Origin of the sequence: Candidatus Amarolinea aalborgensis, assembly GCF_900491745.1 — a bacterium.
GTDB lineage: Bacteria > Chloroflexota > Anaerolineae > SSC4 > Amarolineaceae > Amarolinea > Amarolinea aalborgensis.
This window is the reverse complement of record NZ_UETR01000008.1, coordinates 169,096-226,766: the sequence shown is the minus strand read 5'-3', so window position 1 is coordinate 226,766 and position 57,671 is coordinate 169,096. Positions and strand designations below refer to the sequence as shown.

Sequence of the window (57,671 nt, the reverse complement as noted above, 5' to 3'; positions counted from 1 at the left end):
GCAGTTCGACGGCGCGGCCGCGGGCGGGCAGCAGGTGCGCGCAACGTCGGTGGCCGTCGAAGCCGGCAACTACACCCTGACCGAGTGGTTCAAGGCGGGTTGCAGCAACTGCGGCATCTCCAGCGTGCGCACGCTGATCAGCGGCGCCTTCAACACCGACCGCCAGGTCTACCTCAGCGGCGGCAACGTCTGCGTGGATGTCTTCAACGGCAGCCGCGAGAGCATCTGCTCGGCCGGCGTCAATTACGGCGACAACCAGTGGCACATGGCGGCGCACGTGGTGGGCGCGGGCGGCCAGAAGCTCTACGTGGATGGCAAGCTGGCGGCCAGCGGCCTCAAGGCATCGTCGAGCTACGTCGGCGACAGCAGCATCCTCTTTGGCGAGGCCAGCCAGGCGATCAGCACGCGCTTCAGCGGCCTGCTGGACGAAGTGAAGGTCTTTCCCTCGGCGCTGAGCGCAGCCCAGGTGGCAGGTCTCTACAGCTCATGGAGCCCGGTCAACGCGTCCCAGACCGGCGCCGGCGTCCTTACCTCTGCCTGGACGGCGCAGGTTCCCGCGGGCCTGGAGGGTAACTACCAGATTGACCTGACAGGCAGCGATGTGCTGGCCAACCGCAACAGTGACCGCATCTCCTGGAATCACTGGCGCGGCGAGATTGACACCGCGCCGCCGCGCCTCAACCTGGACGTGCAGTACAGCGGTTATGGCAGCACGGGTCAGACCACCTACACCGCCTACGCGGAGGACCTCAACCTGAGCGAGGCCAACCTGCAGTTCCCGTGCGCCAACCCGACGGTCACGCGCACCTACAACACGCTGACGCGGGCGGGCGAACCGCAGCGGCTGAACCGCATGGACCTGACGTGCAGCGCCAGCGGCATTGACCCGAACGTGCCCTTCATGCGGGTCTGCGACGCCTACGGCAACTGCGCGGCGCGCAAGGCGTCTGGCTATCGCCTGTACGCAGCCACCGACCGCGGCATCATCCGCGCCAATCCCATTGACGGCTCGGAGATCGTGGTGTTGGTGCCAGCCTCCACCAGCAACCCCACGGGCGGCCTGGCCCTGGACGCCCCGCGCAGCAAGATGTACTGGGTGGCCGGCGCGACCATCGTGCGCGCCAACCTGGACGGCAGCGCGGTCGAGACGGTGCTCAGCGGCCTGATCTCGCCGCGGCGCATCGCCGTCAACAGCAACGCCGGCAAGCTGTACTGGCAGGAGCCGAACGCGATCAAGCGCGCCAACCTGGATGGGTCGGGTGTGGAGACCGTGGTCGCCCCGGATCGCCCGCTGACCAGCATGGCGCTGGATCCCGCGCGCGGTCGGCTGTACTGGTCTACGGCGGCCGCGCTGGCGCCGGGCGGCTTCGGCTATTACGAAACCATCTGGTGGCGCGCTGATCTCTCCGGCCAGGGCGCAGGCGCGGTGACCTTCTGGAACGACGGCGCGCAGGGCGGAGTCAACTTCCAGTGTTTTCCGACCGCCATCCGCGACGTATTCGTCGAGCCTAGCACCGGCAAGCTGTTCTGGAGTGTGTACAACCCCTCCTGCTGGCAGGGCCTGGCCAGCTATGCCCTGGTGTTCTCGTGGAACCCGGCCACAAACGCCAGCCAGTGGCACTATCGCGACTGGAATAGTGTGGTCAACATTGACACGGTGGCCGCCGATCCGCAGGGCTCCGTCTACATCGTCCGGCCCGCAGGGCTGCGCCGCCTGACGAGCTTCTACATCAGCGGCGAGGTTTCCATTCTTTCGGGCAGCGTGACCGGCGTGGTCTTCAGCCCGGCGAGCAATCCGTCCATCACGACGCCCGATTTGGCGGTCAGCAAGACCGCCGCGGCGCCGATCTTCCTGCCCGAAGGGCCGATTGCCTACTCCCTGGCGGTCCAAAACACCGGCGCTGGCCTGGCCAGCGGGGTGGTCGTGACCGACGCCCTGCCCAGCGGTGTGACCTTACAATCTGTCGCCAGCAGCCGCGGCGATCCCTGCAGCGTGCAGCCCGGCAACCGCATCAACTGCAACTTGAACGAAGTGGCGGTAGGTGAGACCGTCGTGGTGCAGATGAACGTACAGGCCAACCCTGGCGTGCTCGGCCTGATCGAGAACCGGGCTGGCGTGCAGGGCGCGCAGGCTGACCAGAACCCGCTCAACAACAACACCTTCAACCTGGTCAACGGCGTGACGCCGACGCCGACTCACACCCCGACCCGCACGCCGACCGCGACGCCAACGCCGACCTTCACCCGCACGCCGACGCCCACACGCACCTTCACGCCGACGCCCACCTTCACGCCCACGCGGCTGCCGGTGACGCCGACGCCCGCCGGCCACGGCAAGTACGTCTACTGGAGCGACGCGTTTACTTCGATCCAGATCGTTGATGTGAGCGGTGCAAACCCGCGCACCATCTACAGCGCCTACGATCCGAACAGCGGCGAGGGGGTCCGCCCGCGCGCGATCCAGATTGACCCGGTCGCCAACAAGGTCTACTGGGTGGAGTATACGCGCCGGCGCATCATGCGCGCCAACCTGGACGGCAGCGGCGCCGAGCCCTTCGCCTACACCATGGCCAACACGCAGGGCCTGGCGCTGGATCCGGTGCGCCGTAAGTTGTATTTTGGTACTCAGCCGTACTACGGCGGAACTTGGGACATCCAGGTCTGGGACATCGGCGGCCCGGGCCGGGATACCTTCCTGTCGGGCGTCAGCTTCATCGGCCCGTCCGGGCTGGCCATTGACAGCGAGTACGGCACGCTGTACTGGAGCGAGGACAGGACGATCCACCGCATCAAGCTCGACGGCAGCGGCCGCGAGCAGATCTACAGCGCCGCGTTCCCCGCCTCCATTGACGGCATCTTTGTAGACGGCCCCACCAACAAGATCTACTGGTCGGAAGGCGCGCTGATCAAACGGGCCGACTTGAACGGCCAGAACGTGGAGACCGTCGCCAGTGCGGCCGAGCGCGCCTCCGGTCTCGCCGTGGATGTCGCCGCCGGCCGGGTCTACTGGACGGCCTACTTTGCGGGTGTGCGTCAGGCTGAGCTGCCGCCGGCCCCCTCCAACGTTCAACTGCTGGCAGCGGACGATCCCTGGGTCGGCGCGGATGTGGCCTTTGCCTACGTGACGGCGACGCCGACGCCCACCCATACGCCGACCCGCACACCGACGCGCACGCCAACCAACACCGCGACGGCGACGGCCACGGCCTCCAACACGCCTACAGCCACCCACACGGCCACGGCCACCAACACGCCGACGCCGACTCATACGCCGACCCCCACCCATACGCCCACGGCCACGGCGACGCGTGTGTCGCCGACCCCGACGCCGTCCGGCCGCGCCAAGACCATCTACTGGTCCGACGGCTTCCTGTTCATCAAGTCGCTCTACGCGGACGGCAGTGACCTGCGCTATCGCTACTCCGATCAGTACGCCGACCCGGCCGGCATTGACGTCAATCCGCTCACCGACCAGATCTACTGGGTCGAGGCCTACTACAACCGCAGCTACGGGCGGCTGATGCGCATGAACCTGGACGGCTCCGGCGTGACGGTGCTGCGCAACGACCTGTACAACCCCGGCGGCCTCCTGGTGGATGGCGTGAACGGAAAGCTCTACTGGTTCGACTCCTACTGGAACGGCCAGTGGTGGGGAGGCTCCGTGCGCCGGGCCAACCTGGACGGTTCCGACCCTGTGACGCTGCTGCCCAACCTGAGCAGCAGTCTGGGCGCGCTGGCGCTGGACCCGGAGCGCGGCAAGCTGTACTACAGCGAGGGCGGCGCGATCCGCCGCGTCAACCTGGACGGCAGCGGCCGTCAGGACGTGGTCGCCGGCCTGGGCGACACCATCCTTGGCCTGGGTATTGACCCTTACGGCGAGAAGGTCTACTGGAGCCAGCGCACGGCCAGGGTGATCCGCCGCGCGGGCCTCGACGGCCAGAACATGGAGACGCTGGCGACCCGCACCCGCGACATCTCCGGCCTGCGGCTGGACGTAGCCGGCGGCAAGATGGTCTGGACCGAGTTCGGCTCCAACGTCTTTCGCGCCAACCTGGACGGCAGCGGGGTCGAGACCTTCGCGACCGACTACACCATTCTCAACAGCCATCCGGCGGTGGTTTACGGCCCGCTGCCCACGGTCACGCCCACGGCCACCCACACGCCGACGTTGACGCCGACGCCCACCCACACGCCGACGGCGACCCCGACCTTCACGGCCACGCCGACCCGCACGCCAACCTTCACGCCGACGCTCACGCCGACGCGCAGCGGGCCGACGGCCACGCCATCGGGCGACTTTTACAGCAAGGGCCTGTTCTGGGCGCGTCAGGGCGCCGGCCAGGTGCTGACCGCGCGGCTGCTGGGCGCGTGGCCGTGGCTGGATCCCTCGCCTGGCGCGCTGCTGGCCGACGCGGCCAACAACAGCCAGGCCGGCGGCGTGGCCGTTGATCCGGTCAACCACATCCTCTTCTGGGCCGAGCGCAACAACGGCCGCATCATGCGCGCCAACCTGGACGGCTCCAACCAAGCGGTGGTCGTCGGCAGCCTGGATCTGCCGGGGCCGCTGGTTTTCGATCCGGTCGGCAACCGGCTCTTCTGGGTCGCCAGCCCCACCATCCAATCCTACGACCTGGACACGCTGGCCCTGGCGACCTTGCCTGTCTTCACCGGCGCCTTCGGCGGCCTGGCCTTCGACCCGGAACGCGGCCAGCTCTACTACGGCGCTGGCAGCACGATCTACCGGACGGACGTTGATGCCGGGGGTGCGCCGCAAGCCGTCATCTCGGTCGTGGCCGGCTCGGTCAACAGCATCACCATTGACGGCCCTAACGAGCACATCTACTGGACCGAAAGCGGCTCGCACCACATCAAGCGCGCCGACCTGAGCGGCGTCAACCAGAACGTGGTCACCATCTCGACCGGCGCGACGCCCGGCTTCATCTGCGCCGACAGCCAGCAGCCCTATGCGTTGACGGTGGACACGGCCGGCGGCAAGGTCTATTGGCTGCAAGACTGCGGCATCTGGCAGGCCGACCTGGCGCCTGGCTCGCCGGCCGAGAACATCGCCGGTACGGGCGGCGGCGGGGCCATCGGCAGCGGCGTCGGATTGACCATCGGTTACGCGCCTATTCCGCCGACGCCGACGCCGACCCACACGCCGACGATTACGCCAACGCCGACCTTCACGCCGACGCCTACGAACACGGCCACGCCGACCCTCACGCCAACGCCGACCAACACGGCCACGCCCATCGTCGGCCCGTTGACCGTCAACACGAGCGATGACCATGACGACGGCGACTGCACCGCGGGCGACTGCACCCTGCGCGAGGCCGTCGCCGCGGCCAACGCCGGCCCCGGCGTCAATACCATCCTGTTCGACCCGTCAGTCACCGGAACTATCGTATTGGCGCTGGGTCAGCTCGAGATCAGCGATGATCTGGTCATCACCGGCCCTGGCTCGGCGGCGCTGACGGTCAGCGGCGACAACGTCAGCCGGGTGTTCGACATCACCAGCGGTCAGGTCGAGATCGCCGGCCTGACCATTGCGGACGGCAACGACGACGGCTACAGCGGCGGCGGCGGCATCCTCATCCACGGCGGCGTCGTTGTCACCGGGGATGACCTGGTGGTCTTCAACAACCATGCGCCGGCTGGCAATGGCGGCGGCATCCTTAATAGAGGCAATCTGACACTCACCAACAGTGTTGTCTACAGCAATACCGTTGGCGTCCAATTCGCCGATTACGCGCAGTATGGCGGCGGCATCTACAACGACGGCGCGCTGAACCTGACCGGCGTCGCGGTCTTCAGCAATACCGTCATCATCAACAACAATGGCTACGGCGGCGGCATCGGCAGCTACTACGGCGGCGGCCTGACCATCAGGGACAGCGCGATCTACAGTAACACCGTTCCCCGCAGCGGCGGCGGCATCTACGTCTTCGGCGCTGGCGAATGCCCTGGCTGCGTGATTGATATCCAAAACAGTTCGATCGCGAGCAACAGCAGCAGCAGCGACGGCGGCGGCATCGCGGTCGGCAGCTACGCCACACTGCAGCTCAGCGCCGTGACCGTTGCTGGTAACACGGCGGGCGGCAACGGCGGCGGACTGTGGGTTGAGAACGTGGGCGCGGTTGCCATCCGCAACAGCACGTTCTCCGGCAACGGCAGCGACGGCAACGGCGGCGGCATTGCCGCGGGCAACGTCACGACGCTGCTGTTCAATAATGTCACCGTCGCCAACAACTCAGCCGACAGCGACGCCGACGACATCGGCGACGGCGGTGGGCTGTGGAGCGATTCCGCGGGCGCCAGTATCCAGAACAGCATCCTGGCTAATAACCAGGACCTGAGCACAGGTTTTGGTTTGGACGCCCCTGACTGCTCGGCGCTGGCTGGCGACATCACGTCTGGCGGCGCCAACCTAGTTGGCAAGGCTGACAACTGCAATTGGGTCAACGCAACCGGCGACCAGGTGGGCAGCATCGCCTCGCCTATTGACCCGCTGCTGGGCGCGTTGGCCGACAACGGCGGGGGAACGCTGACTCATGCGCTGGCGGGCAGCAGCCCGGCCATTGACGCGGGGAACCCGGCCGCCCCCGGCAGCGGCGGCGCGTCCTGCGAGGCCGCAGACCAGCGCGGGTTCCCGCGGCCCCAGGATGGCGACGGCAACGGCATAGCCACCTGCGACATCGGCGCGTACGAGCGCGTCGAGGTGGCAACCCCCACCCCCACGCCCACCGCCACAGATACGCCGACGCCAACGGCCACCGCAACGCCGACGGCCACCGCAACGCCGACGGAAACGCCTACCCCGACGTTCACGCCGACCAACACCTTTACGCCGACGCCCACCGTGACGCCGACGGCCACGGAGATCCCGACGCCAACGCCCACCGACACGCCGACCCCGACGCCCAGCGCGACGCCGACCGCAACCCCCACGGCGACGCCGACCTTTACAGCGACGCCGACGGCCACACCCGCGCCGCCGGCTGTCATCGGCGACCTGGCCTGGCATGACCTCGACGCGGACGGCATCCGCGAGGCGGGCGAGCCGGGTCTGGCGGACGTGCTGGTGCTGCTGTTCACCGCGGACGGCGAGCTGGCCGGCACTGAAACGACCAACGCCAGCGGTAGCTACAGCTTTACCACGCCGCCCGGCGACTACCTGCTGAGCTTCAGCGCGCCGCCCGGCTACCTCTTCAGCCCGCAGAACCAGGGCGGCGATCCCGAGTTGGACAGCGACGTCAGCATCGCCTCCGGCGCCACCGACATCTTCACCGCGGGCATGGGCCAGACCGACCTGAGCCGGGATGCTGGTCTCTACCTGGCGCCCACGCCGACACCCACAGCCACCGACACGCCGATCCCCGCGGCCACGCCCACGGCGACGCCGACCGCGGACGGCACCGCCACCTCAACGCCGACGGCCACCGCCACCGACACGCCGACGGCCACGGCGACGGAAACCGTTATGCCGACGGAAACCGCCACGCCGACGGCCACCGCGACCGCCACACCCACGCCCATCGTGCCCGCCGCCATCGGCAACCGCGTGTGGGAAGACCTCGACGCCGACGGCATCCAGGACACCGGCGAACCGGGCGTTGCCAACGTCATGGTAGCCCTGCTCGACAGCGCGGGGCAGGACGTGGCCCTCACCTTGACCGACGCTTCGGGCTTCTACAGCTTCAGCGCGCCGGCCGGCGTCTACCGTATCGGTTTCGTCACGCCCGATGGCTACGTCTTTAGCCCGCCCAACCAGGGCGCCGATCCGGAGCTGGACAGCGACGCCGACCCGGCCACCGGCCTGTCCGGCCTCTTCACGGTCACAGCCGGGCAGGTGGACACGAGTTGGGACGCCGGCGTCTACCCGCAGCCGGCGCCCACCGCCACGCCGACCTCCACGCCCACGGCAGCTCCAACGGCCACGCCGACCGCGACGCCCGAACCGCCGGCGCAGATCGGCGGCATGATCTGGGACGACTTCAACGGCGACGGCCTGCGGCAGGCTGACGAGCAAGGCATCGGCGAGCTGACAGTGAGGCTGTACAACGATGTGGGCGTCGAGATCACCTCAGCCCTGACGGTCAGCCCCACGGGCCTCTACACCTTCACCGTGGCGCCTGGAACCTACGCGCTTGGCTTCGAGTTGATCGGAGGCTTCGTTTTCAGTCCGCCGAACCAGGGCGGCAACCCGGACCTGGACAGCGACGCCAACCCGGCCACCGGTCGTACGATCAACTTCACCGTGGCCGGCGCGCAGAGCGACCAGAGCCGGGATGCCGGTATGCTGCCGGACTTCGCACCGCCGCCCAGCGTACCGCCTGGCGGCCCTGTCAACTACATTCTGCCGCTGATTGACTCGCGCATCCTGACGCCGACCAATGGCGCGCTGCTCCCAAGCCTCGGCGTTGCCGCCATCTACGGCGCGGCCAGCGCCAGCGGCTACCTCAAGCAGGTCACGGTCACGGTTGACGACAGCCCGGCGCAGGTCTTCAACTGGGCCGACGGTGTCACCAACGACACGACCTGGAACTGGGACTGGACGCCGCCCGCGGCCGGCGTCTACGTCCTCGACGCCATCGCCGAGGACTGGGCGGGCCATGTCCAAACCAACACTCTGCCCGTGACCCTCACCGTCGGCGTGACGCCCCCATCCATCGCCATCACCCCCACGGTTTTCACGGAAGCGGACGAGATTGCGCCCAACCGGGTTCGTCTGCAAGGCCCAGCCGGCGCAGTTTCCGCGGCCGCGGTGGAGGTCGAGCCGGGCAGCGGGGCAGGCTTCACGCCGGCCCTCTTCGACGGCAGCCGCTGGACTTACGACTGGCAGCCGCTGAACGGCGCGGATGGCGAGACCTACACCGTCACCGCGCGCATCACCGACGCCGCGGGCCAGGTCGCGACCGATATCCAATCCGTGCTCGTGGACCTGATCTCGCCGTCCGCCTTCACGCCCACGCTGAGCTACCGCGATGGCGGCGGCCTGGTTTCGCCGGTCAGCCCCGGCCAGACGGTCAGCGCAACCAACCCAACCCTGATCGTCGAGTGGAGCGCCAGCACGGACGGCGCTGGCCTGAGCGAGTACCTGGTCAGTTGGACCAATACGATCACGCCCGATCTGGGCACGGCGGTCAGCGTTCCGCCGGCCGCGCCGCGCATCAACGAAGTCATCCCCGGCGAAGCCGCAGTTCTCTACGCCCACGTCATCGCACGCGATATCTGGGGCAACGAGCGCCTGGTCACCGTCGGCCCGGTCTACGTAGATTCGCCCGTCACGCCTGACCTGGTTGACGATCCGGGCTATCGCGCCTGGATGGACAGCGGCGCCACGCTGGTCTCCACCGACGCCGAGCTGCATCTGCACGACGATGCCGTATCGGTCCAGCGGCTGCACACATCATGGAACGCCAGCACACTGCGCCTGGCCTGGTCGGGCGCCAACTGGGACCTGGACGGCGATCTGTTCGTCTATCTCGACACGACGACCGGCGGCGCCGCAGCGCTCTACGACCCGTTCGCCACCGGCGGCTCGCTGACTTTCCCAGCTTCCTTCGCCCCCGACTGGCTGGTGTGGGTGCAGGACACAGCCACGGCCAGGCTGCTGCAGTGGAACGGCAGCGCCTGGGTCATGGATCGGCCGCTGACCGCGCCCAACTTCCAGCACGATGCGCCGCACACCGATCTCCTGCTGCCCTTCGGCTGGCTGGGCCTGACGCCGGCCTCGTCTCTCAAACTGCTGGCCGCGGCCTCGCAGGACGATGCCCTGAACCTATGGGCGGCGGCGCCGAACAAGAACCCGCTCAACAGCCCGCGCGTGGTCAGCCCGGTGGCCCAGGGCCGTGATCTGCGCACCTACCGGTTGACCCAGTTTGCCTTCTTCCCGGCGCTCGGGAGTGGGATTTTGCCCAACGGCGAGCGCTCCATCGAAACCGACTTGCGCTTTAGCATCACCAGCGCGCCCGGCGGCTTCACCACCGGCTTCCTGGCTGATAACCTCTACGATGTGCTGACACCCGGCGCGTCGCTGGACGCCAACCTGGATGGGCAGCCCGACCTTCCGCTGCCCATGGCCGAGGATCCGCAGCCAGTCGGCAACGGCCAGGCCATTTCCTACACCGTGCGCTACGAGAACAACGGCGCCGAGGTGGCCGAAGATGTGCAGATCGCCATTTCCACGCGTGGAGCCTTGCGCCTGTCCGACGGAACATCGAGCAGAATCATCAACCTGGGCGACGTGGTCGTGGGCATCTCGGCCACGGTGCAGATTGATGCGTTGGTCAATACCAGCTTCAATGGACAAGCGGCCGAACTGAACGCGACGGTCTCGGATGACCTGCACGGCCGCGCCTTCGACTGGCTGTGGGTGCTGCACCCCGTGGACAGCCAGCCGCCGGCGGACGTGCTGATCACCAACCCCATCACCTACGTTTTGCCGGGCGTCACCTTCATCGCCGGCAGCGTGGCCGACGCCTCGGGTGCAACGGACATCGAGATCGAGATCACGCCGCTGCCGTTCGGCGCGACCACCATCCTTCACTGCGTGGATCCCACGCCGGAAGATGGTTCCTGGTCCTGCCTGTGGCAGCCAGGGAATTTGACCAACCTGACAGGCTTTGATCTGCGGGCGCGAGCGCAGGATCGCTTCGGCAACACCAGCGGCTGGAGCCCAGTCCGCCGCCTGATCGTGGATACCACGCCGCCCACCCTCACGGCCGATGCGGTCGTTGACGACTACCTGGCCGACGGCTTCATCAGCGCGGCTGAGTTGGTTTGGCGCGGACAGGCTGAGGATGACCATGAAGTGAACCGGGTGGCGGTCTGCCTGGACGGGGTCTACACCACCGGCTGCGCGACGGCCAGCGCCTCCCTGCCTGCACCCACGGTCGCCTGGCGATACGACTTCAGCGCCGTGTTCGCGGGCGATGGCATCTCGCAGACCGTGTCGTTCCACGGGTTCGATGCCGCCGGCAATCGCTCGCTGCCGCCGCTGCTGCGAACCTTCACCGTGGACACCGCGCCGCCGGTGATCAACGTTGAGCAGCCGGTCCATGCCGACGGCTCCCTTGCGATTACGGAGATGCAGGTCTACAGCGGGACGGTCAGCGACGGCGGCGGCGTGGCGCGGATGATGGCCCTGGTGGCGCCGCCTGACGGCATCCTACGCGTCGAACCGATCGCGCTGAGCGGCGCGGCCTGGAGATACATGCCGCGACTGGACCAACTAGGCCAGTACCTGATTCAGATCACGGCTACTGATCGCGCGGGCAACATCAGCTCGACGGGGTTGTTTACCCTGGTGGTGACCAACAGGCCCCCACTGGGGCTTGACGACAGCTATGCCACCACGGCCGACCGGGCGTTCACCATCAAGACGCCGGGTGTGCTGGTCAACGACACGGACCCCGACGACGATGCGCTGACGGTTGTGGCTTACGACCATCCCAGCGCACTGGGCGCGGGCGTGAACCTCAGCCCCCAGGGCGAATTCGACTATGATCCGACTGGCTCGTCGGTCCTGGCGGCCTTGCTGCCTGGCGAGAGCATGACGGATACGCTGGCTTACACGGTGGACGACGGCCACGGCAACACGACCAGCGCCACGGTTCATGTGTTGGTCAGCGCCGGCCGGTTCGCGGGCTGCGCCGTTGCCGATGTCAACAGCGACGACCGAGGGGACATCGTGGATGTTGGCCTGCTGACCGGGCACTGGGGCCTGGCCTCGAGCGATCCGGGCTGGGATCCGGTCTACGACGTGATCGTCAACGGCGTCATTGACGTGGCCGATGTGAGCGCAGTAGCCGCGTGCTGGGGCTACGTCGCGCCGCGGGCTTCAATCGGCCCTGACTGACGAGTTCGGCAAGTTCGCAAGGTGGGCCGATTTTTCGGCTGCCTAGCCCTCGCAGGGGTCACGGAACATCACCGCGTTGGCGTGCGGCGACGGCGTGCGACTCTGAGTCTGCCGTTTCGCCGCAGCCCTGCGAGGGGCGTCGCCCCTTGCGAAGGCTGGTTGGGCGAAAGGCCGTCGGGCAAGCCCAGATCGCTCTCCACGGCGTGAGATCCTTATGCGGCGAGCCTTCGCAAGGTTGGGCGTCTCGTGACCAACCCTCGCAGGGGTTTGTGGACATCACCGCGTTGGCGTGCGGCGGCGTTATGTGAATCTGAGTGCGTCATTTGGCCGCAGCCCTGCGAGGGGGGTCGCCCCTTGCGAAGGCTGGTTGGGCGAAAGGCCGTCGGGCAAGCCCAGATCGCTCTCCACGGCGTGAGATCCTTATGCGGCGAGCCTTCGCAAGGTTGGGCGTCTCGTGACCAACCCTCGCAGGGGTTTGTGGACATCACCGCGTTGGCGTGCGGCGGCGTTATGTGAATCTGAGTGCGTCATTTGGCCGCAGCCCTGCGAGGGGGGTCGCCCCTTGCGAAGGCTGGTTGGGCGAAAGGCCGTCGGGCAAGCCCAGATCGCTCTCCACGGCGTGAGATCCTTATGCGGCGAGCCTTCGCAAGGTTGGGCGTCTCGCGGCCAACCCTCGCAGGGGTTTGTGGACGTCACGGCGTTGGCGTGCGGCGACGTTATGTGACTCTGAGTGCGTCATTTGGCCGCAGCCCTGCGAGGGGGCGTCCGCCAGCAAGCGCCGCAGCTCCATCGCCTCAGCCAGGGCTACGGCTCCGGCTTGGCGGGAAACTCCTCGCCGGGCCGGGCGTCGCGCACCTGATCCATGATGGTCATGACCCCGGCCGGCCAGTTGATCGTCGCGACATCCCAAACCTGTCCATTGGTCATTTGCTGCGGTCCGAAGTCGAGCTGTTGGCCGCCTACCCAGACGCGCACGCGCGGGCTGCTCGGCCCGCGCCCGTGGTCCGAGTAGTAGTGCACCTTGATCGTGAAGACGCCGTTGAACGCCTTCTGCAGCACGATGTTCTCGATGGTGCACCCGGTAATGCAGTCCACGTCTAGCGCCGGGTTGTCGTCGGACATGCCCGCGACGCCCCAGTCGGGGTTACGATTGCTATAGTAGCAGTCGTCCGGGCTGGTTCCATAGCTGCCCCCGGGCCGAATGAAGTGCAGGTCGAAGTCCGAGCCAAGCTGCGGCCACGTCAACTGCACGTGGATGTCCTTTTGGGCGGCCAGGCATTTCACCGTGGTGTAGCTGTCGCCCCCGCCGTACTCGTTGACCGCCGTCACCTGGATTGTGTTGTCGCCCGTAAAGACCGGCGCGCGCGTGTTGAATGTGAAGTTCGGCCGCGCGCCGCTCCAGGTCAGATCGAGCAGATTGTCGCCCGAGGGGCCTGTAATCACGGCATTGACCCGGCTGAGGTCGCTGTCGCTGGTGATCCGTCCTTGCAGATCCACCGTGCACTGCGCTACCGTGCCGCCGTTGGGCGACGTGATAGCCACCTCAGGCTCTGCGCACTGCCGTTCCTGGTCTTGGGCCGGATCGAAGTTGCTGGTCTCGTCTGGACCATTGAAGAAGCCGTTGCGGTTGATGTCCTCGCAGCCGTCGCTGGAACCGGTGTTCCAGTAGTTGTCGTTGTCCAGGTCGGTCTCCTTGCGGTCGCCGTCGCCGTCCCAGTCGGCGCGCCAGCGGTTGTAGTTGCCGTCGGGGTCGAAGACATGGGCGCGCATGTCGGCCTTGTCCGTGATGCCGTCGCCGTCGGAGTCGGGATTGCGCGGGTTCAGGTTGTACAGGTTGCCGCGGAAACGATGGTTCTCGTCGAAGTCAGCGATGCCGTCGTTGTCGCTGTCTTCGATCAGGTCGGAGACCAGGTTGTTGTTCAGGTCTTCATCCCGGCGCGGGATCAGGGGAATCTGGAGCTTGGGCGGCACATGGTATTCGCTGATGTTCCATGACGCCAGCGACACCCACGCGCCGGTGGCGGTCCACGGGTCTATGCGGTAGACCAGCTGACCTTCGGTGTCGTAGCCGCTTAGCACCACACTGTGAGCGTCGCCGTTCTCCACCACCAGCAGCGGCCGGTCGGCGTCAATCCAACCCTTGATCTGATCGAACGTGGGCTTGCCGCGGCTGGACGTGACCGCGTTGTCGTTCATGGCCCAGTCGAAGGCCTTCTTGCCCGTGCCAGCAGCCAGGTCGCCGTTGGGCCACATGCCTTTGCCATGGCCCAGGTCGCCCTCGGGTTCGCCCTCGCCGTATTCGAAGTAGGAGATGTAATCCTGGCTCAGGTTGGCGCCGTGATAGGCCACGATCATGGAAATCGAAGCGCGGGTGCAGTACATGTTGTCCAGTGGGCTGACGCGCACCGGCGTGCCGTTGCCGACCGTCCAGTCGCCGTCGTCTTCGTGGGCCGCGTCCCAACGGCTCTGACCCGTCTCCGGATCGCCGTCCAGATTCAACATATGCGTGTCTTTATGCTGGAGCTTCGGCGTCACGTTGAGCAGGACGAACGCGTTTGGGCCAGACTCGTGCAGCAGGTTGGCGCAGTCGAGCACGGTAACGGAATTGGCCGGCGAGTACGCGCTGTCGCCGTAGGCGCCGCCCAGCGCTTTGACCCGGAAGTAGAACGCGCCCAGCGGAAGGTTCGCGTCAGGCTGGTAGGCGCTGGTGTTCACGTCGAGGTTGATCAGCGGCGAGCCGAAGTTGGCGTCGTCGTCAACTTGCAGACGATAGCCGTTGATGCGCTGCAACGTTTCCCAGCCAAAGGTGATGCGCCGGTCACAGGTAGCGATGCCGTTGGATGGGTTGCGTAGGAAGGGCGCTGCCGGCAGGTTGACGCCGCCCTGAATGCCCTCGCCAGGCCGGTAAATGGCCCAATCAGACGGCGACCGGCTGAAGTGGGCAGGCCGGCGGCCGATCGTGCCGCCCCGCTGCAAAGGCTCTCCGCCCGGCGCTGGCTGCGTGTCCACATAGAGTTCAGGCGGCCAGACGCCTGAGAAGGCCGCGCTGCTTTCGTCGCCGGCCGGATCCACGCCCCAGGCCACGAAGCTGACCACGGGCTGCGGTGGGTTGATGCGGTTCGGGCGTGGGATGGCCGGCCCGGGCCCGGTGTAGCGACTCAGCGCCGCGGGTAGGAAGACGGCGTAGCTGGTATTGTACAGCGCCACCTGGTCGCCGTTATCTTCGAGAATGTTGACCATGCCTGGCGGGCTGTGGAGGGTCGCCACGCCGTCGCCGAAGTCCAAGTCGTTCGCGCTGCTGCCCTGCCCATCGAAGATGACCACCACCCGTGCGCCGGCCGGCGCGCTGGGCAGCGCGGCGGGGATGCGATAGATGTTGCCGTCCTCATCGCGCAGCGAATAGCCGCGCAGGCTCTGCGTCGTCGTACTGTAGTTTTGCAGCTCCACCCACTCGCGGTTTCCAGCAGCCGGGAAGTACATCACTTCGCTGAGTAGAACGCCCGGCCCCGGCTGGGCAGCGCCCGTGGCCGTCGGCGTCGCCGTGGGCGTCCGCGTCGGCGTCGCCGTTGATGAGACGGTAGATGCTGGCGTTGGCGTGCGCGTCGGCGTTGCTGTCGCCGTGCGCGTGGGCGTCGGCGTCGCTGTCGCCGTGCGCGTGGGCGTCGAGGTTGTCGCCGTGCTATCCAGCCGCACGTCGTCAACGAAGAAATCGCTCACGCCGCCGTTGTTGGCAAACACCTCAGAGTGGAAGGCCAGGGTGTGGCTGCCGCCGTTGGCCCAGGCGCTGACGTTGACCGTTTGTTGGACATAGCCGGGCTGGCCGCAGCGGGCATGGGAGCCGTTGACCACAAAGGTCCGGGTGTTGTCAATTGTAGCTTCCAGATAGTCAGCCGCGCTGTCGCATTGAGGCATCTCCAGCCAAAAGGTCAGCGTCGCGGACCCGCTGGGGATAGTCATCGCCTGGGAAAGCACGCCCGCTTCGTAAGCGGCGATGCCGCCAAACCATGCCCACCATTGGCCGCTGCGGGGGCCGGTTCCCGCGCCGGCGCCGCACCCGGACAACTGACACAGCGGCGTGCCAAAGTTAGTGGACTCCTCGTGCCAGCTTGGGTTGGGCGACCCCGCCTCGAAGCTGCTGTCGGCCACCAGATTGTCGTCAGGGGCGAGGGGAGCCGCGACCCAGGGCGACGACGGAGCCACGCGCCGGCGCGCCGGATCGGGCGGTTGGGCCGTCACCCTGGCCTGCGGTCCAGGGCGCCTGGCGGCCGCAGCCACGGTGGGCAGCGAACCTCCCACGACCAATAAAGCGAGAAGGGTAACCGCTGCGATCGAAGCATATCGGTTCTCCATCGGACCACTCCTTTGTTCACCCAGGACAACACAAAGGGGACGAGACGAAAGAGCAGGCAGGCGCGGGCGCTATGCTACGCCGACTTGGGGAGAACAAGTATTGCACAATTAAAGCACAAATCAGGCTCTATGTCAATACCCCTGAAACAATTCTTCTGGCGCTTGGGGAATGTGTGCAATTTAATGAAGAGGCCTGAAGAGACCGCGGCCGAAGCGCCTGTCGTGAGAAAACCCAGGCGCCAGACCACGTGGCGATCCACGGTATCACGCCCTGATTCAAGCGTTGTGAGTCAGAAGAGCGGCGCGGCGCCTGATCTGCGCAGCCAGGCGATAAATCCACATGCCAGGGCGTGAAAGGACCTTGTCCCACGCACCCACGTAGCGCACTACCTGGCCGCCAAACCCCTGTTTGAAACGCCAGACGCCCCACAGCCCGCCTTGCGACGCGTTGTCGTCGCCGACATCCGGCTCGACCTCGCCGGCACCGACTTCGTCCGGGATGCCCCATAAATCGTACACGGCGCAGCCCCGGGCCTGCGCCCATTGCACGGCCGCCCATTGCAGGGCATGATTGGGCATCAACTGACGCTGACTGTCGCCGGACGCGCCCCACAGATACCAGGCGGTGCGGCCCAGGGCAAAAACGACGATGCCGGCCAGCAGTTCGCCTTCGTATTCGGCCAGGAGCCAGGTCGCCAGGCCGGGCGGCGCGAAGAGATCAAAGGCTGCTGCGTAGTAGGCCAGGTTGTGTACGCCGAAATGATCCCGTTGGCCGGTAGTTTCCATCAAACGCTGAAAGGCCGGCAGATCGGCCCGTGCGCCGACCCGCACCGTCACTCCTTTGCGACCGGCCAGGCGAATGTTGTAGCGCCATTTCTGCTTCATACGCGCCAGGATTTCATCCGCGCTGGCGGTCAGGTCAATGTGCACGGTGCTGCGCGGCTGCACCGTCTGCGCGGACAGCGCGAAGCCATAGCCCGCCAGGCGCCGCGCCATGACCTGGCTATGCGGCAGGTCTGGCTCCAGCTTGAGTATATAGCTATGGCGTTGCCGCGCGCATTGCTCAACGGCCTGCAGTAAGCTGGCGCACAGGGCTGGTTGCTCCCAATCAACCACGGGGCCTTTGGGCACATAGGCGAACGGCTGTCCCCACGGCATGCGCCGATACAGGATTTGCGCGCCGGCCACGATCGCGCCGTCCGCGCTCAGCGCCACGCGTTCGGTCTGCCAGCCCACGCGGGCCTTGAGCTCGCTCCAGCGGCTGGTCTGCAGCAAATGACCGTGCGCATGACTCGCAACAAAAGCATCCCACGCAGCAGGATCAATCTGCGCGTGCGGCAGCACCGGCAAAGAGGTTGAAATCATGGCACCGATTCTACCCACATCGCGTTCATTAGCCAAAAAGCGCCGCGGTTCGAAACGGAGCGCAGATTCAACCAACAGGAGCACACATTACGAAATCTTAACAGAGTGCGCATCACTTGCTAACAGCGCCGTGCTAAACTCTGGGCTGTCAGTCGGTATCGTCATGAAGGGGCCTACAGCGCCCGCTTGTGTTGTCCTGGCAGTTTACGGTGGTTTCAACGGGTTGAGATGGGATGTGAGGGTGAGAACGGAATGAAGACGACTGTATGATCGGAGCCACAGCCAGTCAGGCGTTTTCGCAGAAAATTACCACGCGTTTTTGCAGAAAATCGCCGCCAACCCTGTCTTCGCTGCCCTTCGTGTTTTGTGGCATCGTCCCTGGCGCCGATCAGCCGGCCGTAGTTGCCGTGCTGATCGGCGCCAAGGATGGGATGACTAGATGGTAAGCCGAACAAACCTGAGTCAAAAATGACAGACATTGAGAAATGGAGAGAAAAAGCGCATGCATGAGACAACCCTGACGCCACGTCCGCGCCGGCGCGGCCTGGTCGTGATTGGCCTCTTTCTGGCCGTCGTCATGATTTTTGCTTCGGGCGCAGCCGTCGGCGCGCTAACCTATGCCTGGTTGACGCCTACATCCGTGACGCCGATCCAGGCATCGCGTGTCAACGCCGTGGCGGCCAACACGTTGCCAGCCCAAGCCAGCGGCACCTTGCCGACCGTCTCGCCAACGACATCCGCCGCCACGGGCACGGATCCATTGGTAGTGGCCGTGAGCCAGGTCACACCGGCGACCGTGACCGTACTCAACAACGATGGTTCGTCTGGGTCGGGAGTCTTCATCCGCGCGGACGGCTATCTGGTCACCAACAATCATGTGGTCGAGGGCGGCAGCCAGTTTGAGGTCATCTACGCGGACGGCAGCCGGGTCTCTGCGCAGGTGGTAGGCGCCGCGCCCGACTTTGATCTGGCCGTGCTCAAGGTCAGCGGTAAAGCGCCGGCGGTGGCGCCGCTGGGTGATTCGGGCGCGCTGGCGCCAGGCTCTCGCGTCGCGGCCATCGGCAGCGCCTTGGGCGGTTTTCGCAACACGGTGACGGCCGGCGTGCTCAGCGCGCACAACCGGCGCCTGGGCGACCTGGATGGCCTGCTGCAGACCGATGCGGCCATCAATCATGGCAATTCAGGCGGGCCGCTCATCAACCTATCTGGTGAGATTATCGGCATCAACGTGGCCGTCGTGCGCGGCAGCGGCAGCGATGCGGCGGAGGGCCTGGGCTTCTCCATTCCCAGTAACACGGTGCGCGTGGTGGCCGAGCAGTTGATCAGCAGCGGCCGCGTCGTGCGGCCCTACCTGGGCATTACCTTCGAACCGCTCAATCCGCAGTTGGCGAGCGAATCAGGCCTGACGGTAGTGCAAGGGGCGTATGTTCAGCAGGTGGTGGCCAATGGCCCCAGCGCGCAGGCGGGGCTGAAGGTGGGCGATGCAATCGTCGCCCTGGGCGGGCAGACGATTGATGACCAACACCCCTTGCCGCAGGTGCTCCTGCAGTATCGCGCCGGCCAATCATTAGAGCTGACCGTGGCGCGCGGAGATAAGCAATTCACCCTGACGGTGCGCTTGGCGCAGCGACCAGAAGCATAGACGACCGTAGAACGCATGAACTCCTTCCGAACGTGAGCGCGGGCGCCGGGTTTTGGCACGAACCCGGCGTCTTGCGCGTTCGTGCGCTCCGCCTAACGCAGCCGCGCGGCCAGCCCGGTGTAACGTTCGGCGATTTTGTTATTGTTCACGGCAATCGCAATCGCGCGCGGCATGCCCACCAGGACCACCAGGCGTCGCGCACGGGTGACCGCGGTATACAGCAAATTACGCTGCAGCATCATGTAGTGCTGCGTGAGCAGCGGCAGCACCACGGCCGGGTACTCAGACCCCTGCGCCTTGTGCACGCTGATGGCGTAGGCATGCATCAACTCGTCCATCTCCAAGAAACTGTAGTCAATCTCTCGTTCCTCGATGCGCACGGTCAGCATTTGTTCGATGAGATTTAGCCGGACAATGACTCCTAAGTCGCCGTTGTAAACATCCTTGTTGTAATTGTTGCTGGTTTGCATCACACGGTCGCCCACGCGGAAGATGTGCCCGCCGAGACGCCGTTCGGGTTTGGTTGCGTCGGCTGGATTGAGCCGCGCTTGCAGCAGCAGGTTGAGGTTGGCGACGCCTGCCACGCCGCGGTGCATGGGGGTGAGAACCTGCACATCGTCCGCTGGAATTTGGAAACGCCGCGGAATTCGCTCGGCCACAATCTCCACCACCAGGTTGGCCGCCTGCTCAGCATCGTCCGCCTTGAACAGAAAAAAGTCCTGTGAGTTGGTTGGATGCCACTCCGGCATCTGCCCGCGGTTGATGCGGTGGGCGTTTTCGACAATGTAGCTTCCGGCCGCCTGGCGGAAGATTGTCTGCAGGCGCACCACGGCGGCTGCGCCCGACTCGATGATGTCCTTGAGCACGCTGCCCGCGCCGACGCTGGGCAGTTGATCTACGTCGCCGACGAGCAGCAGATGCGCGCCTGGCGGCACGGCCTTGAGCAGATGGTTCATCAGCAGCAGATCGAGCATGGAGGCCTCATCCACGATCAGGATGTCGACGTCGAGCGGGTTCTTCTCGTTGACCTGAAAGGTGACGCCGTCCGCGGGCTTGAATTCGAGCAGGCGGTGGATGGTCTTGGCCGGGCGGCCGGTGGCTTCACTCAAGCGTTTGGCGGCGCGACCGGTCGGCGAGGCCAGCGCGTAGGTGTGGCCGGAGGCTTCCAGCAGGCGGATGATCGTCTGCACGGTGAAGGTCTTGCCCGTGCCCGGTCCGCCGGTCAGCACGGCCAGCGGCTGGGTCAGCGCGGCCTGCACGGCTTCACGCTGCGCAGGCGCGAGGGCCAGGCCGGTCTCGCGCTGCACCGCGGCAAAGGCGACGCTCCAGTCAAACTGCTGAAAGAGCGCCAGGCTGTCGCTCTGCCCGTCGCGCAAGCGGCGCAAACGGCCGGCCACGCCAATCTCACCCCGATAGAACGGCACCAGGTAGACTGCGCGCTCCTCGGCCACCTGCGCGGGCGTCGGGTCATCGCTGAGGCTGGCGACCTCGTAGAGGAACGGCGTCGGTTCTGCGACCGGTATGTACGACGCGGGCGGCGCGGCCGCAATGCGCTCGACGTGAACCTCGTCTTCCTGGCGCAGCTGCTCGATGGCGTTGATCACGAGGGTGGGCGGCACGCCCAGCATGTCGGCTGTCTGCGCGACGAGGGCGGTTTGCGGTACATAGACATGACCGTCATCGGCTTGCTCGCTGAGGACGTGCGCCACCCCGGCCGCGGCCCGTTCGGGCGAATCGAGGGCCAGGCCCAGGGCGCGCGCAATCTTGTCCGCGGTGATGAAGCCGATTCCATGAATGTCGCGCGCCAGGCGGTAAGGGTCATTCTTCACAATGCCCACTGCGCCGTCGCCATACTGCTTGTAAATCTTGACCGCCAGGCCCGTGGAGATGCTGTGCTCCTGCAAGAAGAACATCACATCGCGAATGGCGCGCTGCTGGCGCCAGGCGTCCTGAATCAGAACCGCGCGTTTGGGGCCAACGCCAAGCACGGTGCGCAGGCGCTGCGGTTCCTCGTCAATCACGTGCAGACTCTCGGCGCCAAACTGACGCACGATGCGTTTGGCGGTGACCGGCCCAACACCCTTGATCAGCCCAGAACCCAGGTACTTTTCGATCCCGGTGGCCGTGGCCGGCAGCTTCAGCTTGAAGGTGTCTGCTTTGAATTGGCGCCCATACTGGGGATGCGCAGCCCACTGGCCGCTCAGTTCGATGTGTTCACCGACGTTGACGCCCAGCATGCTGCCCACGACCGGCACGGTGTAGCTTTTGCCCTCTGGCGTCAACTGCGCCACCGTATAGCCGTTCTCTTCATTCTGATAGGTAATGCGTTCGATCGTGCCGGTCAGCGTGTCCATCTGGGCTAATCCTCATCCATCTACTGCGAGGTCAACACTAACACGCGGCGGCGATTTCGGCAAGAAGGCGCCGCGTGCGCATAAAAAATGCCAGGCGATTCACTATCGAACCGCCTGGCCCTGAGCTCAAGATCCGCTCATAACCCCATTTTGCTCCACCACGCATACCGGCCTTGATCTCTGGTCTCTGATCTCTGATCCCCGTTCTCCGGTCTCCGATCTCCGATCTCTGATCTCTACTCAATCCGGCTGATACACGCCGCTGTCCAAGCTCTGCGCCTTCTGAAAATCACGCTCGATTTGCGCAGGGTCGAAGTGATCCGGCAGGCCGCGCACCTGCTGGCCGGTGGAAATGAAGACCATGATGGCGAAGCCCGCCAACGCCTCGTCTGAGGTGAAATTGCAGTGCCCATAGCGGAAAATGGGAATCTGCAGCAGTTGACCACGCCCGCTGGTTTGCAGCTTGCCGCGGTAGAGCAGTTGATGCCAGAACGGGATGACTTCGTCGCCGGTAGTGTGCAGCGTGACCATCGGTACGGTCAGGGCGCCGCTGGTCTGATAAGCCCTCAACGCGGTCAGCGCGGCCGGATCGGCGCTGAAGCGCTGCACGCGCTGGTTGAGCAGGCGATCGTTCAACGAGCCGCTGTAGAGACGGGTGCGATTGTCAAATGGGTTGCCGCCCAGTTTTGCACGCGCGTCGTTGGTGGCAAAGACGTTGTACCACAGGACGTTCACCGCTGTGGAGACCATCGAGTTCATGCTGTACATCTGCGTCGCGGCGCGCGAGGTGCTCATGAGCTGTAGCGCCTGGCGGGGATTGGCCCGCACCTGCTGCGTGATCGCGGGCACGTAGGACGATTCCCAATTAGCGATGACCTGCGGCGGGATGTTGATGGGGGAAGGGGGTAAGACGTTGGGGAAGAAGTAGTCGAAGAGTACGCGGAAATCGCCCAGGTACTCCGTCTGCTTCTTGAAGTCGCCGATGGGGCCGCAGGCCGAGAGCGCGCCGGTCAGCAGTTCCGGGTGCCGTTCGGCCATCAGCGCGGTGACGATGCCGCCCTCGGAAGCGCCCGTCATATAGGTATGCACCGGCGCCTGGCCGGCCGCGGCCGGAAACGCCGCGATCAACTCGGTCACATCATCTACGCCGCTGACAATCGCCAGGCCGTTGGTGCGATAGCTGGTGGTAGCGAAGGCATAGCCCAGGCTCTGCACCAGGTCAGGCAGATAGGTTTCGCCCAGGTAGAGGTTGTAGAAGCCGAGCGGCTCGTTGAACGCCACATAGCCGTGCGCCCAAACCACCAGGTCACCGTTCCAGCCGCTGGCGGGAATACAGATCAGCGAAAGCGCGCCGCTGGGCAAGACGCCTTCTTGACAGCCGAGAGGGAGAGCAGGGGCAAGAGCTGGTGCGGCTGCCGCCGGTGCGATGCCCGTCGCGCCCAGAATTACCACGAGGGACACGATGAACCAGAGTCTACGCATACAGAACCTCCTTAGAATGTCCATATCGCACCTCCTCAATGGCCTGGAGGCACTGAGACCAACCGCGCGTCGTCAGACGCGCTTCTACGCGAATTGTAGCACGCCGATCCACCTTGTCAATAGCAGACTCTGGATTGGGTGCATTTCACTTTGGGGGCGTAGCCCCAGAGGGGCTTGCATCTCGTAGCCGGATGGCCTCTGGCCTCCGGCGGGATTGGCTGCCGCATGGCGTGCGCGCAACCATCGCCGCCCGACCGTGAACGGATCGGGCTACGAGGTGGAAGGCCCGACAGGGCCCGGTAGCCCCGCAGGGGCTTGCATCTCGTAGCCGGATGGCCTCTGGCCTCCGGCGGCCTGACGGCCCCGGCGAGGCTTGGCATCTCATAGGGTGCATTTCACTTTGGGGGCAATCGCTGAGCCTTTGGCGTGGGACTAGAGCGCGTTTCGCCTCCACAGGATTGAAATGCAATCGTCCCGTAGGGACGTCCTGACTTGAGACCGGCGCCCTCATTCCCGTCGTCCCGTAGGGACGATTGAATGAGGGCACCCCGGCGAGAGACGAGTTCAACCGTCCCTACGGGACGGACGCGGATGGTGCGATCATGACTAATGTCAGGTGCCCCTACGGGACAGGCCGTCATCCCATGAGGATAGCGACATCACTCACGAAAATCAGTGCCTCAAGGGCGAGCGCAGAATTTCCCGTTTTACCAGGTCAGGTTCGCCATGGGAACCGGCCAGAGGTTGTCTGGTTCAGTTGAGAGTCAAAGTCCACGCAGGCGAGCCTGGCGGTGGCTGAAAAACATTAGATTTATCAAATCACAAATCTGTTTAATTATTTTCAAAATATATCTTGACAAATCAATCTGTTTGAGATAAAATAAAATCAGATTGTTACGAAGCGTAAACATATCTTGGGTCGAACGACATTGTGATGAAAGGAGTTTCGCATGTACCGTGCTCCACACGCCTGTCCGGTATGCGACGGGGAAATGCAAACGACGCGGCTGAGCTGTCCCACCTGCGGCACAGCCGTCGAGGGCCGCTTCGAGCGCAGCGCCCTGGAAAAGCTGAGCCGAGAGCAGCTCCATTTTGTAGAGGTGTTTCTGCGCAATGAAGGCAAGATCACCTGGGTGGCCGAAGAGCTGAAGCTCAACTACCCGGCGGCCCGCGCCCAATTGTTGGATATCGTGACCGCGCTGGGGGTCAAACCCACGCCGCGGACTGCCCAGAGCAGCGAGCGCCAGGAAGTCCTGCGCAGGCTGGCGGCCGGCGAAATCACGGCCGAAGAGGCTCTGCTGCAAGTCAACCGTAGTCAATAAGAAGTAGCTGCCAAATGATGAATATGCTTTAGTTGAAGGAGAACAACATGTCTGATCGTTTCAAGTTCGCTTTGCCAGAGGGAATCAGCCAGTTGACCATCTACGCCGCAGAGGAACTGATCGTGCGCGGCAGCGAGCGTCGCGATCTCAGCGTGGCGTGCGATGATGAGCCAATCCTGGAAACCACCGATGCGGGCGTCGTGCTGCGTCTGATGGACGACGCCGAGGTTGAGGCGCCTGCACTCCTCGATCTATTGATTGCTCAGGTGGGCGACGAGCTGAGCCTGCGCAGCCTGCAGGGCCAGGTGCATGTCGAGGCCGCGCCCGATGATGTGAGCATCAAGCACTGCGGCCAGGTTACCATCGGGCGCGTGCAGGGCGACCTGTCCGCGCAGGAGGTGCAGCGCCTGGATGTGTCCGCGGTGGATGATGATGCCAGCGTCCGCAGCGTGCAGGAATTGATTCTGGGCGCGGTGGGCGACGACCTGTCCGTCAGCCAGGCCGGTCGTGTGACCGTCAAGAGTGTAGGCGGCGATGTGGCGCTGACCAACATTCAAGGCAACGTCGAGATTGACAGCATCACGAAAGACTTCGCCGCCACCAACGTGGGCGGCGCCCTGCGCGTGAATACCGTTGGCAGCGACGCGGTCATTCGCGGGCGGGCCATGCCCGGCCAGCAGATTCATGTGCGCGCCTGGGACAGCGTGACCCTGGTGTTGAACGGGCTGGTGACGCTGCATCGCCTGGAAGGGCATGGCGCATGGAGCGCGCTGCCCGACTGGGATGAAATCCGGCGCCAGGCGCCTAATCCAGCGCAGGAGGGCGGCAGCGAGGTGCTGGTAGCCGCGGGTGACCGCGTGACAGCCGCCAGCTACGACTTCAACGCCAGCGAGTTGACCGAGAACCTGAACCAGTTGGGCGCGCAGCTCAGCAGCCTGGGGCAAACCATCGCCGATCAGGTGCGCAGCAGCCTGGCCGCGGCCGATTTCGAAGGCATTGGCCGGCAGATCAAGGATGCCATGGCCGACATTGATTGGAGCGGCCTCAAGAAGAATGTGCGGGCGGCTGAACGCGCGCAGCAGCAGGCGGAGCGGGTTGCCCGGCAGGCGGAGCGCCGGCATGGATTCCGGCCAGAGGTCAACGTGACGATGCATCCGCCGACGCCGCCAACCCCACCAAGACCGCCCACTCCGTCGCCGGTTACGCCCGCGGCGCAGGCGGATCGGCCGGGCAATGGAAATGCCAGCCAGGAGCGCCTGCTGGTGCTGCAGATGATTCAACAGGGCAAGATCACGCCTGAGCAGGGCGAGATGCTCTTGGATGCCCTGCCGCTCTAAGCGCCGCACACAGCCTGGCCGACCATCTTACGAACTACAAACCGGGCTTCTAACAGAAACCCGGTTTGTAGCCTACTGCTTATCTCCCTTGTTTTTTGCCGAGGGATAGGCGCTTTCTTATTGCGCGTGAAACTCCTTGACTGCTCTACGCATTAACTCAGTGTAGTACAGCTTCTCTAATATCCACTCGCGAACCAACGTGATAGGTTCTACACGCCGTTCCTTCGCGATCTGTTTGATCGCTGCAAGCTCCTTCGCCGGTAAGTCTATGGTGACCACGCTCGTATCGAATCGCTCGAATACAGGCTCCACGACCTCTTCCAACGCATCTTCAAAATCAGTTACATCATGAGAATCCCAAAACCTTGCCAGCTCTTCGATCGAATCTATCTGGGGAATGGATTTGGTTTTCAGCGTTGTTTCCATTCTCGATATCGCCTTTCTTCCTTTGGTGTCATAGATCGCGCCGTGACAGGAAATCCCTTACCATCAGGAAATAGTATCACGACACAGAACAAATAGCGTCCTTCTATTGTCTGTCCAAGCACATGATACACTGGGTTAGCTCCCAGCGCTTTGGATCGAAGCACCAACGGGTAGCCAAAGCAGACGTCCTCGAATTCCTGTGGCGAAACATCGTGGGCCGCAATGTGATCAATCCGGTCAACAGGCCAAATAATCTCGTGTATCACCATACCCACATTTTACCATGAAGCAAGAAAGCCGGCAACGAATCCGTCGAAGGATTAGGAAAACCCGAGGAGTCGAAGATGCGTTCCCAACCAGGCTATGCTATAATCTGTCCACGTGAGCGCATTTTCCGAGAGCAGGTTTGGCATGGCCGCCGTAAAGATAACACCAACCTTTCAAGACGACGCCGATTTTGTGCTCTTTCCCGGCGATTGCCTGGATCTCCTGCCGCAGCTGCCGGCTGGATTGGCCAAACTGATCGTCACCTCGCCGCCCTACAACCTGGGCAAAGAGTATGAAAGACGCCTGAGTCTCGCTACCTATCTCGACCAACAGCGGCGCGTCATCGCCGAGTGCGTGCGCGTGCTGCACCCGCGTGGGAGCCTTTGCTGGCAGGTGGGCAACTATGTGGACAACGGCCAGATCATCCCACTGGATGTGAAGCTTTATCCGATCTTCGAAGCGCTCGGCTTGCAGATGCGCAATCGCATCATCTGGCAGGTTGGTCATGGGCTGCATGCCACGCACCGGTTTTCCGGGCGCTATGAAGTCATCTTGTGGTTCACCCGGTCGGCTGCCTACACCTTCAATCTCGATGCGGTGCGCGTGCCGCAGAAGTATCCCCAGAAGAAATACTTCAAAGGCCCCAAGCGTGGCGAGTTGTCGGGCAATCCGCTGGGCAAGAACCCCGGCGATGTGTGGGATATTCCGAACGTCAAAGCCAATCATGTGGAGAAGACGGAACATCCATGCCAGTTTCCGGTCGAACTGATCGAACGCCTGGTGCTTGCCATGACCGACCCGGGCGATTGGGTGCTCGATCCCTTCATGGGTGCGGGGACGACCGCGCTGGCGGCTTTGATCCACCAGCGGAAGGCGATTGGCGCCGAGATCATGCCCAAGTACGTGGAGATTGCGAGGGAGAGAATCCGGCTCGCCGAAGCGGGTCAGTTACGCGTCCGCCCTATGGAGCGGCCCGTTTACGACCCAGAAGCCCCTTCCAGGAACCTTCCGCCGGTTGACGTTCAACTTGGAGATGGTTATCGTCAGAAGATGCTGGTTTCTTCATGAAACGCCGCCGTCTTGGCCGAATTGTTTTGATCCTGCTCCTCCTGTTGACCGTTGGCCTCACGGTGGCCTCGCGCACACCGACCGGCCAAGCGGCCTTGAATGTGGTCGAATACCGCGTGCGCGCCTGGTGGTGGTCGCTGACCGGGCAGCCCAGCTATGACCCGACGCGCAGCGGCAGCTTTTCCGGCGCCATCCGCACCGCGGACGGGCAACCGCTGGCCGGCGCATTCGCCCTGGTCGCCTTGGTGCGCGGCGAGGTGTACCAGGCGCGCAGCGATGCGGCCGGCGCGTATCGCGTGGACGGCGTGCCGCCTGGACGCTACGTGCCGATGAGCGGCGCCTGGGGTTTTGTCGAGACGAACGGCCCGCCCTTGACGATCAGCGTGGGGCAGGAACGCAAAGGGGTTGACTTCATTCTGCCTGTCTACCGGCCGGCGCCCGTCGAGCCGACGGCGTGGGCCGTTGGCCCCACGTACGTGGCCGCGTCCGATTTTCCCAACCCGCTGACCGCGCGGCGCATCCCCTTCACCTTCACCCTCGACAGCCTGGTGATCGAAGGCGGGCAGTTCTACCTGCCCGATCAGATCACGCAAACGCTGCCGACGATCTTCATTATTTACCCCAGCCCGGCCATCAACTGGAGCAATGTGTCCGCGGCGATGGCGCAGGAGGGCTTCGCGGTCATCACCGTGGGGCCGGATCCTGATCGCGGTCTGGACATCGAAGGGCATGTGCGCGATTTTCGCGCGGTTTTTCAGGCGTGGCAGGCGGGGCGCTTCGCCGAGATGGCGCCGGGCGCCGCGCTGGATGCCAACCGCTGGCTGTTGATGTCCGGCAGCTTCGGCTCGTTGATGCTCTTCCGCGCCCTGCGTGATTTACCGGCCGCGCCGGCCATCGTCAGCGTGGGCGGCGTCAGCGATGCCTTTCTGGGCATCCAGTCGCTCTACAGCACGGAGTTGAAGATCCCACCGCCCTACGACACCTACATCGCTGCGCTGGGCCGCCCTGATCGCGATCCGGCCTTCTTCTTTGGCTATTCCCCGATTTTCTACGCCGACCACCTGCCGCCCATCTTCATGATTCACTCCTACGGCGACGAAGTGATCCCCTACAACCAAACCACCGCGCTCAGCGCCGCGCTAGAGGCCCGGCAGGCGCCGCACGAAACCTTGCTCTATCACGACACCACCCACTACCTGGACGCGTACAACCCAACCGAATCCACCTACCTCGTTTTTCGCCGCGCCATGGCCTTTGTCCGTGCGTACATCGCGCAACGTTGAGCCGCCTGCTTGATTGGGGATGTTGGGACCGGAGTTTGCTCCCACCTTTCTTGACGTCTTGACCCAGGGTGATTTCAACGCTGCGCCTGGGGTCGCTGTTCATGGATGCAGAGTTTCCCTGGGGTGGTCTGACCGGGGGCGCCAGGTGAGCGGTTCAGTAGATGTCGCCGATGTCTTCGCCATGGAGGCAGCGGGTGCAGCCATCGGCGCCGGTTGCAACCTACCTCGCTGAGCGCGCCAATGATGGTGAATACAGGCTGAGGGCCAGGGATTGGCCTGTTTCGATGATTTCACGTGATACTGAGTCAACCGATCCGATTTCCATTACGCCCGCTCGCACACCTCCTTGTCCACCAGCCGCGGCTTCTAGGGTCAGATAGAACGAATAGGTCTGCTGGCTTTTCATGGGCCCAGTCCAGTAGTACATGCCCTCTCCAGAACTGGAGAATTTGAGAGCGGCCGTCAGGGTAGCGTCACCCGCTTCCACGTGCGGCTCGCTCGATCGTAAGCCGCCGATTGAGGTCGCCATGCCAACCGATGCGTGCTGCAAATCCACCAACGGCGTCACTTCGTAAACTGCCGTCACCGGTTGGTTCAAGGTCAGCGTGCCCGACAGATACAGCCGGTTCTGAATCAACTCAGGTTGGAGCGGTGTTGCTCCAGGAACTTCTTGCCTTGGTGACTCCCAGTGATTGGGCGGTGGGTAATGGCTGACCCATGTATCTTCCCCCTCGACCAGGACGTACAGGGCATCAAAACCGGGGAAGGAACTACCATAGGGTGTATCTTTACGACCAGAACCAACGATCTTGTAGTACCCATTCTCCAATACCCGTGCCGTGGCAGTGAAAACGTAGGTTTGGTTCAGATCCATGTCCACCCGCCACTCCTCTGGCGCGCTAACCAGTTCCACGCCGGCCGGCAACACAAAGCTCACCGCCACATCGGTGAAGGCCATAGAGGTGCGCAGTTCCAACCGCAGCGCGAAAGGTTCGCCCAGAGCGGGTCTTCCCTCCAGCGCTAACGATGCCCGCAGTGGTGAACTGGCCGCCATACATCCTGCCAGCAACAGCACCGTACACAGCCCCACGGCCGCGGCCGTGATCCAATGTCGTACCCGCACGATCCGCAGGTACTTCTTCCACCACGTTTTCATGAGATCCTCCTTGCATCGAAGTCGCTTCCTTGTCCCTTTTCAGGTCTTTGAGTCACCCACGTTCCGGGGATTGCGTTGTCAACCGGCCATACCTCCGTGCGGTTATGCGGCTGTCTTCCCCCTGCTGCACGGGCATGCGCAACCTCTACGGGCAGGAAATGGCGTCAGGATTGACCTTGAACTGGTTGGCGGACACCCGGCAGAAGTAGAAGCCGGGGTGATTGTCCATCTCCTGCACCACATCCCCCCAGTTGCTCCACGCTCCCTGGGTCCACTGTAGTTCCTGGAACGTCGTCCCCGCCTGGTCGCACGTGTTGCGCGCGCGACCCAGGGCCAGCGGGCGCAGATTCGTCAGGTTCAGCGTGGTGGCCGCCGCCGGCAGCCCGGCCACATCCACGCCGTCTACCCGGTAATGCCACACACTGCCCTCCTTCACGATCTCGAAGCGCGGCGTCGTTCCCACCGCCAGGGTGGCGCCCACGTAGCTGTTGCTCACTCCGTTCACCTGCCACTGCACCAGGATCTGCGGACTGCCGTTACTCAGGCGCCGCCAGCCCAGCTGCATCCAGTTGCTGTCGTCCTGACGCAGCCACAGCAGCCGCTGCAACTCACTCCCCGCCGTGATGATCTGGTCGTTCTGGCGCACCAAAATACGACCCGCCACCCCGGTCACCTGGCTGATACTCGGGTCTTTCCCGGATACCACATAATCACCCGTCACGCACGCTGACGTGGCCGTCGGGGTGGCCGTTAGCGCCGCAGTCGGCGTGCGGGTTGCCGTCGCCGTTGCCGTTGGTGTACTGGTTGGCGCAGGTGTCGGCGTGCGGGTTGGCGTGGGCGTTGCGGTTGGTGTGCGCGTGCGCGTCGGTGTGGATGTCCAGGTGCGAGTAACCGTTGGCGTGGCCGTAGGCGCCATTGTCGGCGTGTTCGTTGGCGTCGGCGCGCAGCCGGTCCGGATGTTGAAGCGGTTGAATGTGTTCCAGAGCTGGGAGCACGTCTTGCCCCGATTGCGCAGGTTCTGCCAGAATTCCTCGTAGATATTGTCGGCGTGCGTTCCCTGGTTGTAGGCGCCCGTCGCAATCAGGTCGCTGTATCCATTCCTGATCTCATTGACCGTCAGTTCGGTATCGTCATTCTCAGCGTTATTTACCGGGTCGAACAGATCCCACAGCAACCCCGCTACCGCCCCTTCGACATTGGCGCCGCGGTTTGCCCAGTTTTGCGGCTCTGTCTCTATGTTAATGGTAAAGATACCATTGACAGTGCTATCCTGGTAATTACCTTCATTCTGCACCATGGCTTGGTAGAAATCCGGCCAGCCCTCGGACCAGGCAAACCGCACATCCGTGACATCGCCCCATGCATGTACTCGGTAGCATGGGGGAAGGCCGGGGATTGGGATACCGCACGGCCAATAGCCAAAGTCGCCCCACATCTTGGTGTGGGCATATTCGTGCAGAATCACATCTGGGTCATGCTGATCTTGCTCATCGCCTCCACGCAGCCACATGGAGCAGCCGTAGGCATAGGGTTGGTTTATCAGACTGGGCCAGTAGACTGTCACACCCGTACAGCCAGGATCCCAGTGCGTCTCTAGCATACGCATGATCATCCATGAACCCGTGTCGTCTTCGGGCGTGTTGAGATCATCTTCGATCTTCAGGTGAACCGTCTGTTGAGGGTTTGCAGTAACCCCCTGCGTACGTCCGTCTTTCGAGTAGACCGATCCAAAGGGATCCGTGCCGATGGTCAGATGGTCATTGCTGGCTTTGCCGTGTACATAAACATTGCCGCCAGGCTGGAGGGACACGGCAGGAAAGACGTAATGACCGTTGGGGTCGGCCCACCCCGTCCGCAGGATGCCGTTGTTAGCCGCATCCTTCAGGAAGACTTCGACATAGGGCACAGGGTAGGATACGCCGCCATCCAGGTAGGTGACATCTCCTGAAAACGTGATCGTCACAGGCGTCGGCGTGGGCGTTCTGGTCGGTGTGGGGGTGTTGGTGGGGATGGGTGTGCGCGTGGGGGTGCGCGTGAACGTGGGCGTCCAGGTCGCAGTAGGTGGGATCGGGGTATGGGTGGCGGTGGAAGTCGCTGTCGGGTCGGGCATCACACGCCAGATGCGAACCTCATCCACCCAGGGGCCGTCATAGACGACACTCGAATCGCTGTGGAAGTGCCACGCGAGCCAGACCGTGCTATCTCCCAGGTAATCGCCAAAATGAATATCTTGATAACCAAAACCCAGATACTCGGGGTTAGTCCCCGTCCAGCGCTGCAGCTCGGTCCATGCCCCCCAGCCATCCGGCGACACTTCCAGGGCCAGGTAATCCCAGCCGTTCTCGATCTGATACGAAAGCTGGAAGTCCACATCGCCTTGGGTAGCGCCAAGCAAGGAAAACGGGCCATAGATCATGCGTGTGTCCTGATTGTACAGATAATCGTCTTTGCCAGGGCTTGGATCATAACGATTCGTTCCCTCATTCGTGGGCCAGGCAGCCCAGGAACCAGCGTAGGGACGGTAATCGTCATCATCCCAGCACGCATTGCCACAGCCGGTGACGCTCCAGCCGGGATCAGGCCAAACGTACTCGAAGGTTTCGTGCTCGATCAGGACGTAGGAATCCGGCTTCGCCGGAGCGCGGGTTGCTGCAGGTTCGGGCACGATCTCGCCTTGTGTGAGCGCTTCAGACGGGGGAAAGGCATTCGCGAGAGGTCGCACAAGTCCATCACGCACAAGCGTCGCCGGCTGGGAGGCAATTGCGACAATGGAGTCATGGAGCCAGGACGGAACTATGTTATGATAATCTACTGGTAGCGGGGGGGGGTAACAGCAGCGATGACAGATTGAGGCAACAGAACGACAGCGAACAGCAGGCCGATGGCCCGACGAAAGCAGGTAGAGGTTACTAAAGTCATGATGAAACGCCTCCTTCTGAGGACAGCCTAACGTAAATCCGCGTCCAAATTTCGCGCAGCCGGTGTTCTTGCGGGCCTGGTCATCTCGAAATGCACCTATCCCGAACGCCTGCTTTGACGCTGCCGCCATTCCCTTGTACAATACCGTCGGTGTCTCCCGCCCATGCTGCGCTGGCTTTCCTCTTACGGGCAGCTGGCCGTCTTGCGCTCGAAAAGTGCTCCGAGGTGTGCGATGTGCGTTTGTTGCGCCTCCCTAGTGGCTGCCTTTTCCATGGGCCTCGCGACGCGAGCTAATCAGCGCGCTGAACTGCCGGGGGTCTGAGATGTCAACCCGACGCCAGGCTCTCCTCAGCGCGTATTGGTTCGCGGTCAGCGCGCATTGGACCGCCATCCTGGTGGTGCTCCTGCCGGCGCAGGCGCAGCTGCTGGGCGGCGATGCCTTCAAAGGACGCACCCTGGGCCTCGTGCTGCTGGCCGGCGCGCTCGTCTCTATGGTGGTTGCGCCGATCTTCGGCGCCATGTCCGACCGTCTGCGCTCACGCCTGGGACGGCGCCGCCCTTTCCTGATCATCGGCACATTTGGCAACATGATCGCGCTGCTTGGACTGGCCTACCTGGCGCGGCCGCAGGCGTTGGGCTTCTACATCCTGGCCTTCATGGCCGTCGAATTCTTTAACAACCTGGCCACCGCACCCTACTCCGCTCTCATTCCTGACGTGGTGCCGGTCGCGCAGCGCGGCTCGGCCTCCGGTTGGCTGGGCCTGATGACCATGCTTGGCAATTTCCTCGGCGGCATCATGGGCCTGCTGCTAGGCAGCATCGGCGGCATCACCGGCGCCTACTGGCTCCTGGCGGCCATCCTGTTGATCGGCATGCTCATCACCGTGTTCAGCGTGCACGAACCGGAACCGCCGCCGCTGCCGCCCTTCGCCTGGCGCCCCTTCCTGCGCAGCCTGTTCGATCCGTTCAAGTCGCGTGATTTCACCTGGGTCTTCTGGACCCGCTTCCTGATGGTCATGGGCGCCTTCATCGTGCAGGAATTCCTGGTTTACTACCTGGATGACGTCGTCGGCGCGCCCTTCACGATCTTGGGCCTGAGCATGAGCCAGGCCGCGCAGGCCGTGTCGTTCGTGATCCTAGCCCTGCTCGTCGGCGCCCTACTCAGCAGCCTGGCCGCCGGCGTCGTCTCTGATCGCTTCGGGCGCAAGAAGATCGTCTACCTCTCTGGCGCGCTGCAGAGCCTGGTAGTCCTGGTCTTTCTCTTCACCCATTCCTACTCCCTGGCCGTCGTCATGGGCGTCGTTTTTGGCCTGGGCTACGGCGCGTACATCAGCGTGGATTGGGCGCTGGCCACCGATGTGCTGCCCAGCATGGATGATTACGCCCGCGACATGGGCGTCTGGCATGTGGCGCTCACCCTGCCGCAAGTGATCGGCACACCGGTCGCCGGCTTTCTGCTCGACTTGGGCCAGGGCTATGGGCCACGCGTAGGCATCCCCACCCTGGGCTACAGCTTGATCTTCAGCCTGGCCCTGCTCTTCTTTATCTTTGGTACGGTCTTTGTCAGCCGCATCAAGGCAGCCAGGTAGAGCGGATTGACAATGTTTTACGATGAGGACAACGGCCAGGGTTTGGTCGTTCAACTAACACGTCAAGAAAAAGGATTACGGAGAAACGTATGAATCAGTACAAACTCGACCCAGACAAGGCCATTAAGCTCAAAGATGTGGACCCCGATGACACCGGGGATATCAAGCAAAAGGCCGACATACGAGACAAACTCGAGAAAGACCTGGCGCGCATCCGCGCCTTGCAAGAGGCGCTGTATGCAGAGCACAAGCGGTCACTCTTGATCGTGCTGCAAGCGATGGACACAGGCGGCAAGGATGGCACCATCGAGCACGTCTGCAGCGGGTTGAACCCGCAGGGTGTGGTGGTGACGCCGTTCAAGGTGCCGAGCGCAGAGGAGATGGCGCACGATTACCTGTGGCGCGTGCATAAGGTCACGCCAGGCAAAGGCATGATCGGCGTGTTCAATCGTTCGCACTACGAGGATGTGCTCGTGGTGCGCGTGCACGACCTGGCGCCCAAAGAGGTCTGGAGCAAGCGTTATGAGCAGATCAACCACTTCGAGAGACTCCTGACCGACAACGGCACCGTTATCCTCAAATTCTTCCTGCATATCTCCAAAGCGGAGCAAAAGGAGCGCCTGCTCGACCGTCTCAACACCCCGGACAAGCGCTGGAAATTTGCCCTGGGCGACCTCAAAGAGCGCGCCTTGTGGGATCAGTACCAGGAGGCTTACGAAGATGCGCTCAATAAGTGCACTACGGCGGCGGCGCCCTGGTATGTCGTTCCGGCCAACAAGAAATGGTATCGTAACTACGTGGTTGCGCGCATCGTTCGCCAAACGCTGGAAGAAATGGACCCGCAGTATCCCCAGCCGGCCGAGGACTTGAGCCACGTCGTGATTGAGGACTAACATCTTGGCTCGTCCGATAGAAAACATACCAAAACGCTTATCCCAGGTGGCAGATGAGGAGCAAGCTTTTATCGAGGAGAAACTGCTGATGCCAACCACCGAACCAATTGCCGCATTGCCCCAGGTTGCTCCTCACATTGCCCAAATCATCCGGGATTTCGTGAGAGAGACAAAACATGCTTTTAGGGAGCAGGTGATTGCTGAATATCTCTTTGGCTCATATTCGACAGATACTCAAACACCAGAATCTGATATAGATATCTTGATTATCGTCAAAGAGTATTCACCAGAACTTCAATGGCAGCTGAGCGGATTAGCCTCAGACTATGCCTTAGCATATGGTGTTTGTATTTCCCCGATCCTAAAAGACATTGAGGTCTGGCAAAAGAATCAACACTATCAGACGTTGTTCTATCAGAATATCCTCAGGTATGGAATCCCCTTATGAACGACACGGCGATAGAGTTGTCAGGATACCGACTCAAGAAAGCCAAAGACCTCTTGAAACAAGCAGAGGTGCTGCTTGAACATCAAGGCTATGATGGCAGCATCAATCGGTCATACTATGCCATCTTCAATGCTGTTCGCGCCCTTTTGGCGTTATTGAATTTGGATAGTCAACGGCATAGTGGCGTGATCGCCTATTTTGATCGGTATTTCATCAAGACTGGCATTTGTGAGAAGCTGTTGAGTAAGATCGTGCATGACGCGTTCGATGTTCGTCAAGTGAGTGATTATGAAGATTTCGCCGCGCCAACCCTTGAACAGGCGCAACAGCAGTTTGACAACGCGACCACACTGATCGGCCAACTAGAACAAGTCCAGGCATCATTAATTCAGGGAAAGGTTTCCATACCAACAATCTCGTAAGACAGGGGAGTGCAGGAAAAACCACGATGCAGATCGCCGACATTCTTGAGAAGACGGAGGCCAGCCGTGAGCAGCTGGACTTGGCGCTGGAAGGATTGACCCCGGAGCAGATGGGAATGCCAGGCGTCATGGGCGCCTGGTCCGTCAAGGACATCCTGGCCCATATCGCGGTCTGGCAGTCGCGCCTGGTGCGTTTGCTCTTCCAACTGGCGCGCCAGCAGAAGCCTCAGTGGGACATGCGCGATGTGGACGGCATCAACGCGCAGATCTACGCGCAACAGAAGGATCGGCCGCTGGACCTGGTGCTGGAAGATATGGAAGGCGTCTTCGAGCAGGTCTGCCTGCGCCTGGAAACGCTGCGCGAGGCGGACCTGGCGCGCCGCGTGGGCAATGTCACCCTGGCCGAGATTATCGCCGCCAACACATACGAGCATGATGACGAACACACGGCGCAGATCGTGGCCTGGCGCAGCCAACTGCCGCCCGCCGCCGCATGATTCTCGCCGCGCTGCCGCCCATCATTTCCGCCAGCCGCTTCGTGTCAATGGACCCGGAGCGGCTGGCGGAGATCAGCCTCACCCTCACGCGTGACGCCCTGCGCCTGCCGACCTGGGACGAGCCTTTTTTCAACCGCAGACGGGCCGCGGGCGACCTGGTCGAATTCATTCTGTTGTTCAACGCCATCAATTTCTGCTACTGGGGCGACCCAAAGTGGGTGTGGGTCGGGAACGGCGAGGGCGGTTCGTTTGGCGTCCTGGCCGCGCTTAGCCAGGCCCTGGATGACGGCCTCCCCCTGCTCGACGCGGCCTACCTGGCGCAGATCACCGCGGCGCAGCTTGGCGTGATCTTAGCCGGCAGGCCTGGCGCGCCCCTGCCGCTGCTGGACGAGCGAGCCGCCATCCTGGCCGCGGTCGGCGTCACCTTGCTGCGCGAGTTTGGTGGTCGTTTTGCGCATGTCCTGGCCGCGGCCGGCGGCGATGCGCTGGGCCTGGTGGAGCTGCTCACCACCCGCTTTCCTTCTTTCGACGACCACGCCTGGCGCAACGGCCAGCGGGTGGTGTTTCACAAACGGGCGCAGCTGGCCGCGGCCATGATCTACGCCGCACACCGCGGGCAGGGACTGGGCGACCTGCGGCGCATTGATCAACTGACGGTCTTTGCCGACTACAAGCTGCCGCAGACGCTGCGCGCCTTGGGTATCCTGCGCTACGCGCCGGCCCTGGCCGCCGTCGTGGACAGCCAGCGCCTCATTCCGGCCAACAGCCAGGAAGAGATCGAGATTCGCGCCCACACGATCTGGGCCGCTGAGCTGCTGCGCCAGGCCCTGCAGCCGCGCTTCCCCGACATCAACGCGCTGCACCTGGACTACTGGTTGTGGACCGCCAGCAAACAACTGCCGCCTACGGCGCCGCCCCATCACCGCACCCTCTCCGTCTTCTACTGAGCCGGCGTCGTTTTGTTCTCACACAGGGACTGAGCAGGAGCACCGAGGACATGAACCAACAGGCGATTGATGACTTCTGGCGAGCGTACCAGGCCACCCTGCCGGCCGACGCGCCCGCCCGCAACGCAACCTATGCCGCCGAGTCGTTCGGCGATAACCCTGGTCTGGCCGATGAGCTGGCCGCGCTGACGCTGGCCGGCGCGAAGACGGCCACTTGTTCGGCGCTGTGGGAGTGGGAGGCCGCCAACGATCCCCTGCCGCACGTCGGGCTGCACACCATCGTGCTCGACGCACAGGGCGCGCCGCGGTGTATCATCGAAACCACCGAGGTCTTCATCCGCGCATACGATCAGGTAGACGCGCAGTTTGCCTGGGAAGAGGGCGAGGGCGACCGTTCCCTGGCCTATTGGCGTGACGCGCATCGGCGCTTCTTTACGCGCACGCTGCCGCGCGTCGGCCGCACCTTCGCACCCGACATGCCGTTGGTGTGTGAACGGTTTCGGTTGGTCTACCGATCTTTGACCCCAGATTCGCCCGCGCCCGCATAACGTTCGTTGCTGCGCGAAAATCGCCGCGGCATCATCGTTAGTGGCATCAAGCCAGCTCCCCCGGCCTTCATTGTTTTCCAAAGCGTCTCATCGCCAAGGTCAAGACTCACGCTGCTCAGCCAGCAGAAGGGATTCCATATGTTGCGCGCGCCCCGGTTATCCCTGCTCATGGTTCTTGTTATGATCGCCACGCACAGCCTGCCCGTGGCATCGCGCCAGATCGCACCCGCGCCCCAGTTACAAACGGTGGTTATCAACGAGGTGGCCTGGGGAGGCACGGCGGCCTCCGCCGCGGACGAGTGGATGGAGATTTTCAACCCCGGTGATGTGGCGCAGAGTCTCGATGGCTGGACGCTGACGTCAGGCGATGGCCGCATCGCCGTCACCCTGGGAGGCGTCCTGGCCAGCGGCAGTTATTACCTCCTCGAACGCACCGACGACAGCACGGTCAGCGATATCCCGGCCGACCGCATCTATACCGGTGATCTGCTCAACAGCGGCGCCGCGCTCTTTTTGCGCGACCCAGACGGCAACTTGATTGATTCTGCGAACGGCAATGGCGGCGCCTGGCCGGCCGGCTCTGGTTCTCCTGGCTATTTCTCGATGGAGCGCGTGGATCCGACAGCCCCTGACAGCGATGGCAATTGGGCCGCCAACAACGGTGTCATCCGCAACGGCCATGACGCCAACGGCAACCCGTTGAATGGTACGCCCCGTCAACCTAACTCGGCCTATCAGCCGGCGCCTACAGCGACGCCAACCCCCAGCGCCACGACCGCGCCATCGCCCACGCCCACGCAGACCAATACCGCAACGCCAACGGCGGTAGCCACGCCAACCAACACGCCAACGCCCGCGCCCAGCACCGATACGCCAACGCCAACGCCAACGGCGACGGCAACGGCCGAGGCAACGGCGACGGCCACGATCACCGCCGCGCCGACGCCGACGGCGACGCCGACCGACACGAGCACGCCGCCGTCAAGCAACAGCGTTGTGATCAACGAAGTGGAGTACGACACGGTGCAGGCAGGGAGCGACACCGATTACGAGTGGTTCGAGTTGTACAACACGAGCGATGCGGCGTTGGCGCTCAGCGGGTGGCGCATCGGAGACAACAGCAGCCAGGATGTGATTCCGGATTTGACGATTGCGGCGCATGGTTTTGTCATCGTGGCGGCGAGCACGCTGTTCTACGTGAACTATCCGACCGTGCCGGCGCCGGTGATCATTCTCAACAGTGCGATTGGCAATGGGTTGGGCAACAGCGGCGACCGGCTGCTGCTGTCGAACGCCGGCGGGCTGACCGTAGATGGTCTCTCCTGGGGAACTGACGTCACGGTGCTCAACCCGTCGGTGCCGGTGGTGCCTGCGGGGCATTCGAGCGAGCGCATCAGCGCGGGCTACGACACCGACACGGCGGCCGACTGGGTCAACCGCTTCCCGCCTGCGCCCGGCTGGGACGGCGGCGCCGTCACGCCAACGCCAACGCTAACGCCCACCGAAGCCATCACGCCGACGCCAACGGCGACAAGCCTGCTGACCCCGACGCCAACGAATACGCCTGGCGCGACTAGCACTCCAACGCCTACCGCTGCGCCGACGACGACGGCCACGCCGACCGACACGAGCACGCCGCCGTCAGCTAACGCCATCGTCATCAACGAGGTGGAGTACGACACGGTGCAGGCGGGGAGCGACACCGACTACGAGTGGTTCGAGTTGTACAACACGAGCGATGCGGCGTTGGCGCTCAGCGGGTGGCGCATCGGAGACAACAGCAGCCAGGATGTGATTCCGGATTTGACGATTGCGGGGCACGGGTTTGTGATCGTAGCGGCGAGTGCGCTGTTCTACGTGAACTATCCGACCGTGCCGGCGCCGGTGATCATTCTCAACAGTGCGATTGGCAATGGGCTGGGCAACAGCGGCGACCGGCTGCTGCTGTCGAACGCCGGCGGGCTGACCGTGGATGGTCTCTCCTGGGGAACTGACGCCACGGTGCTCAACCCTTCGGTGCCGGTGGTGCCGGCGGGGCATTCCAGCGAGCGGATCAGCGCCGGGTACGACACCGACACGGCCGCCGACTGGGTCAACCGCTTTCCGCCTGCGCCGGGATGGGACGGCGGCGCAGTGACGCCAACGCCAACGGCGACAAGCCTGCTGACCCCGACGCCAACGAGTACGCCTGGCGTGACCAGCACCCCAACTATCACCGCGGCGCCGACGGCGACGCCGACCGACACGAGCACGCCGCCGTCAAGCAACAGCGTTGTGATCAACGAAGTGGAGTACGACACGGTGCAGGCGGGGAGCGACACCGACTACGAGTGGTTCGAGTTGTACAACACGAGCGATGCGGCGTTGACGCTCAGCGGGTGGCGCATTGGAGACAACAGCAGCCAGGATGTGATTCCGGATTTGACGATTGCGGCGCACGGTTTTGTCATCGTGGCGGCGAGTGCGCTGTTCTACGTGAACTATCCGACCGTGCCGGCGCCGGTGGTCATTCTCAACAGTGCGATTGGCAATGGGCTGGGCAACAGCGGCGACCGGCTGCTGCTGTCGAACCCCGGCGGGCTGACCGTAGATGGTCTCTCCTGGGGAACTGACGCCACGGTGCTCAACCCGTCCGTACCGGTTGTGCCTGCGGGACATTCTAGCGAGCGGATCAGCGCCGGGTACGACACCGACACGGCCGCCGACTGGGTCAACCGCTTCCCACCGGCGCCCGGCTGGGACGGCGGCGCAGTCACCCCAACGCAAACCCCAACCGAAGCCATCACGCCAACGCCAACGGCGACAAGCCTGCTGACCCCGACGCCAACGAGTACGCCTGGCGTGACCAGCACTCCAACGCCTACCGCGTCGCCGACGGCGACGGCCACGCCGACCGACACGAGCACGCCGCCGTCAGCCAACGCCATCGTCATCAACGAAGTGGAGTACGACACGGTGCAGGCGGGGAGCGACACCGACTACGAGTGGTTCGAGTTGTACAACACGAGCGATACGGCGTTGGCGCTCAGCGGGTGGCGCATCGGAGACAACAGCAGCCAGGATGTGATTCCGGATTTGACGATTGCGGCGCACGGTTTTGTCATCGTGGCGGCGAGCGCGCTGTTCTACGTGAACTATCCGACCGTGCCTGCGCCGGTGATCATTCTCAACAGCCCGATTGGCAATGGGCTGGGCAACAGCGGCGACCGCCTGCTGCTGTCGAACGCCGGCGGGCTGATGGTGGATGGTCTTTCCTGGGGAACTGACGTCACGGTGCTCAACCCGTCCGTACCGGTTGTGCCTGCGGGGCATTCGAGCGAACGGATCAGCGCCGGGTACGACACCGACACGGCGGCCGACTGGGTCAACCGCTTCCCGCCTGCGCCCGGCTGGGACGGCGGCGCCGTCACCCCAACGCAAACGCCAACGGCCACGCCGACGCCCGCGCCCGGCACCGATACGCCAACGCCAACCGCGACGGCAACGGCGACAGCGCTTCCGCCCATTTCACTCAATGAGGTGCTCCCCGCGCCGTTTGCCATTGACTGGAACGGAGATGGTGTGCCTGATCAGAACGACGAGTGGATCGAACTGTACAATGCTGGCGAGTCTCCGGTCAATCTAGAAGGCTGGCAGTTGGACGACCTGGCGACTGGCGGCACGTTGCCCTATACCATCCCAGCCGGACGTGTCCTAGCGCCTCACGGATTCGCCTTGTTTTTCCGCAGCGAAACTGGCGTCGCCCTCAACAACACGGGCAACGAGCAGGTGCGCCTGCTGGCGCCGGGCGGCATCCAGGTTGAAGACTTCTGGTTTGCGAATCCCGATGTAGACTGGTCGTACAGCAAAGTCGTGGATGGCGGCTCGGTGTGGACTGACACTTATCCGCCCTCGCCAGGCGCGTCGAATCAGGCCGCGACGCCCACCCCGATGCCGACGCCGACGCTGACGCCAACCAGCGGCCCAACGCCGACTGCGACGGCGACGCCGGCGCCGATTGCGCCGCGTGCGGTGGTGATCAACGAAGTGGCTTGGGGCGGCACGGCGGCCAGCAGCAGCGACGAGTGGCTGGAATTGTTCAATCCGGGCAGCGCGGCCATCAGCCTGGAGGGCTGGCGGCTCAGCGACGGCGGCGATATCACCATTCTCCTCAACGGCGTGCTGGCGCCGGGCGCGTATTTCCTGCTTGAACGGGGCGACGACCAGACGGTCAGCGACATCCCGGCCGATCTGATCTACAGCGGCGCTCTGAACAACAGCGGGGAGAGCCTCACGCTCTTCGGCCCCAACAGCGAAATCGTGGACACGGCCAATGTCAACGGCGGCGGATGGGCGGCAGGCAGCGGCGCGCCGAATTACGACAGCATGGAGCGTGTGGGCGCCGCGCTGCCTGACGACGACGCCAATTGGGCCAGCAACAACCGCGTCATCCGCAACGGGCTTGACGCCAACGGCAATCCGCTGAACGGCACGCCCCGCCAGCTCAACGCCGCCAGCCAATCAACCCCGACGCCGACGCCGACGTTGACGCCAACCAGCGGCCCAACGCCGACTGCGACGGCGACGCCGGCGCCGATTGCGCCGCGTGCGGTGGTGATCAACGAAGTGGCTTGGGGCGGCACGGCGGCCAGCAGCAGCGACGAGTGGCTGGAATTGTTCAATCCGGGCAGCGCGGCCATCAGCCTGGAGGGCTGGCGGCTCAGCGACGGCGGCGATATCACCATTCTCCTCAACGGCGTGCTGGCGCCGGGCGCGTATTTCCTGCTTGAACGGGGCGACGACCAGACGGTCAGCGACATCCCGGCCGATCTGATCTACAGCGGCGCTCTGAACAACAGCGGGGAGAGCCTCACGCTCTTCGGCCCCAACAGCGAAATCGTGGACACGGCCAATGTCAACGGCGGCGGATGGGCGGCAGGCAGCGGCGCGCCGAATTACGACAGCATGGAGCGTGTGGGCGCCGCGCTGCCTGACGACGACGCCAATTGGGCCAGCAACAACCGCGTGATCCGCAACGGGCTTGACGCCAACGGCAATCCGCTGAACGGCACGCCCCGCCAACTCAACGCCGCCAGCCAACCAATCCCGACGCCCACCACCGGCCCCACGCCCACACCGAATCCGTTATGGCAGTATGTGCGCTTGAACGAGTTTCTTGCCGCGCCGGAGGATGTGGACTGGAATGGCGACGGTGAATTGAATGAAGACGACGAGTATGTTGAGCTGTTCAATACAGGCGCAACGGCCGTTGACTTGGGCGGTTGGCGCTTCGACGACGTCGCCAACGGAGGCTCTTCGCCCTTCACGTTTGCACCTGGCACATTACTGCCCGCAAGCGGCTTCCGCGTCTTTTTCCGCAGTGAGACCGGCGTCGCGCTCAACAACAGCGGCGGCGACGATGTGCGCTTGCTTGCCCCGGACGGACAGATGGTGCAGTCCATCCATTATGCGACAGCGAGCAACGATCAGGCCTGGAGCGCGCTGCCCGATGGCAGCGACACCTGGCTCAACTCAGTGCCTCCGTCGCCTGGAGCCAGCAACCAGCCGAACCTCGGCCCGGTCATCGTCACGGGCGCGGTTTACCGCGGCCAGCTCGGCGACCTTACGCAGCCGTTGGGCGGCGTCACCGTGCAGCTCTGGGCCGGCGCGCATGCCAACGCCTGGGATCGGTGGCTGCTCAACGGCCTGACGCGGCCGGATGGCAGCTTCCGCCTGGAATTCCCGCAAGCCCTGCTCGGTTTTCCGTATTATCATGTGGTTGAAATTGACCCGACCGGCCTGGTCTCTGTCGCCGCGATCGCCGGCGCTGGCGGCGCGGTCGTTGATCCAAACTGGATCGCCATTGGCCCCACGTACGGCGGAGAGTTCAGCGGGTTCACCTTCTGGGATGATGAACCGCTGGCGACGCCCACTGCCTTGCCTCCTGCGGCCGTGCTCATCACCGAAGTGGAGTACGACAGCATCGAATCAGGCAGCGACAGCGCCTGGGAGTGGTTGGAACTGCGCAATAACAGCGACTCTCTCTTACGTTTGAGCGGCTGGTCGTTGCGGGATAACCTGGGCGCCGATCTGCTGCCTACCCTCGTGTTCACCCCGGGCGCCTACCTGATTTTGGCCGCTGACCCAGCTCATTTTCTGACCCACTACCCGACCGTCACCGCGCCCGTCATCGGTATCCCAGATGGGCAGATTGGCAACGGCCTGGGCAACACCGGCGATCTCCTGCGCCTGAGCGATAGTACAGGCCGTGTGGTGGATGCCCTTTCCTGGGGCGACAACCGTAGCGTCTTCGATCCGCCCGCGCCTGATGTGGCGCCTGGGCACAGCCTGGCCCGCCGTGACCCCACCACCGACACTGACACGGCTGCTGATTGGTTCGATGAAACCGCGCCGTCGCCGGGCCGCGACCCGGGGCCTGAAAACGCAACCCCCACACCCACGCCGACGGCGACGCCCAATCCGGCCTGGGCGGCGGTGCGCGTAAACGAGTTCCTGCCTGCGCCGGAAAGTGTGGACTGGAACGGGGACGGCGCGCTGAACGAAGACGACGAGTACATCGAGCTGTTCAACACAGGCGCGACGGCGGTTGACCTGGGCGGTTTCAAGCTGGACGACCTGGCGAACGGCGGCTCGGCGCCCTTCACCATACCAGCCGGCGCGCAGCTGCCTGCGGCCGGCTTCCTGGTCTTCTTCCGCAGCCAGACTGGGGTTGCGCTCAACAACAGCGGCGGCGACGATGTGCGCCTGCTGGCGCCCGACGGGCAAACCCTGCAGGCTGTGCATTACGCCAGCGCGCACGATGACCGGGCGTGGAGCGCCCTGCCCGACGGCAGCGATGCCTGGAGCGAAGAGGCGGCGCCGTCACCGGGGCGCAGCAACTGCGCCGAGCCTGGCTGCCAGACCCCCACACCCACGCCGACGGCGACGCCCGATCCGGCCTGGGCGGCGGTGCGCGTGAACGAGTTCCTGCCCGCGCCGCAGAGCGTGGACTGGAACGGGGACGGCGCGCTGAACGAAGATGACGAGTATATCGAGCTGTTCAACACGGGCGCGACGGCGGTTGACCTGGGCGGTTTCAAGCTGGACGACCTGGCGAACGGCGGCTCCGCGCCCTACACCCTTCCCGCGGGAACGCAGCTCGCCGCGCACGGCTTCCTGGTTTTCTTCCGCAGCCAGACTGGAGTGGCGCTCAACAACAGCGGCGGCGACGATGTGCGCCTGCTGGCGCCGGACGGGCAAACCCTGCAGGCTGTGCATTACGCCAGCAGCCACGATGACCGGGCGTGGAGCGCCCTGCCCGACGGCAGCGACGCCTGGAGCGAAGAGGCGGCGCCGTCGCCGGGGCGCAGCAACTGCGCCGCGCCTGGCTGCCAGACCCCCACACCCACGCCGACGGCGACGCCCGATCCGGCCTGGGCGGCGGTGCGCGTAAACGAGTTCCTGCCCGCGCCGCAGGAGGTGGACTGGAATGGCGACGGCGCGCTCAACGAAGACGACGAGTATGTCGAGCTGTTCAACACAGGCGCGACGGCGGTTGACCTGGGCGGTTTCAAGCTGGACGACCTGGCGAACGGCGGCTCAGCGCCCTACACCCTTCCCGCGGGAACGCAGCTCGCCGCGCACGGCTTCCTGGTTTTCTTCCGCAGCCAGACTGGAGTGGCACTCAACAACAGCGGCGGCGACGATGTGCGCGTGCTGGCGCCGGACGGGCAAACGCTGCAGGCGGTGCATTACGCCAGCAGCCACGATGACCGGGCGTGGAGCGCCCTGCCCGACGGCAGCGACGCCTGGAGCGAAGAGGCGGCGCCGTCGCCGGGGCGCAGCAACTGCGCCGCGCCTGGCTGCCAGACCCCCACACCCACGCCGACGGCGACGCCCGATCCGGCCTGGGCGGCGGTGCGCGTAAACGAGTTCCTGCCCGCGCCGCAGGAGGTGGACTGGAATGGCGACGGCGCGCTCAACGAAGACGACGAGTATGTCGAGCTGTTCAACACAGGCGCGACGGCGGTTGACCTGGGCGGTTTCAAGCTGGACGACCTGGCGAACGGCGGCTCAGCGCCCTACACCCTTCCCGCGGGAACGCAGCTCGCCGCGCACGGCTTCCTGGTTTTCTTCCGCAGCCAGACTGGAGTGGCACTCAACAACAGCGGCGGCGACGATGTGCGCGTGCTGGCGCCGGACGGGCAAACGCTGCAGGCGGTGCATTACGCCAGCAGCCACGATGACCGGGCGTGGAGCGCCCTGCCCGACGGCAGCGACGCCTGGAGCGAAGAGGCGGCGCCGTCGCCGGGGCGCAGCAACTGCGCCGCGCCTGGCTGCCAGACCCCCACACCCACGCCGACGGCGACGCCCGATCCGGCCTGGGCGGCGGTGCGCGTAAACGAGTTCCTGCCTGCGCCGGAAAGCGTGGACTGGAATGGCGACGGCGCGCTGAACGAAGACGACGAGTACATCGAGCTGTTCAACACAGGCGCGACGGCGGTTGACCTGGGCGGTTTCAAGCTGGACGACGCCGCGAACGGCGGCTCAGCGCCCTTCACCATACCAGCCGGCGCCCTGCTGCCCGCGCACGGCTTCCTGGTTTTCTTCCGCAGCCAGACTGGGGTGGCGCTCAACAACAGCGGCGGCGACGATGTGCGCCTGCTGGCGCCGGACGGGCAAACGCTGCAGGCGGTGCATTACGCCAGCAGCCACGATGACCGGGCGTGGAGCGCCCTGCCCGACGGCAGCGATGCCTGGAGCGATGGCGTGCCACCCACCCCGGGGCGCAGCAACTGCCCGGATGCCGCCTGCATTCCGCCGACGCCCACGGCCACGCGCACGGCCACGCCCACGCGCACGCCAACCATGACCGCCACGCCCACGCCCCAGGGAACGCCGGGTCTCCTGCGTTTGGGTGAAGTGCTGTACGACGGCACGACCGCAGGCACAGAAGGCGATGAGTTTGTCGAACTATTCAACGCCGACCAAGGACCGCTCGACCTCGGTTTCTACCGCGTGGGAGACGAAGAGACGGCCGGAGGCAGTGAAAGTATGTACCGCCTGCCTGCCGGGATTCTGCTGGCGCCTGGTCAAAGCATCGTCATTGCCAAGAACGCCGCTGCCTATCGCGCCCGCTTCGCTGTCTGGCCTGATTTTGAGCTGCGCGTCACCGGCGCTGATTACCCTGACAGCCCCGAGACGCCCAACCTCGCGCGTGACACCCGTTGGGGGCATGGTACGTGGACGCTCGCCAACAGCGGCGATGAAGTGCTGCTGCTCGGGCCGGATGATCGCGTGCTCGATGCCGTCGCCTTTGGCAACGGCGACGCCGCGGGCTTGGGGCTGACTGGTCATGCCGTGGCGCACCAACCCTACTCCTTGCAGCGCGTCGGCGGCGCGGACACGGATGATTTGGACGCCGATCTGCGGGTCGCGCTGCCCAGTCCCGGCTGGGTGGAGCCGTGGCCCACGCCTGGCGCTGCCGCCACGCCCTGGGCTTTACCCGGCGGCTGGCAAGGCCTTTGGGGCGGACTGCTCGCCCAGTCTGGCTACGGCGACGGCGAAGGCAGCCCGGCATACGTGCTGGCTCGCGGACAGGCGGCGGGGCTGCATTTTCTGGCGCTCAACGACCCGCTGCAGAATCTCACCGCTGCGCGCTGGCAGCAGACTCGCGCCGCCGCCAACAGTGTGCAAGGCCTGCTGCCCCTTGTCGGCCTGGCTGCCGCCGATCTGGACCTGACCGGCATCCAGGAACTGCCAGGCGCCGGCGATTTGTGGTCATGGGCGGCCGGCCACCCAGGCGCCCTGGTCAGCGCGCCTGCGGTCGGATGGGAAGGGCGCAGCGGCCTGGCGACAGACCTGGTGTCGCTGCTTGAAACGGCGCCTGATCACACGGGGGATGCGCAGGCCATCAGCCTGCCTTTTGCGCAGGCATGGACGAATGGCCGGCGCACCGGCCTGGCACCGATGACTTGGGCGCCCGACGCGGATTGGCGCATCGGCGTGCTGGCGCCTGAACTGAGCGCAGCCCAGGTGTTGGACGCGCTGCGCAGCGGTCGCACCTGGCTTACCACCGATCCCACGCTGGGCTTGGCGCTGCAAGCCGGCAGCCAATGGTCGGGCGGCTTGCTCTCCAGCCAGGCGCCGGTTAGCCTGATCGTGCACTACGCGGACGCCGAAACAGCCACCCTGGAAGTGCTCAATGGCGGGCAGATCATCACGCAAACGGTCGTGGGCGGGCCAGCCGCCTGGGCGCTGACGCTCAGCGTCGCGCCTGGCAGCGCGCTGTGGGCGCGGGCCATTCAGCCCGATGGCGATGTGGCGGCTGCCAGCCCGTTGTTTGTCGAAGGACCGCTGCCTGCCGTTGGCCTGCGCCTGAACGAACTGATGGTGGCCCCGCGCTCCGATTGGAACCATGACGGGCAAAGCAACACCGACGACGAATGGATCGAAGTCGTCAACATCGGCGCCCGCCCGGTCAACCTGCTCGGCTGGCGCTTGACCGATAGTGCGCCCACGGCTGCTCAGGCGAGCACCTGGCGCAAACGCACCAGCGAATGGCTGGCGCCTGGACAATACACCCTCTTCTTCCGCAGCGAAACGCACATCAGCCTGAATGACACGGGCGATTGGATTCGCCTGCTCGATCCACAGGGCCATGCCGTAGACGAGTTTCACTACGCCCACAGCCCTGGCCCCGATCGCACCTGGGCGCGCACCTTGAACGGTGCCGGCGCGTGGGTCAACGACATGGCCGTCACGATCGGCCTGCCGAACTTGCCGGGATCTGCCACGCCCACGCCTACCCCTCGCTCAACCCGGCGGCCGCCCACCCCGACGCCGACGCCGATCCAACTGCTGGAAGACATCGGCGCCGCGCGCACCTTACCGCTGAACAGCCGCGTCGTCATCAGCGGGCAGGTCACGGCGCCGTTGGGCAGCCCAGACAAAGACGGCTTCTATGTCCAGGCCGGCCGGCACGGCATCCGCGTCGAAATCAGCGGTCACGCGGCCTATCCCTCTCTGGCCCTGGGCGACCATGTGCAAGTCAGCGGCCGCCTGGGCACGGAGCGTGGGGAACTCAAGCTGCGGCTGACCAACCCAGCCGACCTGGTGCGCCTGAGCGCGGGCGCGCCCCTGGCCGCCGTGCCATTGCGCACCGGCGCGCTGGGCGAAGCCTGGGAAGGCACGCTGGTGCGCATCAGTGGGCAAGTGGTGCGGCTGAGCAGCGGCGCGATGTGGCTAGACGATGGCAGCGGCGCGGTGCGCGTCTTTGTCCCCTCCACCGCGCCCTTCAAGCGACCGGCTGCCCGCCGCGGGCAGCGCTGGACCGTCACCGGCGTCGTCAGCCAGTACGGCAGCAAAGCGCCCTTCACCGATGGCTATCGCCTGCTGCCGCGCACGGCCCGCGATCTACAGCAAGTCGTCGAACGCAAAGCGACCGCAGTGACCGCTACCGTGGTCGCGCGAGGCTTGCGCGTCTTCGTGCGCGAGATAGAGTGATAGAGGACAGTGCAAAGTGCAGAATACAAAGTGCACCCATCATGGTAAGCCTGTCGCGCTCGTCATCGGCGTCGAAGGCATGGACGAAGAGCAGTTGCAGTTGGGCAGCAGTGACAATTTTTGGCAACTCATCGCTGAACGGCGCGTACAAACGACACTGACTCGCGCGCAGGTGGAGCAGAATATCGAGAGCGCAAATCAAGAATACCGATGACGATATGATCGGCGACCGGCCTCTGATGCGGCGTATTGCTCAAAATGACCAGAGAAACGGTCGTCAAGCCGTGACTTTTCGACCTTCAAGCCATCGCATCAGGGACGTTTGACTTTCACCTGAGTGGAGCCCAATTAGCAAATCGGCCGTTCTGATGTCCTCATCCAATTGTGGCCAATGAATTCCCTCGCCTTCTATAGTCCAGTTTCTACGTTCCATGATGCTGCCGTGATATAGCCTGGGATAGTAGGCTAAAGGAACTGAAATGGTACGACCATCCTCCAAATCAACAATCAGGTCGTCTTCGGTGAGTCTTACATCAATGGCTTTCGCTGCCTGCGCTAACTTTTCTATTAGATACTTAGCTGTTGAACTGTCCATTCCATTGCTCCAAGATATAAACATGGTTTTCTTCAAGGATTTCGATCATCCGCCGCCGCTCACTTTGCTTGAAATGACCGATGTGAGCTGGTCGAATAGGATTGAGCCAGAATTTGGCCTCTTGTCCAGCTTTGCGAATATGAACATGAGGTGGCTCATTTCTATCACCTGAATAAAAGAAGAATCGAAAACCTTCAATTTCCAACACTGTTGGCATTTTGCATCCTCAAGCCTGACAACCAAGCTGATAAGCCCCAGAAGAGCATAGAAAGCCATGTTCAGTTCGGCGGAATATCACCACTAACCAGAGAGTCTGAATATCGCGACAGGATGAAAGCGCCAAACTTTCTGAGGCAATTCTACTAGGATTCTAGGAAATCATCAAACCTGATTCACTTACAAACGGTTCAAAATTATTGGTCGTGATGGTCGTGAGGTGAGCACCGGGGTAGGCCAGGGAAAACTCGCGACGAGTCGCTGACTTCATGTCGCCTTGCCATTTGAATTTGTAGCCGTCAACTAACCCACATCAGTGTTCACGTGCAGCCGTCGGAATTATTATCATTTGATGATGGCAAACTAGCGGAATTTTGTCAATTTCTGCCAGTAGCCCCAGACGTGTTCGATCAAGTCAACATAATACTAACAAAGAATGGTTCTGCCCACTGGGCATGGCCGCAGGCAAAACAAAAAAGGTTCCCGCTGCCGGAGACGGCAGCGGGAACCTTCGTGTCGGGTGGGGCGACCACACGGCGGTTGCTTGGTTAGTTGATGGTCAACGCGTAGTTGGCGAGCGCGGAGCCGGTCTGCGTCACCACGACGTAATAGACGCCGGGGGTGTTGAAGTTGCCAGTCCAAACCAGGTCGCCGCCCAGCAAATCGCTGACCGAGCCGCGGCCTACGGGCTGCACCGCGTCATCCTGGGCGGCGCGTGCCAGGGCATCCGGCGTCCAGATGGCGAAAGCGGCCGAGTCGCTCTGGCCCAGGCTCATGCGCACCGTGACCGATGAACCGTCGCCGGGGTAAGTGAAGGCATACCAGACAGTCTGGCCGACCGTCAACGGCAACCAGTCGCCGGCGGCAGTCAGGGCATCGGCAGGCCCCTGGCCGGTCTTGACGGCGGCCTTCGGCGCTTCGTTGGCCGCTGTCGCTGCGGGCGCGACCGTGGCCGCGGCGGCCGTCTCAGCCTTCGTGGGCGCGGCCGGCGTCAGGAAGCTGACCCCAGCGCCGTTGATTTGCAGCGCATAGGTCGTGGGGGAAGCGGCCGTGACCAGCACATAGTACGTGCCTTGCGTATCGAAATTGCCGGTCCAAATCAGGTCGCCGCCAAAGAGCTCATTGGCCGCGCCACGGCCGACCGGATTGACGCTGTCGCCGCGCGCCCATTGCGCCAACTGGTCGGGCGTCCAGACTTCGAAGGCGGCCGGGTTGCTGGCCTCAACGCCCATGCGTACCACGATCTGCGAACCATCGCCCGCATAGTTGAAGGCGTACCAGGCCGGCTGGCCGGCCGCCAGCGCCGTCCACTGGTTGTCAGGGGTGAGGGCATCATCAGGGCCAAGGCCGGCCGCCAGGGCCGTGCCGGGGCCAGTCATTCCGAGGGCGAGGGAACCGGCGATAATGGCGGCTGCCATTAGCCAAACAGAGAGTCTTTTGAACATATTTTTCTCCTTACCGTTTCTTGCTCAAGTCCCCTATCTCAGGTTGTGAGACAGGGGACTTGGGTTTCATACGGATTCGGTTCGCGGGAGTTGGTCAGTTCGACGTTACGATGCGGTGCCTGGGGTCGTGCTGGGGGTGGTGGATGGCGCCGGCGTCAAGCTGCCGTGACCGCGCATGCCGCCGCGCCCGCCGTGACCGAAGCCGAAGCTCCAACCGTTCTCGATACCTTGCAGCATCCAGTCGGCCTGCGCCTGGGTTATCGTGCCATCCTTGACGGCCTGCGCCAGGTTGTCCTTCATCGCCTGCGCGCGGGCGGCATTGACAGCCGTTTGCACCGTGGTCAGGTCAACGCCCTGCGCCTGTGCGATGGCGTCCAGGGTCTTGCCGCTGTGCAGTTCCTCGAATAGCTGCGTCGGCGTCAGGTTGAGCGCCTTTGCCATGGCGTCGAAGGTGGCGACGGAATCGCCGCCCCCGAAGCCAAAGCCGTGGCCCCATTCAGGGCCGGCCAGCGGCGCAGTGTTGGGCGTTGGCGTCTGGGTCGGGGTCTGGGCGAACGACGTGCCCACGGTCATGACGCCGATCGCGGCGACGAGCGCCAAGGCGCCTACCATCATTGTTAGTTTCTTGAACATGATCTACATGCCTCCATGTGTTGACTTGGTTTGTTCAGGCTCATTGGCCCGACGCTGCCATCATAACATTCGGCTGTAAACAACCGATGAAGAATGGATTGGCTTTGGGTTCAACTTCCCGATCATGTTCAAGAGTCCATTTGGAGTTGTACAAGACCGATTCTGCAGCGATCAAGTTGCACAATGCGCCGCTCAGTGCTATCATACGGCGAGGTGAAAAAAGCACGATGTTTCCCGGCATCGTCGGACGCCATGCAGGTGAAAGCCCATTGTCGGCCTCTTTCCCTGGGTCCTGGAACGCATGGCACGGGTTGTTCTTCCATAGGGCCGAGGTAAGCCGAGGGTCTTGGAAGCAACCCAGTGGGCATGAATCGGGAAGACACGTTGTTGCATTACCCACCGATCCTTTTTGGTGCAGCCGTTGCAGCTTTCAAGCTCCGATGCGCCCCATAATCAACCGACCAGGCTGCCCCGAGCGGTGTGCAGCCCGGCGGCGCATTGCCTTCATGCAAATGAGGTGCAACGAAACTGGCGCAAGCCAACAATCATTCGCTCGAACCTTCACCTTATGACGTTACCTTCTGAACGCGCGCCGATCCCGAAAGGCTTATCGCTCTACCTGAGCCGCCAGGCGGCCACACCAGCCCACTACCTCCTGGAGCAGACCTGTTTTGCTGCGGTTGGTTGGGCGCCGACGCTCATCGGCATCGGGCTGCGCGCTGTACTTTACCGGCTGATTCTGCGCATGGATGGCCTCGTCGCCATCGAGAACGGGGTGCGTCTGCGTTTTGCCAGCCATATCCACCTGGGCCGCAACGTCTACCTGGACCAAGGCGTTTATGTGCACGCCTGCCCGCAAGGGGTCACGATTGGCGACAACACCTTTGTGATGCACGGCGCAGTGCTGCACGTTTACAATTTTCGCGATTTACCGCACGCCTTCATCCGCATCGGCCGCGACAGCCTGATTGGCGAGCTCAATGTCTTGCGCGGCCAGGGCGGCATCACGATTGGCGACCGCGTGTACACGGCGCCGCTGGTGCAAATCCTGGCCGTCAATCATGTTTACAACGATCCTGGCCGGCCGATGGTGGAACAAGGCATCACGGCGGAGGGCATCGCGATCGAAGACGACGTCTGGATTGGCGCAGGCGCCATCATCACCGATGGCGTGCGCATCGGCCGCGGTGCAGTGATTGCCGCCGGCGCGGTCGTCGCCCAAAACGTGCCGCCGCATGTCGTCGCCGGCGGCGTGCCTGCTAAGGTATTGAAAGAAATCCAGCCAGGGCAGCCCGGCCCGGCCGACGTCGGCAAACCGATCTACCGCTGAGTAAGCGGCGGTTTTTGAAGATTAACAAAACAAACCGACAATCAGGCCGGTCACCCGCCAGTTTCGCCCAGTCCGCTTCAGCGGACTTCCGCTATCAGCCTGAACTTCAGTTCAAGGCGTTTGTGCGGCAGCAGCCTGTCCGCTCAAGAAAACCTGTCGTTATGTCGGCTATATGTTTGGATAAATTGTTAATCTTCAACTACCGCAGCCACCCGTACGAAATTGGCTCTGCGCCGACCGACGACTGCCACCCAACCAATCTCTACCGTCTGCCGCCGCAGGGCGGCCCGATGTACGAAGCCGCGACTTCGGTCGCCTGACGCACCCATGTCCGCCCCAGGAAACTTGCCATGACCACCCTTTCGATCGTGATCCCGGCCTTCAACGAAGAAGATGGCATCCAGGCCGTGCTGGCGCGTGTGCTGGCCGCGCAACCGCCGCTGGCCGCCGTGGGCGTCAGCGATCTGGAACTGATCGTGGTGGACGATGGTTCACGCGATCAGACCGCCGCGCGCGTCAATGCCACGCCAGGCGTGCGGCTGATCCGTCACCGCGTCAACGGCGGCTACGGCGCGGCGCTCAAGACCGGCTTCGCGGCTGCGGCCGGCGAATGGATCGGCTTCCTGGACGCGGATGGCACCTACCCGCCCGAATCCTTCCCTGACCTGGTGGCCGCGGCGCTGCGCCAGGACGCAGACATTGTGATTGGCTCGCGCATGGCCGGCGCGGCCAGCGAAATGCCCCTGGTGCGCCGCGTGGGCAATCTCCTCTTCGCCAACCTGGTTAGCCTGGTGAGCGCGCAACGCATCACCGACTCCGCCAGCGGCATGCGGATTTTCAAGAAAGCGATCCTGGAACGCCTCTATCCCCTGCCCGACGGGCTGAATCTGACCCCGGTAATGAGCACGCGCGCGCTGCACGAAGGCCTCAAGATGGTCGAGGTGCCCATTGCCTACAGCGAACGGCAGGGCCGCTCCAAGCTCAGCGTGGTGCGCGACGGGATGCGCTTTGCCCAGTCCATCGTCTGGACCGCGCTGACCTACAATCCGGTGCGGCTGCTGGGCATGATTGGCCTGGCGAACCTGGCAGTGACTATCGCCGTGGCGCTGTGGGTCGTAACGCAGCGCGTGCAGGGGATCACGACCCTGTCGCCCTGGGGCGTCTTTGCCCTGTTCGCCGGCGCGGTCATGGGCGTGGCCGGCGTGAGCATCTTTCTCCTGGGCGTCATGTTCAACTACCTGGTGGCGATCTTTTACAAACAGCCCATTCGCCAGGGCCTTTTTGGCAAGCCGATCTTTCAGCCGCCCCTCGACCGGCACTTCTGGTGGCTGGGGCTGCTGGCTCTGCTGGCAGGATTTGGCTTGGCGCTCGTCAGCCTGGCTCTCAGTCTGCAGGGCTGGCCTGCAGACCGGCTCTGGTTTTGGCAGCTCGGCGCAGCCATGAGCGCCATCATCGGCGTGCAGCTCGTCATCGGCTGGTTCATCATGCGCGTGCTGGAAGAACTGAGCCAGCGCGAGATACGCATCGCCGGGGACATGGTGGGCAATGGCAAGTAAGACGCTTTCCGGCCACCGCCAAACCCGCCGCCAAACGCTTCGCCGGGCAGTCGCTCCCATTTTCACGTTCATCCACCCTGACGTCGGAAGGTAACAAATCCTAATGCCAGAAGCACCGCTGTCCACCCCTTCTCAGACCGAGATTCCCTCCGAACTGCGCGTCAACCTCGGCACCCGCCGCATTCCGCCGCTGCCGTCCGCACGGTTTCCTGACGCTGGGACGGTCGTGCAAACGTTGACGTCATCCAGCCGGCCGGCCGGCTCGGTGGACATCCTGCTGGTCAATCCGCCCGCGCCCGATGGCGGCATCTGGATCCGCAGTCAGCATCGCGTGGGCCGGCGCAGTCGCGAAAACATGATCTGGCCGCAGGTTAGCCTGGCGCAGCTGGCCGCGCTGCTGGTTCCTGATTACACAGTCGAGATCGTGGATTGCATCGCGACCCGCATGGACTGGCCGACCTTCGAGAAGCTGTTGGATCAAAAACGACCCCAATACTACCTGACCCAGGTCACCGCGCCGACCCTCCGCAACGACATGCACGGTGTCTTCGTGGCCAAGGCGTTGGGCGCCAAAACCATCGCCTTCGGCACCCACGTCACCCCGCTGACCCTGGAGACCATGCGGCCCTTTCCTGCGCTCGATTTCATCCTGCGCGGAGAACCGGAACTAACACTGCGCGAACTGCTCGACACGCTCCGGCAGCCTGTTGAAGTTGGCGAAGCCAAGACAAAAGACGCTCCCTCCCCTGATCTTCAATCTTCAATCTCCAATCTCCAATCCATCCTCGGTCTGGCCTGGCGTGACCGAGGCGAGATCGTCATCAACCCCGACCGGCCGTTCATTCCCAACCTGGATGACCTGCCGATCCCGCTCCATCACCTGCTGCCGCTGGACAAGCAGCGCATGCCGATGATCAAAGGCCCGTTTACCTTCATCGTCACCAGCCGCGGCTGCCCGGCCGGGTGCAAGTTTTGCATCAAGCACGTCTCCTATCAGACCAGCGTGCGCGTGCGCTCGCCGCAGTTGATCCTGGAAGAATTGCGGGTGCTCTCCGATCTCGGCATCCACCACGTGCACATGTACGCCGATCTCTTCACCGTCAATCGCCAGCAGGTGGTTGAATTATGCCGGCTGATTATCGCCAGCGGCTTGAAGGTCAAATGGACATGCAACAGCCGCGTGGATTATGTGGATGAGGAGATGCTGCGGCTGATGGGCCAGGCGGGCTGCTGGTACATCTCCTGGGGCATCGAAAGCGCCAACGAACGAATCCTCAAGAGCATTCGCAAAGGCTACCGCAAGGAGCATGTCGTGCAGGCGCTGCGCTGGGCCAGGGCCGCCGGCATTCACAACTGGGGCTATTTCATCATCGGCTTGCCCGGCGAAACCGAGGATTCCATCCAGGAAACGATTGCCTACGCCAAATCGCTGCCGCTGGACATCTGCCTGTTCCACATTGCGGCGCCCTACCCTGGCACGCCGTTTTTCTACGAAGTAGTACAGAACGGCTGGTTCCGGCCGGGCACGAATTGGGAAGAGGTGGACATGGATCAGTCTACCGTGCTCGACTATCCTGGTCTGCCGGCCGAGCGGCTGGAATACTGGCAGAAGCGCGCCACACGTGAATGGTCGCTGCGTCCGGGGCCGATGCTCACCTTCCTCAAGGGCATGAATTCGTGGGAAGGCTTCAAGAGCGCGCTCAGCGTCGGTTTTCAGACGCTGAAATTCATGCGCAGTTGACCGATGCAGGCCGCATGACGCCCACGAGCCGGACCGCAGAAGCTGGCGCTGGCGCCGCGCCGACCCTGGCTGCCGCCATCCTGGCCCTGCCGCTGATCGCCGGCGGGCTCTGGTATGTCAGACCCGCGCTGGGGCCGTGGCCCTTGCTGTTGATCGGCTTGGGGCTGGCCGTTCAGCGCTTGACCCGCGCGGCACCGCGCGCGCGCCTGGGGGCGTTGGAAGCAGGCGTGCTGTTGTTCGGCGTAACCGCGTTGATGGGCGCGCTCCTGGCCTTCAACCCGACGGCTGCCTGGGCCAAATTCTGGGTGTTGATCGGCGGCTTGGGGCTTTTCGGCGGTTTTGCGTGGACGCCCGCCCGCGTCCGTTTTGGTTCCCGCGCGTTTGACCCCGTCCGCTGGACCCTGGCGCTGCTGCCCGCGGCGTTGGCTGTCTACTTTCTGCTGACCAACGACTGGGTGCGCTGGGCCGGCAAGCTGCCCTGGCTTGATCCGCTGAC

31 protein-coding genes (2 of these 31 only partly in view) are annotated in these 57,671 nt (G+C 63.8%); 20 read left to right on the top strand and 11 right to left on the bottom strand.

Annotation, left to right across the window (positions count from 1 at the left end):
- Window positions 1–11,860 carry the 3' portion of an SdrD B-like domain-containing protein gene (locus ACPQ6D_RS13130; RefSeq protein ID WP_423224782.1) on the top strand. Its footprint begins 6,326 nt before the window's first position, so only the last 11,860 of its 18,186 coding nucleotides appear in the window; the start codon falls outside the window, past its left edge; it ends in the stop codon at window positions 11,858–11,860.
- Window positions 11,861–12,664: 804 nt separating this feature from the next.
- Here the strand turns inward: ACPQ6D_RS13130 and ACPQ6D_RS13125 are convergent.
- Window positions 12,665–16,210 (bottom strand): lamin tail domain-containing protein, encoded by a 3,546-nt coding sequence (locus ACPQ6D_RS13125; RefSeq protein WP_423224781.1) that lies wholly within the window; start codon window positions 16,208–16,210, stop codon window positions 12,665–12,667.
- 276 nt (window positions 16,211–16,486) lie between these two features.
- Window positions 16,487–17,575 (bottom strand): lipid II:glycine glycyltransferase FemX, encoded by a 1,089-nt coding sequence (locus tag ACPQ6D_RS13120; RefSeq protein WP_423224780.1) that lies wholly within the window; start codon window positions 17,573–17,575, stop codon window positions 16,487–16,489.
- Window positions 17,576–18,077: 502 nt separating this feature from the next.
- On the opposite strand from ACPQ6D_RS13120, the gene ACPQ6D_RS13115 reads away from it, so the two are divergent.
- A complete protein-coding gene (locus ACPQ6D_RS13115; protein WP_423224779.1) occupies window positions 18,078–19,217 on the top strand; it encodes a S1C family serine protease in 1,140 nt (379 codons plus the stop codon).
- Window positions 19,218–19,309: 92 nt separating this feature from the next.
- On the opposite strand, the gene recD2 is transcribed toward ACPQ6D_RS13115, so the two are convergent.
- Entirely contained in the window at window positions 19,310–21,571 is a 2,262-nt protein-coding gene (gene recD2 / locus ACPQ6D_RS13110; protein WP_423224778.1) for an SF1B family DNA helicase RecD2, read from the bottom strand.
- Between the two features lie 240 nt (window positions 21,572–21,811).
- The gene (locus ACPQ6D_RS13105; RefSeq protein ID WP_423224777.1) at window positions 21,812–23,053 is read right to left on the bottom strand and encodes an alpha/beta hydrolase; all 1,242 of its coding nucleotides are present in this window, start codon (window positions 23,051–23,053) and stop codon (window positions 21,812–21,814) included.
- A gap of 992 nt (window positions 23,054–24,045) precedes the next feature.
- Between ACPQ6D_RS13105 and ACPQ6D_RS13100 the strand changes: the two genes are divergently transcribed.
- Complete coding sequence (locus tag ACPQ6D_RS13100) at window positions 24,046–24,375, top strand: DUF2089 domain-containing protein (RefSeq protein ID WP_423224776.1); 330 nt, start codon at window positions 24,046–24,048, stop codon at window positions 24,373–24,375.
- 47 nt (window positions 24,376–24,422) lie between these two features.
- On the top strand, window positions 24,423–25,712 hold the full coding sequence (locus tag ACPQ6D_RS13095) for an SHOCT-like domain-containing protein (RefSeq protein ID WP_423224775.1): 1,290 nt from the start codon (window positions 24,423–24,425) through the stop codon (window positions 25,710–25,712).
- Between the two features lie 117 nt (window positions 25,713–25,829).
- On the opposite strand, the gene ACPQ6D_RS13090 is transcribed toward ACPQ6D_RS13095, so the two are convergent.
- Entirely contained in the window at window positions 25,830–26,138 is a 309-nt protein-coding gene (locus ACPQ6D_RS13090; RefSeq protein ID WP_423224774.1) for a CopG family antitoxin, read from the bottom strand.
- Between the two features lie 411 nt (window positions 26,139–26,549).
- Between ACPQ6D_RS13090 and ACPQ6D_RS13085 the strand changes: the two genes are divergently transcribed.
- Both ACPQ6D_RS13085 and ACPQ6D_RS13080 read left to right on the top strand, forming a co-directional pair.
- Window positions 26,550–27,473: a DNA-methyltransferase gene (locus tag ACPQ6D_RS13085; RefSeq protein WP_423224773.1), complete on the top strand. Its 924-nt coding sequence runs from the start codon at window positions 26,550–26,552 to the stop codon at window positions 27,471–27,473.
- On the top strand, window positions 27,470–28,756 hold the full coding sequence (locus ACPQ6D_RS13080) for a prolyl oligopeptidase family serine peptidase (RefSeq protein WP_423224772.1): 1,287 nt from the start codon (window positions 27,470–27,472) through the stop codon (window positions 28,754–28,756). Before ACPQ6D_RS13085 ends, ACPQ6D_RS13080 begins: the two co-directional genes overlap by 4 nt.
- A 220-nt stretch (window positions 28,757–28,976) precedes the next feature.
- Here ACPQ6D_RS13080 and ACPQ6D_RS13075 read toward each other — a convergent pair whose 3' ends face one another.
- Both ACPQ6D_RS13075 and ACPQ6D_RS13070 read right to left on the bottom strand, forming a co-directional pair.
- The gene (locus ACPQ6D_RS13075) at window positions 28,977–29,912 is read right to left on the bottom strand and encodes a hypothetical protein (RefSeq protein WP_423224771.1); all 936 of its coding nucleotides are present in this window, start codon (window positions 29,910–29,912) and stop codon (window positions 28,977–28,979) included.
- Window positions 29,913–30,057: 145 nt separating this feature from the next.
- On the bottom strand, window positions 30,058–32,577 hold the full coding sequence (locus tag ACPQ6D_RS13070) for a hypothetical protein (protein ID WP_423224770.1): 2,520 nt from the start codon (window positions 32,575–32,577) through the stop codon (window positions 30,058–30,060).
- 577 nt (window positions 32,578–33,154) lie between these two features.
- On the opposite strand from ACPQ6D_RS13070, the gene ACPQ6D_RS13065 reads away from it, so the two are divergent.
- The 9 genes from ACPQ6D_RS13065 (at window position 33,155) to ACPQ6D_RS13025 (ending at window position 49,873) form a co-directional block, all read left to right on the top strand.
- Window positions 33,155–34,420 (top strand): MFS transporter, encoded by a 1,266-nt coding sequence (locus ACPQ6D_RS13065; RefSeq protein ID WP_423224769.1) that lies wholly within the window; start codon window positions 33,155–33,157, stop codon window positions 34,418–34,420.
- 89 nt (window positions 34,421–34,509) lie between these two features.
- Window positions 34,510–35,313: a polyphosphate kinase 2 family protein gene (locus ACPQ6D_RS13060; RefSeq protein WP_423224768.1), complete on the top strand. Its 804-nt coding sequence runs from the start codon at window positions 34,510–34,512 to the stop codon at window positions 35,311–35,313.
- Window positions 35,314–35,317: 4 nt separating this feature from the next.
- Window positions 35,318–35,761 carry a nucleotidyltransferase family protein gene (locus ACPQ6D_RS13055; protein ID WP_423224767.1) on the top strand — a complete coding sequence of 148 codons (444 nt, stop codon included), beginning with the start codon at window positions 35,318–35,320 and terminating at the stop codon, window positions 35,759–35,761.
- The gene (locus ACPQ6D_RS13050) at window positions 35,758–36,183 is read left to right on the top strand and encodes a HEPN domain-containing protein (protein WP_423224766.1); all 426 of its coding nucleotides are present in this window, start codon (window positions 35,758–35,760) and stop codon (window positions 36,181–36,183) included. Before ACPQ6D_RS13055 ends, ACPQ6D_RS13050 begins: the two co-directional genes overlap by 4 nt.
- A 26-nt stretch (window positions 36,184–36,209) precedes the next feature.
- Window positions 36,210–36,680: a DinB family protein gene (locus ACPQ6D_RS13045; protein ID WP_423224765.1), complete on the top strand. Its 471-nt coding sequence runs from the start codon at window positions 36,210–36,212 to the stop codon at window positions 36,678–36,680.
- On the top strand, window positions 36,677–37,627 hold the full coding sequence (locus ACPQ6D_RS13040) for a queuosine 5'-phosphate N-glycosylase/hydrolase (protein WP_423224764.1): 951 nt from the start codon (window positions 36,677–36,679) through the stop codon (window positions 37,625–37,627). Before ACPQ6D_RS13045 ends, ACPQ6D_RS13040 begins: the two co-directional genes overlap by 4 nt.
- Before the next feature lie 50 nt (window positions 37,628–37,677).
- Window positions 37,678–38,175, top strand: coding sequence for an ASCH domain-containing protein (locus tag ACPQ6D_RS13035; RefSeq protein ID WP_423224763.1), 498 nt, complete (start codon window positions 37,678–37,680; stop codon window positions 38,173–38,175).
- Between the two features lie 180 nt (window positions 38,176–38,355).
- A complete protein-coding gene (locus ACPQ6D_RS13030) occupies window positions 38,356–49,659 on the top strand; it encodes a lamin tail domain-containing protein (protein WP_423224762.1) in 11,304 nt (3,767 codons plus the stop codon).
- 16 nt (window positions 49,660–49,675) lie between these two features.
- Window positions 49,676–49,873: a hypothetical protein gene (locus ACPQ6D_RS13025; protein ID WP_423224761.1), complete on the top strand. Its 198-nt coding sequence runs from the start codon at window positions 49,676–49,678 to the stop codon at window positions 49,871–49,873.
- Window positions 49,874–49,936: 63 nt separating this feature from the next.
- Here ACPQ6D_RS13025 and ACPQ6D_RS13020 read toward each other — a convergent pair whose 3' ends face one another.
- The 4 genes from ACPQ6D_RS13020 to ACPQ6D_RS13005 form a co-directional block, all read right to left on the bottom strand.
- A complete protein-coding gene (locus tag ACPQ6D_RS13020) occupies window positions 49,937–50,254 on the bottom strand; it encodes a DUF2442 domain-containing protein (protein WP_423224760.1) in 318 nt (105 codons plus the stop codon).
- Window positions 50,235–50,471, bottom strand: a complete 237-nt coding sequence (locus ACPQ6D_RS13015; protein WP_423224759.1) for a DUF4160 domain-containing protein — start codon at window positions 50,469–50,471, stop codon at window positions 50,235–50,237. Before ACPQ6D_RS13015 ends, ACPQ6D_RS13020 begins: the two co-directional genes overlap by 20 nt.
- Before the next feature lie 547 nt (window positions 50,472–51,018).
- Window positions 51,019–51,915: a hypothetical protein gene (locus ACPQ6D_RS13010; protein WP_423224758.1), complete on the bottom strand. Its 897-nt coding sequence runs from the start codon at window positions 51,913–51,915 to the stop codon at window positions 51,019–51,021.
- 105 nt (window positions 51,916–52,020) lie between these two features.
- Entirely contained in the window at window positions 52,021–52,548 is a 528-nt protein-coding gene (locus ACPQ6D_RS13005; RefSeq protein ID WP_423224757.1) for a hypothetical protein, read from the bottom strand.
- 568 nt (window positions 52,549–53,116) lie between these two features.
- On the opposite strand from ACPQ6D_RS13005, the gene ACPQ6D_RS13000 reads away from it, so the two are divergent.
- The 5 genes from ACPQ6D_RS13000 to ACPQ6D_RS12980 form a co-directional block, all read left to right on the top strand.
- On the top strand, window positions 53,117–53,878 hold the full coding sequence (locus tag ACPQ6D_RS13000; RefSeq protein ID WP_423224756.1) for an acyltransferase: 762 nt from the start codon (window positions 53,117–53,119) through the stop codon (window positions 53,876–53,878).
- A gap of 176 nt (window positions 53,879–54,054) precedes the next feature.
- The gene (locus ACPQ6D_RS12995) at window positions 54,055–54,198 is read left to right on the top strand and encodes a hypothetical protein (RefSeq protein ID WP_423224755.1); all 144 of its coding nucleotides are present in this window, start codon (window positions 54,055–54,057) and stop codon (window positions 54,196–54,198) included.
- A gap of 30 nt (window positions 54,199–54,228) precedes the next feature.
- Entirely contained in the window at window positions 54,229–55,434 is a 1,206-nt protein-coding gene (locus ACPQ6D_RS12990) for a glycosyltransferase family 2 protein (protein ID WP_423224754.1), read from the top strand.
- 103 nt (window positions 55,435–55,537) lie between these two features.
- A complete protein-coding gene (locus tag ACPQ6D_RS12985) occupies window positions 55,538–57,175 on the top strand; it encodes a B12-binding domain-containing radical SAM protein (protein WP_423224753.1) in 1,638 nt (545 codons plus the stop codon).
- Between the two features lie 14 nt (window positions 57,176–57,189).
- Window positions 57,190–57,671, top strand: the 5' end (the start) of a protein-coding gene (locus ACPQ6D_RS12980; RefSeq protein WP_423224752.1) for an O-antigen ligase family protein. 1,330 nt of this gene lie beyond the right edge of the window; 482 of the gene's 1,812 nt are visible here — the first part of the coding sequence; the start codon lies at window positions 57,190–57,192; the stop codon falls past the right edge of the window.

Excerpts from the sequence above, each read along its gene's own strand:
- ACPQ6D_RS13015 (WP_423224759.1), bottom strand. The coding sequence starts at position 50,471 with ATGCCAACAGTGTTGGAAATTGAAGGTTTTCGATTCTTCTTTTATTCA.
- ACPQ6D_RS13085 (WP_423224773.1), top strand. The coding sequence starts at position 26,550 with ATGGCCGCCGTAAAGATAACACCAACCTTTCAAGACGACGCCGATTTT.
- ACPQ6D_RS13075 (WP_423224771.1), bottom strand. The coding sequence starts at position 29,912 with ATGAAAACGTGGTGGAAGAAGTACCTGCGGATCGTGCGGGTACGACAT.
- ACPQ6D_RS13030 (WP_423224762.1), top strand. The coding sequence starts at position 38,356 with ATGATCGCCACGCACAGCCTGCCCGTGGCATCGCGCCAGATCGCACCC.
- ACPQ6D_RS13005 (WP_423224757.1), bottom strand. The coding sequence starts at position 52,548 with ATGTTCAAGAAACTAACAATGATGGTAGGCGCCTTGGCGCTCGTCGCC.
- ACPQ6D_RS13120 (WP_423224780.1), bottom strand. The coding sequence starts at position 17,575 with ATGATTTCAACCTCTTTGCCGGTGCTGCCGCACGCGCAGATTGATCCT.
- recD2 (WP_423224778.1), bottom strand. The coding sequence starts at position 21,571 with ATGGACACGCTGACCGGCACGATCGAACGCATTACCTATCAGAATGAA.
- ACPQ6D_RS13065 (WP_423224769.1), top strand. The coding sequence starts at position 33,155 with ATGTCAACCCGACGCCAGGCTCTCCTCAGCGCGTATTGGTTCGCGGTC.
- ACPQ6D_RS13060 (WP_423224768.1), top strand. The coding sequence starts at position 34,510 with ATGAATCAGTACAAACTCGACCCAGACAAGGCCATTAAGCTCAAAGAT.
- ACPQ6D_RS13050 (WP_423224766.1), top strand. The coding sequence starts at position 35,758 with ATGAACGACACGGCGATAGAGTTGTCAGGATACCGACTCAAGAAAGCC.
- ACPQ6D_RS12985 (WP_423224753.1), top strand. The coding sequence starts at position 55,538 with ATGCCAGAAGCACCGCTGTCCACCCCTTCTCAGACCGAGATTCCCTCC.
- ACPQ6D_RS13020 (WP_423224760.1), bottom strand. The coding sequence starts at position 50,254 with ATGGACAGTTCAACAGCTAAGTATCTAATAGAAAAGTTAGCGCAGGCA.
- ACPQ6D_RS13000 (WP_423224756.1), top strand. The coding sequence starts at position 53,117 with ATGACGTTACCTTCTGAACGCGCGCCGATCCCGAAAGGCTTATCGCTC.
- ACPQ6D_RS13095 (WP_423224775.1), top strand. The coding sequence starts at position 24,423 with ATGTCTGATCGTTTCAAGTTCGCTTTGCCAGAGGGAATCAGCCAGTTG.
- ACPQ6D_RS13100 (WP_423224776.1), top strand. The coding sequence starts at position 24,046 with ATGCAAACGACGCGGCTGAGCTGTCCCACCTGCGGCACAGCCGTCGAG.
- ACPQ6D_RS13035 (WP_423224763.1), top strand. The coding sequence starts at position 37,678 with ATGAACCAACAGGCGATTGATGACTTCTGGCGAGCGTACCAGGCCACC.
- ACPQ6D_RS13115 (WP_423224779.1), top strand. The coding sequence starts at position 18,078 with ATGCATGAGACAACCCTGACGCCACGTCCGCGCCGGCGCGGCCTGGTC.
- ACPQ6D_RS13010 (WP_423224758.1), bottom strand. The coding sequence starts at position 51,915 with ATGTTCAAAAGACTCTCTGTTTGGCTAATGGCAGCCGCCATTATCGCC.
- ACPQ6D_RS13090 (WP_423224774.1), bottom strand. The coding sequence starts at position 26,138 with ATGGAAACAACGCTGAAAACCAAATCCATTCCCCAGATAGATTCGATC.
- ACPQ6D_RS13045 (WP_423224765.1), top strand. The coding sequence starts at position 36,210 with ATGCAGATCGCCGACATTCTTGAGAAGACGGAGGCCAGCCGTGAGCAG.
- ACPQ6D_RS13080 (WP_423224772.1), top strand. The coding sequence starts at position 27,470 with ATGAAACGCCGCCGTCTTGGCCGAATTGTTTTGATCCTGCTCCTCCTG.
- ACPQ6D_RS13105 (WP_423224777.1), bottom strand. The coding sequence starts at position 23,053 with ATGCGTAGACTCTGGTTCATCGTGTCCCTCGTGGTAATTCTGGGCGCG.
- ACPQ6D_RS13040 (WP_423224764.1), top strand. The coding sequence starts at position 36,677 with ATGATTCTCGCCGCGCTGCCGCCCATCATTTCCGCCAGCCGCTTCGTG.
- ACPQ6D_RS12990 (WP_423224754.1), top strand. The coding sequence starts at position 54,229 with ATGACCACCCTTTCGATCGTGATCCCGGCCTTCAACGAAGAAGATGGC.
- ACPQ6D_RS13125 (WP_423224781.1), bottom strand. The coding sequence starts at position 16,210 with ATGGAGAACCGATATGCTTCGATCGCAGCGGTTACCCTTCTCGCTTTA.